Here is a 57671-nt window from a genome sequence, read left to right as displayed (position 1 = left end):
ATTACAAGTCTCTTCCAAAGGGTAATAATTGGACTTAAATCGGCTTACTAATTCTTCAGCTGGCAGTGGTTTATCGAACAAGTATCCTTGAAATTGATGACAGCCAAGTGCTTTGAGCGCGCTAAGTTCGTCAGTATCTTCTACCCCTTCAGCTATCACATCTAAGTTAAGGCGTTTAGCCGTCATAATAATCGCATCGACAATGGCTTGATCGCTTTCATCTAAATGAAGTTGCGTAACAAAAGAGCGATCGATTTTTAAAACATCAACAGAGAGGTGTTTTAAGTACTTTAATGAAGAGTAGCCAGTCCCAAAATCATCAATTGAAATCTTGAGTTGGTTTTCTTTTAGCTGCTCCATTTTGTTTATCGAACCTTCGACATTTTCCAGCAGTAAGTTTTCGGTAATCTCTAGTTCAATATTCTTGCCACTAATATCTGCTTGCTTTAACGCGCTGTTAACTTGTTCTACAAATGAGTCTTGAGAAAACTGTAACGGACTGATGTTAATCGCCACGCGGCAAAATGTGTCAGGAAGTGCACCCTGTTTTTTCCACTCGGCGTACTGGAAGCAAGCCCGTTCAATAATCCAATTACCAATTTGCAGTATTTGTCCTGTTTCTTCGGCGATTGGCATAAAGACTCCTGGGGGGAGAACGCCTTTCTCCGGATGGTTCCAGCGAATGAGTGCTTCAACACCGATAATTTGGTGTTTTTCGTTGACTTGAGGTTGGTAGTAAAGCTCCAACTGGTTTTCTTTTAGCGCTTCGTGCAATCCCCGTTCAATTTCTAAGACGGATTCGACCTGAGCATGCATTTCTGGATGATAAAATACATAGTTGTTCTTCCCTCCTACTTTCGCTCGATAGAGCGCAGTATCAGCTTGGCGCAGCACTTCGATATTGGTTGTCTTTGTTGAATGGAATGTTGTGATCCCCGCACTAACCGTGCAGTAGAGCTGGTGGCCATCGATCGAGTAAGGATTAGAAATCAGTGATAAAAGTTGCTGAGCTCGTATCTTGGCCTCTTCTTTGGATGTATTAGGGAGCAGGATAACGAATTCATCACCACCAATTCGAGCAGCCGTATGCCCCTCCTGTAGCCACGATTTTAAGCGTAATGAGACTGCTTTGATTAGGTTGTCACCGATATCGTGACCAAGAGAGTCATTGATGGTTTTAAAGCGGTCCAGATCCATATAGAACAGGGCTCCAGCTTGCTGAGTGTCTTCTGCCTCTCTCAGAGTATTCGAAAGTAATTGAAGCACTTGGCTACGGTTCGCTAACCCAGTTAAAGAATCATAGTAAGCGAGCTGGTTGAGCTTACGTTTAGCGCTCTCTTTGTCGTTAAACAGGTTGTGGAATGACTTGGCTAAATCTCCCAGTTCATCACCCCGGTGTAGGGTAGAAGGGGGTAAGGTATCTTGTCCATTGTGCAGAGATTTAACCCAATTAATTAGGGTGACTAATGGTTTAGATAACTTGTGGTAAAAGAAAACCAGCAGGATAAAAGTCAGGACTGCATTTCTCAATAAATCAAAAAGTAACACCTTACTGGCTTTATTAATGAACCCTTTGGCAATGTTGATGCCACTGACGGAAAAGCTCAACGTACCCACGGTAATGTGTGAGTTGGGTTGATGAAGCTCCGTTTTAAAAACCGGAGATGGCGGTGTTAGGTAGCTCGAAACAATATCAATTAATAGGCTGGATTTTGGCACTGGGCTTTCTTGTTTGTCTAAGATTTCACCAAAATCGTCAATTATCTCGACTTTGTAGATAGCACTATCCATCATTAAGCTCGTCGCGACTTGTTCTGCCAACAGTGGGTTTAGGTGGTAAGCGGCTTGACTGGCATTGGAGTAGTTCTGCAGCAGCTTAAACTGATAGTGCTCTTCAATTTTTGTTTGTTCTTGGTGCAGGTCCATCAAAATGTGATAGAAACTAAAGCAAATACCAAGAATAACCGACACTAAGAAAACGGTTTTAGCTTGACGAAAGGCGAGAGAATGGATTTTTTTGCTTTTCAGCATAGTGATATCTAGTTCCTTGCTTCTTCTATTAGTCACTTGGATCGATAGACATTGTTGCGTTTACGCTTGCATTTCCTTACTCGGTCATTTTTACCGTGAAAGTTGCCCCATCAGTGAATATAAGAGAGAATACCGCGCAAAATTGAATCGAACACCCAGAAGCATCAGGTTAACTGATTTTTTCCTTCTGGTAACCAGACAGAAGAAGAACTTTTGATGTCAAATACAGCTTTTTTGGGCGAAGTGTCTAAACGTAGGACTTTCGCTATCATCTCGCACCCGGATGCGGGTAAAACAACCATTACTGAAAAAGTACTACTTTTCGGACGCGCGATCCAAACGGCGGGTAGTGTAAAAGGCCGTGGCTCTGCGCAACATGCCAAATCTGACTGGATGGAAATGGAAAAAGAGCGTGGTATTTCGGTCACGACCTCGGTAATGCAGTTTCCTTACAACGAGTGTCTGGTTAACCTGCTGGATACTCCAGGGCACGAAGACTTCTCAGAAGATACTTATCGTACGCTGACCGCGGTTGACTCTTGTCTTATGGTTATCGATGCCGCTAAAGGTGTCGAGGACCGTACTCGTAAGCTGATGGAAGTGACGCGTCTTCGTGATACACCGATCGTTACGTTCATGAACAAACTTGACCGAGATATCCGTGATCCAATGGAGCTACTCGATGAAGTAGAAAGCGAACTGAACATCGCTTGTGCTCCGATCTCATGGCCAATTGGCTGTGGTAAAGAATTTAAAGGTGTGTATCACATTCACCGTGATGAAACGATTTTATACACCACAGGTCAAGGTCATACAATCCAAGAGCAGCGCATCGTCAAAGGTTTAGACAACCCAGAGCTGGACGAGGCCGTTGGTGCGGAACTGGCTGAGCAACTGCGTGAAGAGCTTGAGCTTGTGATTGGTGCGTGTCCTGAATTCGACCAAGAGCTATTTTTAGCGGGTGAGCTAACGCCAGTTTACTTTGGTACTGCACTGGGTAACTTTGGTGTTGACCACATGCTAGATGGTCTGACCGAGTGGGCTCCGGCCCCAATGCCACGCCAGGCGAATGAGCGTCAAGTTGAAGCTAGTGAAGAAAAATTCTCTGGTTTCGTGTTTAAGATCCAAGCGAATATGGATCCTAAGCACCGCGACCGTATTGCATTTATGCGTATTGTATCGGGTACGTATACTCAAGGCATGAAGATGAACCATGTTCGTTTAGGTAAGCAGATTAACATCTCGGATGCTGTTACCTTTATGGCTGGAGATCGTTCACGCGCTGAGAATGCCTACGCCGGTGATATTATCGGCCTACACAACCACGGTACTATTCAGATTGGTGATACCTTTACTCAAGGTGAAAACCTGAAGTTTGCGGGCATTCCTAACTTTGCACCTGAATTGTTCCGTCGTATTCGCTTAAAAGATCCTTTGAAGCAAAAACAACTGCTTAAAGGTTTGGTACAGCTTTCGGAAGAAGGCGCAGTACAGGTATTCCGCCCATTGCAAAATAATGACCTTATCGTAGGTGCAGTAGGTGTGCTTCAGTTTGATGTAGTCGTGGCGCGTCTTAAAGCGGAATACAACGTTGAAGCCATTTATGAAAGCGTGAACGTTGCAACCGCGCGCTGGGTAGAATGTAGCGACGAGAAGAAACTGGAAGAGTTCAAGCGTAAGAACCAAACCAACTTGGCGTTGGATGGTGGCGATAACCTAAGTTACATAGCGCCAACGATGGTGAATCTGAATTTAGCGAAAGAGCGATTCCCTGAGGTTGAGTTCCGCGCGACCCGCGAACACTAATACTCTTTATATTTGGAGCTCTAGCTGCGTTAGCTTCACTCATCCGCCCCAGTCACATAGCGCACTATGCTCCTGGGGTCGGATTCGATTGCTGCCTTGCTATAGCACCAACTATTTTGAGTATAGCGTCTAGCAGAAGAGCTCTTTAGGCGTGAATTCTGTCGCCTTGTTCTAGCCTCAAACGCTTTGAAGGGGTGATTAATAGTCGGCTTCGAATATTAATCACCTACATATCGATATAAAAATGCCGCTTCAATCGAAGCGGCATTTTTGTTTGCTTAAAAAGTAGTGACTACTTTTTCTTCTTTACGACTTTCTTTTTCGCTTTTGTAGCGACCTTTTTCTTGTCGTCTTTTTTCTTTTTCTTAAACACAGGCTTTTTGTGCTTTGGACGAAGCTCTTTTATAAAACGTTCTTTGATATCTTCGTTTACGTAACGAGCTACGCGATCCATCATCGGTTGGTCGTGGGCTTCTACCAAAGATACCGCGTTACCTTTCTTACCCGCACGAGCCGTACGGCCGATACGGTGTAGGTAAACGTCTGCGCTGCGTGGCATGTCATAGTTGATAACGTGGCTGACATCCGGTAAATCGATACCACGCGCAGCAACGTCAGTCGCCAATAGTACGTTAACTGTGCCGTCGCGGAAGCGAGCAATCGCGTTGTTACGGCGATCCTGAGGCATTTCACCTTGGATCCATGCACATGGAATCTGAGCACTTTCAAGTTCAGCACGAAGTTCAGCCAAGCGTTCGCGAGTCTTCAAGAAAATAATCGAACGTTCTGCTTGTTCTGTGATGATTTTCTTTAGCAACTCAAGTTTGTGGTTCATATCGTCGGCACGGTGATACCATTGCGCGATTTTTTTACGTTCGCGTCGTGATGGTTCTGCATCGATTTCTGCAGGATCTTTCAGTAGATCGGCGGTAAAGCCTTCAACCCCTTTGCCTTCGAGAGTAGCGGAGAAAAGGAGCGTTTGTTTACGCCAGCGACATTCAGAAGAAAGGCGGTCAACGGTTGGACCAAAGCCCATATCCAACATTCTATCTGCTTCATCTAGGATCAGCCATTCAATTGCGCGGCAGTCAAAGCGCTCGGCTTCGATGTACTCCATCAAACGGCCCGGTGTTGCAACAACAATATCTTGTGTGGTTGCCAGAATATCTGCGTGCTCTTGATACTGAACGCCGCCAGTAATGGTGAAGATGTTCAGCTTGGTATTCTTTGCAAGTGCGCGAGCTTGATCTGCGACTTGCATGGCTAGTTCACGCGTTGGGGTTAGGATAAGAACACGTGCAGGTCCAGGTTTTCTGCGAGGAAAATCCTGTAAGTATTGCAAGGCTGGCAGAACAAAAGCGGCCGTTTTACCCGTGCCCGTAGGAGCCGATGCAAGAATATCTCGACCATCTAAAGCTTGTGGGATCGCTTCAGCCTGAATCTGTGTTGGACGGGTGTAACCCATTTCTTCGATTGCGACGAGTAGGTTAGGATCTAACTCTAATTCAGCAAAATTTTTGATCACTCTGATGTCTCCACAAGCTTGTTGGTGTGAACATTATATAAAGGGGAAGCATTATAGTGTGTTCGGTGATAAGGATCACACCTTTATTACTACATCTTCAAATAAAAATCTTTGGTCAGTGTTACAAACGCGTCGCTGTATCCATCTTTCTCTCGTATGGTCAGTGACTCAAGGCTGGCCTCGCAAGGAGATTTAACCAGTTCAATCAACAAACGATGTATTGCTTTTCGCTCCGTTGGTTTTACTTCGCACAGTGTTTGAAGGTGCCATCCGTCAAGCTTGGCTGTCTCGATAAACTGGCGTCCTTCTTCTAGCGGAAGGATAAAGTTGGCATTCCCTTCTGGGTTTAGTAACTGAGAGCATCGAGCTAATAATTCACTGTGCTTTAGCGAATCGGTATGTCGAGCGGTTGCTCGTTGGCTACTTTTCGCCTGTTCACCACTATTGAAGTAGGGTGGGTTGCAGACGATGGTATCGAAGAGGGCGTCAAACGAATGGTTTAGTACGTCACTGTGATACAGGCAAATGCGCTCAGCCCAAGGTGATTGTTCTACATTGAACGCAGCTGCATCCATAGCATGTACGTCGATATCAATGGCTTCGATGGTCGCGTTTTGGTTACGTTGGGCGCACATTAATGTCAGAAGACCTGTTCCAGTGCCTATATCCAATATGCGTTGGGCCTTATCTATTCTTGACCATGCACCTAGCAGTACGCCGTCGGTGCTGACAGGCATACCAGAGGATCCTCCTCTAATCGCAAACTGCTTAAATAGAAAATCCTTGGTTGAGTTTTTTTTGTTGTTCATTATTTATTCTGAAAATTAATGTTTGTTGAGTGTTTTAATTTAATGTTAACTAAAAGTTTGGATTCTTGTTCTAATTTCATATTTATCATTAATGTTTATCGTTAGCGGTTTTTTCTGGTTTTCTTTTTAAAGTTGGTGTTTTTCACTGCTTTTTGGTTTGAATGGTAAATTTATATGGTGTTTTTGGCTTTAGGGTTGCGAATAGATGAGCGTTTGGTCATTATGCTATTCCATATATATCGATTGAGTAGCAAATATGACTGCTCAGCACGCACAACATCAATGAAAATATAAGTAAAGGGTCTCTAGTGAAACAGACTTTAAAATTAACAGACATCATAGCCGTAGGCTTTATGCTTTTTGCCTTCTTTTTAGGCGCGGGTAATATTATTTTTCCTCCTTTTGCAGGGCAACTAGCTGGTGACAACCTTTTACCTGCGATGACAGGTTTCCTTTTAACTGCCGTTGGTTTACCCCTGATTACTATTATTGCTATTGCACTGGCTGGTGGTAGCTGGGAGCACATGACGAAAGATCTGCCTAAGCGTGCCGCAATTATTATGGCGGTGTTGATCTTTATCATCATCGGCCCTGCATTTGCTGCCCCACGTACAGGTTTGGTTGCCTATGAAATGGCGGTGAAGCCTTTCATTGCTGATGCAGGCCAATTCCATCTAACGGCATTTTCAGTCATTTTCTTTGCTGTTGCTATGTTGTTTGCATGGTTCCAAGGCCGCCTGATCGATATGATCGGTAAAGTACTGACTCCTGTGCTATTCATTGGCCTGATCACGTTGGCAATTGCAGTGTTTGTCGATCCTCAAGGTGAAGTTTTAGCGGCTCAAGGTGAGTACCTCGCTTACCCGCTACAAAAAGGCTTCCTTGAAGGTTACAACACGATGGACACTTTTGCGTCTCTGATGTTTGGTGTACTAGTGGTTGACGCCTTGCGCAGCAAAGGCATTACAGATGATGCTGCGACCACGAAATACTTGATCAGTGCGGCATTTATTGCAGCGGCAGGTCTAGCGTTTGTTTATATTTCGCTGTTCTACCTAGGTGCGACTAGTGCTGCTGTTGCAGGTGGTGCGGACAACGGTGGTGCTATCTTGAGCGCATACGTGCAGTCTCTATTTGGACCATATGGCCAGCTAGTTCTATCTGCCATTGTACTGCTGGCGTGTTTAACAACAGCGATTGGTTTGATTTCTGCGTGTTCTGATTACTTCCGTTCGATCTCTGCAGTGCCTTACAAAGCTTGGGTTATCATTATCGGTACAGCATGTGCAGTCGTTGCGAATGTCGGTCTTTCTCAGCTAATTTCGCTATCGGTTCCAGTACTGTTTGCACTATACCCGGTTGCAATTGCGCTGGTGGCTCTAACCTTTGTGCGCAAGCTACTGCCAAATCCAAAAGTCGCTTATCGCGTGGTTATCTTAGTGTCGCTGCTATTCGCTCTTATCGATGCTGCAAAAGTCGCTGGTGTAGATGTTTCAGCACTAAACGTATTGCCACTATTTGATGTGGGTATGGGCTGGTTACTGCCGACTGCTGCTGCGATTGTTGCAATGTTCTTTGTAGCGAAATCTGCTGAGCCATCTTTCGTCGAAGAAGCTGCATAATCAAGCGTCATAACTGAAAGGAAAATCCCCTGCAATGCAAGGCGTAGCAGGGGATTTTTGTATCTGATGGATTATTACGCAATATCAAAAAATTCCTGTATCTTCATCACACTTTTCAGTACAATTCTTCGGTTAAATTCTACTCATAAATGTTGAGCAAACATGTTTGAAATCAATCCTATTAAAAACCGCTTACAGGACGTGTCTGAGCGCACGAATGTCCTGAGGGGGTATCTTTGACTATGACGCTAAACACGAGCGTCTAGAAGAAGTAAACGCAGAACTGGAACAACCGGATGTATGGAACGAACCTGAACGTGCCCAAGCGTTAGGTAAAGAACGTGCATCATTAGAAGCCGTTGTTGAAACGATCGACCAACTAGATCAAGGTGTAGAAGACGTTGAAGGTCTACTAGAGCTTGCTGTTGAAGAAGAAGACCAAGAAACATTTGATGAAATTGAGCCTGAACTGGCTGAGTTAGAAGCTAAGCTGGAAAAGCTGGAATTCCGTCGTATGTTCTCAGGCGATCATGATTCGTCCGATTGCTATATTGACCTTCAGTCTGGTTCGGGTGGTACTGAAGCACAAGATTGGACTTCAATGATGCTGCGTATGTATTTGCGCTGGGCTGAAGCGAAAGGCTTTAAGACCGAAGTGATCGAAGTTTCGGAAGGTGAAGTTGCTGGTCTTAAAGGCGCAACAGTGAAGATCTCTGGCGAATACGCTTACGGTTGGCTACGCACAGAAACAGGTGTTCACCGCTTGGTACGTAAGTCACCATTTGACTCAAGTGGTCGACGCCATACTTCGTTTGCATCTGCGTTTGTTTACCCAGAGATTGATGACAACATCGATATCGACATTAACCCATCGGATCTGCGTATTGACGTTTACCGCGCATCTGGTGCGGGCGGTCAGCACGTTAACACCACGGAATCTGCGGTCCGTATTACGCACGTACCGACGAATACAGTGGTTCAGTGTCAGAACGACCGTTCTCAGCACAAAAACAAAGATCAAGCGATGAAGCAACTACGTGCAAAATTGTTTGAACTTGAATTGCAAAAACAGAATGCTGAGAAACAAGCAAACGAAGATGCTAAGTCTGACATCGGTTGGGGTAGCCAGATCCGTTCTTATGTTCTGGATGACTCCCGAATCAAAGACCTACGCACAGGCGTTGAAAACCGCAACACTCAAGCGGTCCTAGACGGCGACCTAGACAAATTTATTGAAGCTAGCCTGAAATCAGGCCTTTAAGCTTTTCACCGACACTCAAAGCGAAACAGGATACATCGAAAAATGACTGATGCTGTTCAAAACGACAACGTACAAGAAGAAAACAAGCTGATTGCTGAACGCCGCGCGAAACTGGACGAGATCCGTAAGAGCTGCAAAGCAAACGGCCACCCAAACGACTTCCGTCGTGACGCACTAGCGGGCGACCTTCAAAAAGAGTTCGGTGAGAAGACGAAGGAAGAGCTAGAAGAGCTTAACCACGTAGTTGCAATCGCAGGCCGTATTATGGCGAAACGTGGTCCGTTCCTAGTGATCCAAGAAACTTCAGGCCGTATTCAGGCGTATGCTGCAAAAGACGTACAGAAAGAGCTTAAAGCAAAATATCAAGGTCTAGATATCGGTGACATCATCGGTGTGAAAGGTGCGCTGCACAAGTCTGGTAAAGGCGACCTATACGTCAACATGGAAGAGTACGAGTTGCTGACTAAAGCGCTACGTCCTCTACCAGAGAAGTTCCACGGTCTAACAGACCAAGAGATGCGTTACCGTCAGCGTTACGTTGACCTAATCGTGAACGAAGACTCGCGTCAGGCATTCATCGTACGTTCTAAGCTGGTTTCAGCGATTCGTAACTTCATGAGCGCAAAAGGCTACTTAGAAGTCGAAACGCCAATGATGCACGTGATCCCTGGTGGTGCGACAGCGCGTCCATTTATCACTCACCACAACGCGCTAGATATCGATATGTACCTACGTGTTGCACCAGAGCTATACCTCAAACGCTTGGTTGTGGGTGGTTTTGACCGTGTATTCGAAATCAACCGTAACTTCCGTAACGAAGGTTTGTCTCCTCGTCACAACCCAGAATTCACTATGATGGAATTCTACCAAGCTTACGCGGACTACAAAGATCTGATGGATCTGACGGAAGAAATGCTAAGCACAGTAGCGATGGAAGTTCTTGGTTCAACATCCATGCCTTACGGCGAAGAGACGGTAGAGTTCGGCGGTACTTACGCGCGCATGAGCATGTTTGAAGCGATCAAACACTACAACCCAGATCACGAACAAATTCAGGCTCTGACTGAAGAAGATCTGCAAAACCGTGAACTAATGGTTTCGATCGCGAAATCGGTACACGTTGAAGTAGAAACTTTCTGGACATGTGGTCAACTACTTGAAGAGATCTTTGGTGAAACGGCGGAACCTCAGCTAATTCAACCAACGTTCATCACGGGTTACCCAGCGGATATTTCTCCACTGGCACGTCGTAGCGATGACAACCCATTCTTCACTGACCGTTTCGAATTCTTTATCGGTGGTCGTGAAGTAGCGAATGGTTTCTCTGAGCTGAACGATGCGGAAGACCAAGACGCACGCTTTAAAGCGCAAGTTGACGCGAAAGACGCGGGCGATGATGAAGCAATGTACTACGATGCAGATTACATCACTGCACTAGAGCACGGCCTTCCACCAACAGCGGGTCAGGGTATTGGTATCGACCGTCTAGCGATGCTATTTACCAACACGCACACAATCCGTGACGTGATTCTGTTCCCAGCAATGCGTCCGCAAGCTTAAGCAATAGAATGAGTTAAGAGTTTAAAAGCCACCTCCGGGTGGCTTTTTTATTGCCGAAAAATCAGTATTAAAGAAATCATGCGGGATTAGTCAGCTTCGCTAAGGCAAACAATATCGTACTCTAATTACCTATTTGCTCTACATTTACGTGCTACATATCCTTATTTTCGTAAATCAAATCGTTTGTAACAGGAAGCGGGAGCCTTATATCGTGAAAACTTTCTTTGAACCGCATTCCATATCGTGTGGAAAAATCGATATCCACCGCGTAGTCTTATAAGTAAGACAGATTCTCTGCTTAAGTCTCTATATTGTAACTGCAAAATTACATGTGCTATTGATAGCACTGCATTGGTTTTATTAATAATAAGGATTAGACCGTATGCGTAGTCAGTTTAGGATGGATTCCGTTCCTGGTTCCCTTGTTGTGGTTGGGGGGACCTATGAGCCTTGGCTTTCAGTATTAGAACAAGTGGGTTGGAGATGTACACAGTGTGCCGATTTGCGTAAGGCAGACACATTATTCAGTGAAACTGGCCCATGCATTGGCATTGTCGATCTCAGTCATGATGAGTTCAGTTTAAATGGCATTGCGAATTTAGTGAGTAATCACAAGCAAATTCGCTGGATCGCGTTTATTCGTGAGTCTCAACTGAGTTCGGATACTATCTGCCAATTTATCGTTAACTTTTGTATCGATTTCTTTACTGCGCCGATCCCGGATGCGCAGCTACTCAGTACCATTGGACACCAGCTAGGTATGTTAAAGCTGGAAAAAAAGGTATGGCCTCACTACGGTAATAACAGTGATATGGGGCTGATTGGCGAGTCCGTTCCAATGAAAAGGCTGCGAGATCAGATTAAACGCATTGGGCCGACCGATGTCAGTATTCTTATTTATGGTGAGAATGGAACAGGCAAGGAGACAGTTGCTAAAGCTGTTCACAAAACCTCTTCGCGTGCCAATAAGGAGTTTATCTCCGTTAATTGCCGAGCGATGCCTGAAAGAAGTATCGAAAGCGATCTATTCGGTATCAATCGTGAAGATCCTTCAGAGCCTTGTTTATTAGAGCGGGCAGACGGAGGGACCATTCTCCTAAATGATATTCTCACTCTGCCGAAATCTCAGCAAGTGAACTTATTGAGGTTCCTTCAGGAAGGGACAGTAGAAACCGATAGTGGTCGCAAAGAAGTGGACGTTCGTGTTCTTGCAGCAAACTCTGCTGATATTGAAAAAGCCTTGATTGATGGTGACTTTAATGAAGAGCTTTATCATTACATCAATGTTTTGCGTATTAATGTCCCAAGCTTGAAAGAAAGAGCGGGAGATATAGCGATTCTGGCGCGATATTTCTTGCAAGAGTATTCCAAAGAATACAACGCACAGGCAAGGAGCTTCACGGAGCAAGCAGCGCGTACATTAACGCGTTACCATTGGCCAGGTAACGTTCGAGAGTTGATGAACCAAGTCAAACGTATCGTCTTAATGTCAGATACGGTGATGCTAGACGAAGAACATCTCGACCTACCTAAGCGCAGCGATGGCAAGCGCAGTCTTAAAAGTATTCGTGAACGCAGTGAAAGGGACGCATTGTTGTTGGTTCTAGAGTCGCATTCGGGACAAGTTTCTATGGCAGCGAAAGAGTTGGGAGTATCGCGTGCGACGATGTATCGCCTACTGAATAAACACAACCTAATTAGTGACGCAACGGTCTAATGTATGCGAGAGAGTGAATAAGCTGCCCTGAGGAACAGTGTGGCTTACTCACCAGATAACAGTATCTACGGCTAACTTGTTATTTACAGGGTGAATATCTTATTCCAAAGCATTGTTAGGCTTCATTTCTGGGGTAATACATTGTTTTAATTTTAAATGTTACAAAGTGGTTGAAATATCACCTCATATGCATAGAATTTAACAATGAGCTTAGGCTCATAACCTACATACACACCTATTTGGATTAATACATAGCTAGGAGGCACACAATGAAACAATTGAACGCAATGTCATTGAACTGTGCTTCTGATGATCTAACCGTATCTGTAGCCGCTTTTACCAAGCATTAAGCTCGATATGTCTGATCATAAGTCTAACCAAGCAATGTAGTTAATCCGTAACCTTTTTCTTTAAATTGGCTGCGGAAAAGCAGCGAATTTTTAGATCCGCCTTATTTTCATGGATTCGTTGATCTTTTCTCAGCCTCATTGTAACTGGAGAATTATCATGAACCATTCTTTATATCTAAAATTAGCCACCGTATTGATTAAAGCCGATCTTCGCCGTGAAGAGCGCGCGTGGAAACGTAAAGTAAGACGAAGCGCTTTTGATATCCCTTGGCACAACAAACATTTGCTCAAAGATATAGGCTTAGGTTTGGATGGTCGTTTGCTAGGGCGCAGTGAGCCTGAAAGCGTCACCGTTGAACGTCGTATTCGTCACCTTCGCCGAGTGCTGACTGCGCGAATACCGACGTAATTAAGAGGGGCTGGTTTAACTTCCAGCCCCTCTAACTTCGCGCCAGCTTTATGAACTATAAGGCTGGCAACTTTGCATTGATGGATGAGCACAAGCTTTATGTGCTGCATTTATCACTTGATAACAAATACGTTACCCCGCTCTCGCTCCATTAGGCATTATTGATTCAGGGCAAGCCAAACAGGGTTGTAGTTTATCTTCATAGCCGATGTCAAAAAGCATCCCTTGAGATACCTCACCAGCCATCTTTCTTTCAGGCAGGTTGACTACGAATAGCGCCTGTTTTCCCTCAATTTCTTTTGGGTTGTTTCGTTCTTGTTTGATGCCAGCCAAGATAGAGCGAGTATGATCCCCAAAATCTACGGTAAGTTTCATCAGTTTGTCTGACTTTATGACTTCACTGACTTCGATAATTGTGCCCACTCGGATATCCACTTTGGCAAAATCGTCGAACGTGATCTCTTCTTTAATTGGAGCTTGCTTCATATCTTAATCCTTAGCGTTTTTCTTTCCGTGTCATTTGCCAATTAAGGACACGGGTTGGAGTAAGTTGTGCCAATCTCTTGTAAACCTTGCAGTAACTCATCCGTTAATTCGACATCTAAGCTGTCGATATTGGATTTGAGTTGCTCTAAGTTTGTGGCTCCGATGATGTTGGCGGCGACAAACGGACGTTGGTTGACAAATGCAAGCGCCATTTGTGCCGGGTCGAGACCATGCTCTCTCGCTAAATTGACATAGGCTTCCGTGGCCTGGATGCCTTGTGGCGTAAAGTAGCGTACGAATCGTTCGAATAAAGAGCATCTTGCCCCACTTGGCTTTTGTCCGTTTAGGTATTTACCGCTTAAACAGCCAAATGCGAGGGGAGAGTATGCGAGTAGTTGGACGCCTTCATAGTGGCTGATTTCAGATAGGCCGACTTCAAAGCTTCTGTTCAATAAATTGTATGGATTTTGGATGGAGACAATTCTTGGTAACTCGTGTTTTTCTGCCAGACGCAGCAAGCTCATCACTCCCCACGGTGTTTCATTGGAAACCCCGATATAACGAACCTTGCCCGCTTTGATGAGTTCAGCGAGTGCTTCTAACGTTTCAATTAATGTGACTTCTTCTTGCGAGTCAGGGTTGGGGTAATTTAACTGACCAAAGCAGTTTGTCTGTCGCTGCGGCCAGTGCAGTTGATAGAGGTCGACATAATCAGTCTGAAGCCGTTTTAAGCTGTCATCAATGGCTAAGTGGATATTACGTCGATCAAGGCTCATATTGTCGCGAATATACGGCACGTTGCGAGGCCCAGCGACTTTGGTAGCAAGGATGACTTTTTCTCGTTTTCCTGATTGTTTCAACCAGTGTCCAATATACTCTTCTGTTCGTCCTTGTGTCTTTGCCTGCGGAGGGACCGGATACATCTCTGCTGTATCAATAAAATTGACGCCTCTTTCAACAGCATAATCCAACTGCTCAAAGGCTTCCTGCTGAGTATTCTGTTCACCAAAGGTCATGGTGCCAAGACAGATTTTACTCACCTCTAGTGTAGAGTGAGGTAACTTATTGTATTGCATGAACCTTCCTTGTCATTTTCGATTTTATCTCTCCAATATAGGGGATTAAAGCATCGGAAAAAATGGGGCGGGCCAACAATTTCGCAATTTTTGTGCTATTGGCTAAAATTATCTGATGGAGGTGAACTATGAAGATGACCCAGTTAGATAAATGGATGCATGCGTACCATAAGCACAGCCAATCTCCGAAAGTATTTGTGATTGGCTGTGCAGATCTATCTCAGTATTTGTTGGCCGTTGAGTACAAACATAAGCTCGAGCCCATCAAAGTGGATGATGAGCCTGTCCACTTTGACTCTCTTGATCAGGTCAAAGAAGAGCTGACAAGATTAGGGGTAGAGCGTGCGTATTTACGATTACACAATGCTTATGATGAGTGCGGGGCAGGCGACGGACCACTGTATCAGGATGTCGAACTTTCGCTTGTTCATTAAGCGAAGTTCTGCTCCAAAATCTTCGCGGTAAACTGGGTGCGTAGGTAAAAACCGCGCGGAAGGGTTTTGATTGGTTTACCACTAGCGCCATACGCTTCTGTGAGGGCTCGGCTGTTGGCTGCTTTTGGTCTCAGTTGCAGCACTTCTCCATGACGCGCCGTGATTTGCTCTACTTGACCGATAACGATCATTTCCATCAGTTCTTCCCAGTCTACTTTCAACTGCGACTCTTCTTCTTTTGTTGGCGACCAGATCAGTGGAGAGCCAACCCGTCTTTCTGCCAAAGGGATTTCTCGTTCACCTTCAACCGGAATCCACAGGACGCGAGAGAGCTTATTACGAACATGGCTCGTTTCCCACGTGAGTCCTTGTACACCAATAAGAGGAGCCACGCAGACAAACGTGGTTTCTAGAGGTTTACCCGTATAGCTAATGGGAATGGTTTTGAGTTCAATCCCCAGTCGCTCAAAGTCTTGTTGAGGTTTGCTTCCTGAATTAGCGCCTAAATGCCACTCTAGAAGCTGTCCGACCCAGCCTTTATCTCGTTTTAAATCTGGCGGTACAAGCATTCCGGCCTCTTCAGCAAGCTCTGCGAAAGTGATTCCTGCGATGTTCTGCGCTCGCTCCATAAGCTCTGCTTCGGATTTTGGTTCTGGTTTCATAGTGATCTTATGCTTGGGGTTACTAGGCCTTATTGTAGCGGAAATTAATCTTATTTTTATCGTGTGGACTTCGATCATTTTGTCTGAATGATCGTCACTTTATGGTTATCCACAAGCTATCTCAAGAAATCACGGTAAATAAAAGAACATGTATGAATAAACAGTGTTTTATCATTCGCTTTGTACTTGAATAATTTAAAATAAACGGAATCGATACATATTGTTTGTGGGTAAGTGTAGGGGTGGTTGATCTTTGACCGATCTAAGTCGGTTGTAAGTCTATTTACACATCCAGCTGATTTTAAACTCTCGTTTCTTTTCCAAGTTGTTGTTTTTGTTTTTATTTTTGTTTTTGTTTTTGAATGGTAGAGTAATGAAATGGCGCTATGTTTTTTTGAGGGAATCGCTTGCGCTCTAATTCTTCACATAGTTATACACAGAAAAGGTGAATAAATGTGGTCTATGTCTCACCCTAGTGTGCATAACCTTTGTTCTGGCGAAAACTTATCCATTATGGGGGAGGAAAGCGATATTTTCTGGCTTAGTCACACTAGTAAGTTTGCTCCTATTGGGGATATGTGGAAAAATCACTGTAATTAAAGATTTTATTAGAGGTTGGCCAGTGATAGATGGCGATGGTTACCGCTTAAATGTGGGTATTGTAATCTGTAACAACCATGGTCAGGTCTTCTGGGCTAAACGATACGGACAACATTCATGGCAATTCCCTCAAGGGGGCATTGATGAAGGTGAAACTCCCGAGCAGGCAATGTATCGAGAGTTGTATGAAGAGGTTGGTCTTACTAAGGATGATGTGAAAATCGTTGCAACAAGTCGTCATTGGTTAAGATATAAATTACCCAAACGCCTTGTTCGTTGGGAGTCCAAGCCCGTTTGTATCGGTCAAAAACAGAAATGGTTTCTACTGCGTTTGGACTGTGATGAGTCTAAAATCAATATGCTCCGTGGTAGCTCCCCTGAGTTCGATGGTTGGCGTTGGGTAAGTTATTGGTATCCAGTTCGGCAAGTGGTTTCTTTTAAACGGGACGTTTACCGTCGTGCAATGAAAGAATTTGCTTCGATGGCGATGCCATTTAAAGAACGTAAAGCAAAACATAAGCGTAAACACAGAAGAGGATAGACATGCTTTCTCAACTAAGGGAAATAGTTGAACAAGTCTCTAAAGTCGAAGATGTTCATCAAGCTTTAGACATCTTGGTTAAGCAAACATGCAGTGCGATGAGCACTGAGTGCTGTACCGTCTATCTGGCTAATGAAGAAATGCAGCGCCTTGAACTGATGGCGACACAAGGGCTGCGTTTTAAAGGCGATAAAATTCATATTCGCTTCAGTGAGGGGTTAGTTGGTTTGGTCAAAAGGAGTGCCGAACCCCTTAACTTAGCTGAAGCGTCTAAGCATCCTAACTTTAAATATTTTTCAGAACTCGGCGAGGAGATTTACCAAAGCTTTCTTGGTACGCCGATCATTTACCGCAAACAAGTCTTGGGCGTTCTCGTCGTTCAGCAAAAGCAGCCTCGTCAGTTTAACGAGATGGAAGAATCTTTCCTCGTTACTCTAGCGGCGCAGTTGGCGGTGATCATTGCGCATGCGCAAACCCAAGGGTTATGGCGTTTAGAAAAAAAACAGCAAGCGATACGTGGGGTACCGGCTTCTCCTGGTGTCGCGATCGGGGAGTTTTGGCTAGACGACACTCAGCCAGAGTTGTCGGAAGTTTGCCCCGCATCAACGTTAGATGTTGAGCGTGAACAAGAGCTTTTGTTGCTTGCGATTGAAGCGGCATTAAATGATTTTCGCCGCATGCGTAAAAAGCTAGATAGCGAAATTAACAAAGACGCTTTGGCCATTTTTGACTTGTTTACGCACTTACTCAATGACCCTATGTTGCGTAAAGATCTGAAGGCGCAAATCCAAAAAGGCGATCGTGCTGATTGGGCGCTGAGACAGATTGTAGAAAGTTACTCAAATCGCTTTGCGCGTATGTCGGATGTCTATCTTCGTGAACGGGCACAAGATATTCGTGAACTAGGGCATCGATTACTCTACTTCTTACACAATACCGAACAAGAGCAACCAGTATTAGAACACCCTGTTATTTTGGTGGTTCGGGAACTGACTGCTACCACATTAGCTTCCATTCCTAAAGACAAACTCTTAGCGGTGGTCTCGACGGAAGGGGCTGCGAATTCACACGCGGCAATACTGTCTCGCGCGTTAGGCATCCCTGCTGTGATGGGCGCGGGTATTAACCTTAAAGCAATCAGTGGTAAAAAGGGTATTGTTGATGGATACAGCGGTAAGATTCTGGTTACCCCAAGTCGTCAGTTATTAAAAGAATACCGCGCGCTGGTCAATGAAGAGCGTGAATTGTCTAGCATGGTGAATCAGCGCATTCTTGAGCCTGCATGCACCAAAGATAATCAGCGTATTGAAATCTTGCTTAATGCAGGGCTGAGCGCAGATACCAATATTGCTGAAAACCAAGGTGTTGATGGTGTAGGTTTGTATCGCACTGAAATCTCTTTTCTCCTACAGCATCGTTTTCCGTCTGAAGAAGAGCAGACTCAGCAATACCAAGCGGTGCTCAACACCTATCCAAACAAACGTGTCGTCATGCGGAGCTTGGATATCGGTGGTGATAAAGCGCTGCCTTACTTGCCTATTGAAGAAGATAACCCATTCCTTGGGTGGCGGGGAATTCGGTTTACTCTCGATCACCCAGATATCTTTTTGATGCAGATACGAGCGATGATGCGAGCCAGTGCAGAAAGTCAGAATTTGAGCATTTTGCTGCCTATGGTGTCTGGCGCGCAGGAGTTAGACGATGCGATTGATTTGATTGAGCGTGCTTATCAGGAAGTATCAGAAATTGATGAGCGTATCAGGATGCCTGAAATTGGCGTCATGATTGAAGTGCCTTCGATGATTTACCTGTTACCTCTGATCGCGGATAAAGTCGACTTTGTTTCAATTGGTACCAATGATTTAACTCAGTATTTATTGGCTGTTGACCGCAATAACGCGCGGGTATCTGATGTGTACGAATCTATGCACCCAGCAGTTATCATGGCCCTCGACCAGATACAAAAAATGTGCGATCGCTTGAATCTACCGGTCTGTATTTGTGGTGAGCTGGCAGGGGAACCTATTGGTGCTTTACTGATGGTTGGCTTGGGCTACCGAAGCTTAAGTATGAACACCTCCAATGTCGCGAAAGTGAAGTATTTATTGTGCCAGGTTGATAGCACAGAGCTCAAAGCACTGGCCGATAAAGCGTTAATGCAACCTTACGGCAATGAGATTTACAATATGATGCGAACCTTCTTCGAAGATAAAGGGTTTGCTGGATTTATTCGTGCGGGTAAACGATAGGAAATACCGTGAACATTGAGTTTTTGATTCTGCTTCTCATGCTGGGTGGCTTTGTTGGCATTATGGCTGGGCTACTTGGTATCGGTGGAGGCCTAATTGTCGTCCCCGCATTGATCCTGTTATTACCGATGGCCGGTATTGACCCCCAGATCAGTATGCAAATCGCGTTAGCCACTTCTTTAGCCTCTATTATTGTCACCTCGGGCTCGTCAGCGTTTAACCATTTTAAATTGGGGAATGTCGATATCTTCGTCGTCAAGTGGTTAATGCCAGGTGTGGTCATCGGCGGCTTTTTAGGCGCAAACGTCGCAGATTGGATCCCTTCTCATTATTTGCCTAAGGTCTTTGGCGTTATCGTCTTATTGCTTGCCATCCAAATGCTGCTCTCCATTAAAGGTAAATCCGAGCGAGTCATGCCGGGTAGCGGAGCAACCATGGCGATCGGAACAGGAATCGGTATGGTGTCAAGCTTGGCTGGTATCGGTGGTGGGTCACTTTCTGTGCCATTTCTAAACCGACACGGCATTGAAATGAGGCGAGCGGTGGGGTCGTCGTCCGTATGTGGTTGCTTTATCGCTATGTCTGGGATGCTTGGTTTTATCCTCAATGGATATAAAGTGGATGCCTTACCGGATTACAGTATTGGCTACGTTTACCTTCCTGCGCTGATTGCTATTACTTCTACCTCCATGTTAACCACTCGATTTGGCGCAAAATTAGCGACCACGATGCCCACTGCGAGGCTTAAGAAAATCTTTGCAATATTTTTGATGTTTGTTGCAGGAACTATGTTACTTTGACGCACTCTCATCTCTATCTTCGTAATTTTTGAACTTCAAAAGAGTAATAATCCTATGTCTCAGGGGTATCTTGATTTTCCTAATATCGATCCTGTGTTGATCTCTTTCGGGCCAGTATCCATTCGTTGGTATGGCTTAATGTATCTGGTTGGTTTTGTGTTTGCTTTGTGGTTAGCAAATCGCCGTGCAGATAAGCCCGATAGTGGATGGACTCGCGATCAAGTCTCTGATCTCCTGTTTGCAGGTTTTTTAGGTGTAGTGGTTGGTGGCCGAGTCGGCTACGTACTTTTCTATAATTTTGATTTATTTCTGCAAGATCCACTTTATCTCTTCAAAGTGTGGACGGGAGGCATGTCATTCCACGGTGGCCTGCTGGGTGTGATCACTGCCATGTTCTGGTACGCGAAGAAGAATGGCCGCACGTTTTTTGGCGTCGCAGACTTTATCGCGCCATTGGTACCATTTGGATTAGGTGTTGGTCGTTTAGGTAACTTTATGAACAGCGAGCTATGGGGCCGTGTGACTGATGTGCCGTGGGCATTTGTGTTCCCAAATGGTGGACCTTTCCCAAGACACCCATCCCAGCTGTATGAAATGCTGCTAGAAGGCGTTGTTCTCTTCTTTATTCTGAACTGGTTCATTAAAAAACCGCGTCCACTTGGTTCGGTGTCAGGGCTATTTTTAGCTGGATATGGTACATTCCGCTTCCTCGTAGAGTACGTGCGCGAACCTGATGCGCACCTGGGCTTGTTTGGTGGCTTTATTTCCATGGGGCAAATATTGTCATTGCCTATGGTCATTGTCGGTATTCTGATGATGATTTGGGCTTACAAACGTGGCCACTACAAAGACGAATTACCACAACAGACGAAGTAAGGAATTGGTGTGAAGCAGTATTTAGATCTTTGTCAACGCATCGTTGACCAAGGTGAATGGGTTGAAAACGAACGTACAGGCAAGCGCTGCTTGACGGTTATCAATGCTGATCTTACGTACGATGTTGGCAACAACCAGTTCCCTTTAGTAACAACGAGAAAAAGCTTTTGGAAAGCGGCCGTTGCAGAGCTACTGGGCTATATCCGTGGTTACGACAATGCGGAAGATTTCCGCAAGCTAGGTACGAAAACTTGGGATGCAAATGCCAACCTGAATGACGCTTGGTTGAATAACCCATACCGTAAAGGTGAGGATGACATGGGACGCGTTTATGGCGTTCAAGGCCGTGCTTGGGCTAAACCAGACGGTGGTCACATCGATCAATTGCGTAAGATAGTCGATGATTTGACGCGTGGAGTGGATGATCGTGGTGAAATTTTAAATTTCTACAACCCAGGTGAATTTCACATGGGGTGTCTGCGCCCTTGCATGTACAGCCACCATTTCTCGCTACTCGGCGATACTTTGTACCTAAACAGCACGCAGCGTTCTTGTGATGTGCCGCTAGGCCTTAACTTCAATATGGTTCAGGTTTATGTTTTCCTTGCTCTGATGGCTCAAATTACGGGCAAGAAGCCTGGGCTTGCGTACCATAAGATTGTTAACGCACACATTTATGAAGATCAGCTCGAGTTAATGCGTGATGTTCAGCTTAAGCGTGAGCCACTAGCATCACCAACGTTCCACATTAATCCAGAGATTAAATCTTTGGAAGACCTAGAAACCTGGGTCACATTGGATGACTTTTGGGTTGAAGGCTACGAGCACCATGACGCGATTAAGTATCCGTTCTCTGTGTAATTAAGCGGAAATAAATTGAAAGGGCTAACCCATTGTGGGTTGGCCCTTTTTTGTTGGCCTGGGTTATACCTGTAAGGCGGTTTTTGTGGGAATACCCTGAATACGTATGGTTGTGTTTGTTCACTATGGAAAGTCTGATCTAACAACCTAGGCTAAGTATTTTTGAGCTTCACTTGTGTCTCTGGGCAGATATTCAAGATTAGTAGTAAGACTCATCGGTGCAGACTTGGGGTGGTAGAAAGTTGAGAGATGAAACGGGAGATGTAAAAAAGCCCTCTACTTTCGTAGAGGGCTAAATAAGCAAGCGATGGTGTTCGTTTGTTATTATGCTGTCAGAGTCAAGATAGTACCTGGTAGTACGATAAACACTGCCATTAGGTATCCTGCCACAACTGCCTTATTTTTTACTGCCATGTCAGAAATAATGTCTGCACCTTTTACTGGCAGTTCACGTAGGAACGGGATGCCGAAGATAAATACGGTTGCCATTAGGTTGAATACTAAGTGTACCAGCGCAATTTGCAGAGCGAATACAGCAAACTCACCAGATACAGCGGTTGCAGCCAGCAACGCAGTAATACAAGTACCGATGTTCGCGCCTAGAGTGAATGGGTACACATCACGTACTTTAAGCACGCCTGAGCCAACCAGTGGAACCATTAGGCTCGTTGTTGTTGATGAAGACTGAACCAGTACCGTCACGATAGAGCCAGACACGATGCCGTGAACTGGGCCACGACCGATGGCATTCTTCAGAATTTCACGTGCACGGCCAACCATTAGGCTCTTCATTAACTTACCCATTACGGTAATAGCTACGAAGATCGTCGCAATACCCAATACGATAAGCATGATGCCGCCGACAGTATCACCAAAAGTTGCTAGCGGTTCTTTAATCGCGCCTACAACAGGCTTCGTCATTGGCTTGATGAAGTTGAAGCCTTTGATGCTCATGTCACCAGTTGCTAGAAGAGGAGACACCAACCAGTGTGAGATCTTTTCTAGGATGCCAAACATCATTTCTAGAGGTAGGAAGATAGCTACCGCAAGAAGGTTAAAGAAGTCATGGATGGTTGCACTTGCGAACGCTCGCTTGAACTCTTCTTTGCAGCGCACGTGTCCAAGTGACACAAGAGTGTTTGTTACTGTTGTACCGATGTTCGCGCCCATAACCATTGGAATGGCGGTTTCTACCGGTAGACCGCCGGCAACAAGGCCCACGATAATTGAAGTCACAGTACTAGAAGACTGAATAAGAGCGGTAGCGACTAGACCAATCATTAGGCCTGCGACAGGGTGAGAAGCGAACTCAAACAACACTTTTGCTTGATCGCCTGTTGCCCATTTAAAGCCGCTGCCAACCATAGATACAGCTAGTAGCAGTAGGTATAACATGAATGCCAAGTTAGCCCAGCGCAGCCAACGAGTCGTGCTCGAAATAGGAGCCGCTGTAGTAGTAGCTTGGTTCATAATTTTTCTCCGTGGACCGTTTTTGTCTATTGGTGGTCTGTTGTTGAAACTGAGGGCGATGTTAGAGAGGAAATATTTCAGTAATATTACAGTTGTATGTAACGAAGAATATTTTGTGAGCAGGTGTTCAATTAGGAGTGAGGGGAGAGTTTTTTGTGTGGTTAAGTTTTTGATATTTAATTAATTTGTCTTTTTTGGGGCTAGAGACGAATTTAAATTTATTTTTGTTCATTCCATCTTTTTCGGCCTAATTATGACAGGCCTGTCATAAATCTTTTTATAACCTTTCGGTAAATATATTACTATTGAGAGTTTTGTTCGTATAAATCGAACTATTGTTGTCTGATGGAGGTTTTGCTATAACGCACAATTGAGTTAGTGATTCGAGTTCGTGATATGTCCCACCTAAATTACAATCATCTTTATTATTTTTGGATGGTTTGCAAACAAGGTTCTGTAACCAAAGCGGCTGATGCATTGTTTCTTACTCCGCAGACGGTCACGGGCCAGATCAAAGCGCTGGAAGAGCGTATGGACGGCAAACTGACTAAGCGAAATGGGCGCACTATTGAGCCAACCGAGCTAGGGCAGTTAGTGTTTAAATATGCTGACCGCATGTTTGGCCTGAGCTACGAGATGCTTGATATCGTGAACTACAGCCAACGTTCCAACATCCTGTTTGATGTTGGCGTGGCAGACGCGTTATCTAAACGTTTGGTCAGCAAAATTCTCATGACAACGGTGCCGGATGACAACAGCATTCACTTGCGCTGTTTTGAATCTACCCATGAAATGTTGTTGGAACAGTTATCGCAGCACAAGCTGGATATGATTTTGTCTGATTGTCCGGTGGATTCAAGCCAAAGCCCGGGGTTATACAGTAAAAAGCTTGGCGAATGTAACATGAGCTTTTTCTGTGCTGGTGGTGTTGAAGGTGTTCAATTTCCTGCGGTACTGGAACAGCGGAAATTATTGATCCCAGGCAGCCGCACGGCCATGGGACGCAAAGTTTTACAGTGGTTTGATAGGCAAGGGTTACAGCCGAATATCTTGGGCGAGTTTGATGATGTTGCGCTGATGAAAGCTTTCGCACGTTACCATCGCGATGCTATTTTTCTTGCGCCTTCTCTGTATTTTTCTGAAGTGGAAAGTGACCTTCCTTTGCAGTTAATTGGTCATATGGAAGAATTGAAAGAAGAGTATTATGTGATCTTCGCAGAACGAATGATACAGCATCCAGCGGTAAAAAATGTCTGCGATGCGGACTTCACCTCGTTGTTTAAGTAAGCTTTTCTTTTATAACAAATAGATTAGTTGTCACGGATCGATTACTATCTTTGTTGCAAAAGTGCAACGCGGTTGGTAAGTGAAGCCAAGTAGATATCCTTATAGGTATAGAGGATAGAAGCGTTGCGAAGGTATTATAGTTGTATTGTGGTTTCAAGAGGTGCTAGCCGATGGATTTACAAGAGATGGAAAAAAACTCTGCGCAGGCGGTAGTACTATTAAAAGCAATGGCGAATGAGAGAAGGCTGCAGATCCTGTGTTTGTTACACAACGATGAGCTTTCCGTAGGTGAGTTGTCGAGCAAGCTTGAACTTAGCCAGTCTGCGTTATCTCAGCACCTCGCTTGGCTAAGACGTGATGGGTTAGTGAATACACGTAAAGAAGCGCAAACCGTGTACTACACACTGAGTAGCGAAGAAGTAAAATCCATGATCCAGTTACTTCACAGTCTGTATTGCGAGAAGTGATTATTTTTGAAGAGGCGAATGCCTCTTTTTTATTTTCTCGAGATATAAAAAAACCGGCGTTAGCCGGTTTTTTCTTTCACTGAGAAATCAGAGTTCTATTAAAGAGCTTTGATTGCTGCAGAGAAACGAGACTTATGACGTGCAGCTTTATTCTTGTGAATAAGGCCTTTAGTCGCCATGCGGTCTAGGATTGGTGTAACTACTGCAAATGCTTCAGTTGCAGCAGCTTTGTCGCCTGCTTCGATAGCAGCAACAGTTTTCTTCATGTAAGTGCGCATCATAGAACGACGGCTAGCGTTGTGCTGACGACGTTTCTCAGCTTGGATAGCGCGCTTCTTAGCAGATTTACTATTTGCCAAGGGTCTAACTCCCAAAAACTTAGTTCGGTGACAATTTAAGGGCGAGGAATATCCCCTATTTGCGCTTAAATGTCAAATGGTTTGTGTAAAAACCCATCAAAACCAAACAAATTTTGGATAAGAGAGGTCTTCACGGTTAAGATGGCGGGATTCTAACAGTATTTTTTTTTCATTGCTAATACTAATCTGCTCTCTACCAAGTTATTCCTAAGAAACAGAGACGCTTTATTTTTGGTATTAGAACATTCCAGGGGTATTTGTGAGTAAACGTCTTCTTAGGTCAGGCATGATTGTCAGTGCTATGACTTTGATTTCGCGCGTGCTTGGCTTAGTGCGTGATGTAGTGGTGGCAAATTTAATGGGGGCAGGCGCCAGCGCGGATGTCTTCTTCTTCGCCAACAAAATTCCTAATTTTTTGCGTCGCCTATTTGCTGAAGGAGCGTTCTCCCAGGCATTCGTGCCCGTTTTGACAGAGTACCACGCGAGCGGTGATATGGATAAGACTCGGCAGCTTATTGCAAGAGCGGCTGGTACCTTGGGGGGTATTGTCTCTGTTGTGACGTTATTCGGGGTCATTGGATCCGGTGTTGTAACAGCACTATTTGGCTTTGGCTGGTTTTTGGATTGGCTTAATGGAGGCCCATCGGCAGAAAAGTTTGAACTGGCGAGCTTTATGCTCAAAATCACCTTCCCATATTTATGGTTTATTACCTTTGTTGCCCTTTCTGGCGCTATCCTCAATACCCTAGGGAAATTTGCTGTCTCTTCATTTACCCCTGTTTTTTTGAATGTGATGATCATTTTTTCTGCATGGTTCATCGCACCTCAGCTCTCTCAACCAGAAATAGGTTTGGCTATTGGGGTCTTTCTAGGTGGTTTGGTTCAGTTTCTCTTTCAGATCCCATTCCTAATCAAAGCGGGTGTGATGGTGAAACCCAAATGGGGATGGCGAGATCCCGGAGTCGTTAAAATTCGCACATTAATGATCCCAGCATTGTTCGGTGTGTCTGTCAGCCAAATAAACTTACTGTTTGATACTTTTATTGCGAGTTTTCTTCAAACGGGTTCAATTAGCTGGCTTTATTACTCTGATCGTTTACTGGAATTCCCACTAGGCCTGTTTGGTATTGCGATTGCGACCGTTATTCTGCCAGCGCTTTCACGTAAACATGTTGATGCTCACAGCGAAGGTTTCGCGCACACAATGGATTGGGGTGTTCGCATGGTCACCTTGCTGGGTATTCCCGCAATGCTCGGCCTAATGGTGCTCGCGAAGCCTATGCTGATGGTGTTATTTATGCGTGGTGAATTTTCCCCACAAGATGTTGAGTTTGCGTCGATGTCTTTAATTGCTTACGCAACAGGGTTGTTGAGCTTTATGCTAATTAAGGTTTTGGCGCCTGGTTACTACTCGCGCCAAGATACGAAAACCCCTGTGAAGTACGGCATTATTGCCATGGTCTCTAATATGGTGTTTAACGCGATATTTGCCTGGTTCTACGGTTATGTTGGGTTAGCCATTGCGACAGCACTGTCTGCACTGGTTAACATGTCTCTATTATATAGAGGGCTACATCGCTCAGGTGTATATCAATTAAGTAGAAAGACCATCACCTTTATCGTGAAGCTGATTGTCGCTGGTGGTGCGATGGTTGCAGTTATATTGTGGCAATTGGAAGAAATGTCTGTTTGGCTGCAATGGAGCCTTTTGGAACGCATTATGTGGTTGGCGATTTTGATTGCACTTGGAGTTGGGGTTTATCTATTCACCTTAGTGACTCTAGGTGTTCGCGTAAAAGATCTAAAAGCAGCGACAGAATGACGGTGATTAGTATATAATTCGCCAGTTTCACGCAATGTAAATTATTAGAACACAGGTTTTAGCAGCGTCCAATGGAATTGATTCGAGGTATTCACAATATCAAACCACACCATCATGGGTGTGTATTGACGATCGGAAACTTCGACGGTGTGCACTTAGGGCACCAAGCGGTATTACGTCAAGTGTCTGAACAGGCAGAAAAATTAGGCTTACCTTCAACGGTAATGACGTTTGATCCCCAGCCATTGGAGTTGTTTGCGAAAGACAAAGCGCCAGCGAGGCTAACTCGACTGCGGGATAAATTTGTTCAGCTGAGCAAACTGAACCTAGAACGCTTGCTGTGTGTTAATTTTAATCAACATTTCGCTAGCCTGACGGCAGACGAATTTATTCGCGACTTGTTGGTGGAGCGATTGGGTGTTAAGTTTCTGGTCGTAGGTGATGATTTCTGCTTTGGTCGTGGCCGACAAGGCAACTTTGAAATGCTTAAACAAGCAGGACAAAAATACGGTTTTGAAGTTGTTAGCACCCAGAGCTTTTGCATGCAGCGACTTCGCGTAAGCAGTACTGCGATACGTGAAGCATTAGCGCAAGACAAACTTGATGTTGCTGCAGAAATGCTGGGTCGTGATTACAGTATTAGTGGTCGAGTTTCTCACGGTCGTAAATTAGGAAGGACCATAGGTTTTCCTACCGCTAATATCCCACTGAAGCGTTGCGTGTCGCCAGTCTCTGGGGTTTATGTCGTACAAGCACTAGGCTTGGGAGATAACCCAATTGGTGGCGTAGCAAACATTGGCAACAGACCAACCGTGAATGGTGTGCGCCAACAACTAGAAGTACATTTATTCGACTTCCATGCTGACTTATATGGTAAGCAGTTGGAAATTGTACTTTTACATAAGCTTCGAGATGAGCAAAAGTTCGAGTCTTTTGAAGCCTTAAAACAACAAATTGAATTGGATGCTGAGGCAGCAAGGGTGTGGTTGCGTCAGCTTAAACGTCAAGTGGTTTAGTCCACCAACTTGGCATAATGTCTAACATTCGCCCAACACAACGGAATTAAGAATCGATGAGTGAGTATAAAGATACCCTGAACCTTCCTGAAACAGGGTTTCCGATGCGCGGCAATCTGGCGAACCGCGAGCCAGAAATGCTTAAGCGTTGGTACAAAGAAGACCTTTACGGTGAAATCCGTAAAGCGAAGAAAGGCAAAAAATCTTTCGTTCTACACGACGGCCCTCCATATGCCAACGGTGACATTCATATTGGTCACGCGCTAAATAAGATTCTTAAAGACATTATTATTAAATCCAAAACACTTTCAGGTTTTGACGCACCTTATATTCCTGGCTGGGACTGCCACGGTCTACCAATTGAATTAATGGTAGAAAAAAAGGTAGGTAAGCCAGGTCAAAAAGTGACAGCTGCTGAGTTCCGCGAAAAATGTCGTGACTACGCTGCTGGTCAGGTTGAAGGCCAAAAAGAGAGCTTTAAGCGTCTTGGCATTATGGGTGAGTGGGATAAGCCTTACCGCACGATGGATTTTGGCACAGAAGCGAATATTATCCGTGCATTAGGTAAGATCGCCGATAACGGTCACCTACTGAAAGGTTTCAAACCAGTTCACTGGTGTACAGATTGTGGTTCGGCGCTTGCTGAAGCAGAAGTAGAATACAAAGATAAAGTATCACCTTCTATCGATGTACGTTTTAAAGCGGCAGATGAAGCGACACTGTTGTCTAAATTTGCGTTGAGCGAAGGTCATGAAGGCAAGGGCGATATCTCAATCGTTATCTGGACAACAACGCCTTGGACGCTACCAGCAAACCGTGCAGTCTGTCTACGCGACGATCTAGAGTACGTATTGATCCAAGTTGAGGGTGACAACCCAGAGCGTATTATCGTGGCTTCTGAGCTAGCGAAAGACGTGATGGACCGTGCAGGTATCGAGCACTTCCATAACTTGGGCTTCGCGAAAGGTGCGGACTTAGAGCTTGCTCAGTTCAACCACCCGTTCTACGACTTTAGTGTTCCTGCAATCCTTGGTGATCACGTCACAACGGATTCTGGTACAGGTGTGGTTCACACAGCACCTGGTCACGGTCAAGAAGACTTCGCAGTTGGTCAAAAATACGATTTAGAAGTGGCGAACCCAGTCGGTTCAAACGGTGTTTACTTACCTGACACTGAGCTATTTGCTGGTCAGCACGTATTCAAAGCGAACGATGCTGTGGTTGAAACGCTTAAAGAAAAAGGTGCGCTGCTGCATCACCATGCGTACGAGCACAGCTACCCGCACTGTTGGCGTCATAAGACTCCAATCATCTTCCGTGCAACACCACAGTGGTTCGTATCTATGGACCAAGCAGGCTTACGTGCTAAAGCACTAGAGTCAATCAAAGGTGTTCAGTGGATGCCTGAGTGGGGTCAAAGCCGTATCGAAGGTATGATCGAAGGTCGCCCAGAATGGTGTATCTCTCGTCAGCGTACTTGGGGTGTGCCAATCGCACTGTTTGTTCATAAAGAAACGGCAGAGCTTCACCCGAACACGTCTGAGCTGATTGAAAAAGTGGCTCAACTGGTTGAACAAAAAGGCATTCAAGCTTGGTGGGATGTTGATGCAACAGAACTACTGGGCGAAGACGACGCAGCAAACTACGAGAAAGTGTTAGATACACTAGATGTATGGTTTGACTCTGGTGTCACCCACTTCTCTGTTGTTGATGCTCGTGAAGAGTACAACGGCCATAGTGCAGACCTTTACTTAGAAGGTTCTGACCAACACCGTGGTTGGTTCCAGTCTTCGCTGATTTCATCGATCGCGATGAAAGACGAAGCGCCGTACAAACAAGTTCTGACACACGGCTTCGTAGTTGACGGTCAAGGCCGTAAAATGTCGAAATCTATCGGTAACGTTGTTGCGCCTAAAGATGTGACTAACAAACTGGGTGCGGACATTCTGCGTCTTTGGGTTGCATCTACGGACTACACTGGTGAAGTTGCGGTTTCAGATGAAATTCTAAAACGCAGTGCTGATGCGTACCGTCGTATCCGTAACACAGCACGTTTCTTCCTAGCGAACCTAAACGGCTTCAACCCTGAAACGGACCTAGTTCCAGCTGAAGAGATGGTAGCATTGGATCGCTGGGCAGTAGGTCGCGCGCTAGCGGCTCAAGAAGAGATTGTGAAAGCGTACGGCGAGTACAACACGCACGCGGTTACGCAGCGCTTAATGCAGTTCTGCTCAATTGAAATGGGCTCATTCTACCTAGACGTGATCAAAGACCGTCAGTACACAGCAAAACATGGTGGCAACGCGCAACGTAGCTGTCAGACTGCGCTTTACTATATCGTTGAAGCTCTCGTTCGCTGGATGGCACCAATCATGTCGTTCACAGCAGATGAAATCTGGAATGAAATGCCGGGTCAACGTGACAAGTTTGTCTTCACTGGTGAGTGGTTCGACGGTTTGTTTGGTCTAGCGGAAGGTGAAGAGCTAAACAACGACTTCTGGACTGACATTCAAGCTGTTCGTGGTGGTGTAAACAAACTGCTAGAAGCTGCGCGTAACGAGAAGACTATCGGTGGTGCACTGCAAGCGGAAGTGACGCTATTTGCGGAAGACGCTCTAGCGGCGAAAATCAACAAGCTAGAAGATGAGCTTCGTTTCGTTCTACTAACTTCAGCAGCGACGGTTAAGCCTCTGAGCGAAAAAACGGACAACGCGCAAGAAACAGATGTTGAAGGCCTGTTTGTTGAGGTGAAAGCAACAGATTCTGAGAAGTGTGAGCGTTGTTGGCACCACACTCCAGAAGTTGGCACAATCGAGGGGCACGAGAAAATTTGTGGCCGTTGTGTGTCGAACATTGATGGTGAAGGTGAAGTGCGAAAATACGCATAACACATTGAACTTTCTTTAGTATTTGCAGCCCCAGTATTTACTGGGGCTGTTTTTAGGTAAAGTAATGAGTGAAAAAGCACTAACATTGAAGCAATCAGGAGTGCGCTGGCTTTGGCTCGCGATCCTAGTGTTTGTCGCCGATATCGGTATCAAGTTTTTGGTCATGGAGAATATGGGGTATGGCTGGCCTAATCGCATAGAAATCTTGCCATTCTTCAACCTTCTCTATGTACACAACTATGGTGCTGCCTTCAGTTTCCTGAGTGATCAGGCGGGTTGGCAACGTTGGCTATTTACAGGCATTGCATTTATTGTCAGTGGTTTACTGACGTATTGGATGAGCAAACTACCAGCGACTGAAAAATGGAATAATGTTGCTTATGCGCTCATTATTGGTGGTGCGGTCGGTAACGTGTTTGATCGCGTCGTGCATGGTTTTGTGGTGGATTACTTAGACTTTTACTGGGGTAACTATCACTGGCCAGCATTTAATTTAGCTGATATGGCCATTTGTCTAGGTGCAGCGATGATCATCTTTGATGGTTTCCGCTCCAAACCAGACTCAACCTCGTAGTCAGAAAATCGATAACCTTAGGCGCTGTCCGTTGATTCGGAGAGCGCTTTTTTATATAAGATGGTTAACGCTGCCACCTTCTCAATTGGCGGCAAAAAATAAAATATCAAGGACGCAGTAACGTGACGACAATTTCCCAAGATTCAGCAGTAACTCTGCACTTTACAATAAAAATGAACGACGGCTCAGTCGCTGATAGCACTCACAGCATGGGCAAGCCAGCCAAACTCGTTATTGGTGATGGAAGCCTGAGTGAGAACTTTGAACAGTGTCTGTTAGGCTTGAGCACTGGCGATAAAGCTGAGATCGAACTAAAAGCCGCAGACGCATTTGGTATGCCAAATCCAGATAATATTCACCATATGGACCGCACAAAGTTCGTTGGTGATGCTGAAGTTGAAGTAGGCACTATTATGGCTTTTTCAGGCCCTGATGGCATGGAAATTCCTGGAATCATTACGGAAATCGCTGGAGACTCGGTAACCGTCGACTTCAACCATCCATTAGCAGGGCAAGATGTCACTTTTGAAGTTGAAATTTTGTCAGTAGAATAGTCAGCCAGAAGTTAAAAAAACCATGAGCAATGAAATGAAAATCCTGTTAGCTAACCCTCGAGGTTTCTGCGCTGGTGTTGACCGTGCCATCAGTATTGTTGAGCGCGCTCTAGAAATGTATCAACCGCCGATTTACGTCCGCCACGAAGTCGTCCACAACCGTTTTGTTGTTGAAGGGCTAAAACAGCGTGGGGCTATTTTCGTCGAAGAGCTGAGCGAAGTGCCAGACGACAACATCGTAATTTTCTCTGCTCATGGTGTATCGCAAGCGGTACGAAAAGAAGCGAAAGAACGTGACCTGACGGTTTTTGATGCGACATGCCCACTGGTAACAAAAGTGCATATGGAAGTCGCCCGTGCGAGCCGCAAACATATGGAAGTGGTGCTGATTGGTCACGCAGGCCACCCGGAAGTCGAAGGTACGATGGGGCAATACGCCAGTGAAACAGGTGGTATGTACTTGGTTGAAAAACCAGAAGACGTACAAAATCTGCTTGAGATTGTTAAAGACCCAACCAACCTTCATTACGTAAGCCAAACAACACTGTCGGTGGATGAAACTGCAGATGTGATTGAAGAGCTACGTCGTGTGTTCCCAGACATCCAAGGGCCACGCAAAGACGATATCTGCTATGCAACGCAAAACCGCCAAGACGCGGTGCGTGATATGGCAGAAGATGTCGAAGTGGTTGTCGTGGTCGGTTCTAAGAACTCATCGAACTCAACTAGATTAAAAGAGTTAGCTGAGAAATTAGGCACGCCAGGATACCTAACAGATTGCCCAGAAGATATTCAAACGGAATGGTTTGACGGCAAACGTAAGGTGGGTGTGACAGCCGGGGCATCTGCACCGGAAGAGTTGGTCAATCAGATCCTAGACCGTATTAAACAAATCGTTGGCACCGAGTCGATTGAAGAGATCCAAGGCCGCGAAGAAAACATGTTCTTCGAAGTGCCAAAAGAGTTGCAGATCAAACAGGTCGATTAACCGCGAGCTTTGGCTTCATCATCATAAAACCAGTACCCGCGTACTGGTTTTTTTATATCTAATTTCTGCATAAAAGAAAGGGCTCCCGAAGGAGCCCTAGTAGCAAACAAAGGTGAAGTTAGCGTTAGGCAGTTTCTGTGACTGCTTGTGGTTTTTCTTCGTCAGCCAATTCTGTCTCGCCTTTTCCTTTTGAGCTTTTAATTACGTATACCGTTACCGCAAGTGAGAACAGGATGCCTGAAATAGTCGAGATTTGCATTGGTAAACCAAAGCCCAGTGTGCTGTTGTTCAAGATGAAAGTGACACACACTGTGGTCATGAATACCGCTGGAATCGTCGTAATCCAGTGCAGTTTGTTGTGACGTAGCAGGTAAGCCGAAGCTGTCCACAGCATCATTACCGCTGTTGTTTGGTTCGCGAAACCGAAGTAACGCCAGATAATGCCGAAGTCTACTTGAGTCAGAACGCCGCCAATCACAAATAGTGGTAGAGCCATGAATAGACGGTTGCGCAGTGTTTTCTGTTCCATGTTGAAGTATTCAGCAAGGATTAGACGGCTTGAGCGGAACGCCGTATCACCTGAAGTGATAGGCAGAATAACCACACCTAGGAAAGCGATAACGCCACCAAACACACCCAGTAGACCAAATGAAGCGCTGTAAACTACGTTACCAGGGCCGCCATTATTCACAGCTTCTGATAGAGCTTCTAGAGAGCCGAAGAAAGACAGAGCAATAGCACACCAGATCAGTGCAATCACACCTTCACCAATCATCGCACCGTAGAATACGAAGCGGCCATTCTTTTCGTTTTCCATACAACGCGCCATCAGAGGTGACTGAGTTGCGTGGAAACCAGAAATAGCACCACACGCGATAGTGATGAATAGTGCAGGCCATAGAGGCATGTCATTCGGGTTTAGGTTCGACAGCATGTCTGAAACCTGGAAGTCACCCATTACAGTGTGCTCGCTAGAGAAAGCAACCGCAGTCATTAGGCCGACAGACATGAAGATGAGCAATGCGCCAAATAGTGGGTAAAAACGACCGATAATCTTATCAACAGGAACGATAGTTGCGATGATGTAGTAAGCGAAGATTGCGACAACCATTGTCGTCATGCTGACATTTAGGCTAGTTTGATCATTGATTAGGTTCGTGATCATGCCCGCTGGCGCTGAAACGAATACCACACCAACAAGAAGTAGCAAGACAATGGCAAAGATGTTCATAAAGTGTTTTGCGCCATTACCTAGGTATCGACCTGTAATAGTTGGTACAGAAGCGCCACCGTTACGGACTGAAAGCATGCCAGAGAAGTAATCGTGTACAGCGCCTGCAAAGATACAACCAATCACAATCCATAGCATCGCAGCTGGGCCGTACAAAGCACCCATAATAGGGCCAAAGATCGGGCCGACACCAGCAATGTTAAGTAACTGAACTAAGTAGACTTTCTTGGTTGACATTGGGACATAGTCAACGCCGTCTTGTTTCGTATGTGCAGGAGTTTGGCGCTTTTCATTGATGCCAAAGATTTTCTCTACGAAAGCACCGTAAATGAAGTAACCGCCTATTAGGGCAGCAACACAGGTTAAAAACCACAACATAACACTCGTTCCTCGGTAAATTTTATAAGCTCAGGGTCGATACTACGCACCATGATGACAATCAGCATTCACTAATAAAGTGAGTGGTCGTATTGAGTGTTGAGTGGTAATTAAGGTGATTGAGTGGTTTTTGCGATTGGTGAGTGGCAATTACAGACATTTAGTGGTTTAGTTAAATGACATAAACATAATTGTGAAGAAAAACAATGAAAAAACTATGGGTGAGTTTGTTGGCTTTGTCTTTGGCCGCGTGTGTCGCCTCGACTGAGCAGTTAGCAGAGCAAGGAGACTGGTATCAAATAGGTTACCAAGATGGTCTGTCTGGACATACGCAGCGGTCGTTTAACAACTTGGCGTCACTGGGGAGTGCCAATCAGGGTGAGTATGAGCAAGGCTACCTTGTGGGTGTAGAAGAGTACTGTAATGCCGATTTTGCCTATCAAATGGGGCTATCTGGGCAATATTATGAAGGTGTGTGTGAAGGCACAGCACAAGCACAGAAGTTTCGTATGGAATGGCAAAGAGGCTGGAACGAATACAATCAATAAGTTGCTAAGATAAAGCAGGGATGTTTGCTCCCTGCTGTCATTAGGTCAACGTTTGGAATTTAGCTATTTTGGTGGCTTTGTACTGCCTTTCTTAAAAAACCATCTTGAGCATGGAGCTGTTTACGAGCCTGCTCGACATCCATCCCCGTTAGAATCATCAAAATAGCCAGCTTTACGTCGTAGCCTGTTTTCACCAAGGTTTCCGCCGCTTCACAACTCTCACAATCGGTGGCCTGCATTACAATGCGCGCCGCACGAGCAACCAGTTTTTTATTGGTTGCTTTGACGTCCACCATCAGGTTTTGGTAGCTTTTTCCGAGCCGGATCATAGAGGCGGTCGTCAGCATGTTAAGGACTAACTTTTGCGCCGTACCTGACTTGAGACGAGTCGATCCTGTTAATGCTTCTGGGCCGACGACTGGGCTGATTGCGATTTGCGCAATATCAGCGATGGTAGAATCGGGGTTGCATGACAGCGCTACCGTTGCCGCGCCAATGGTATTGGCATATTCCAAGGCACCTATAACGTAGGGAGTGCGGCCGCTGGCAGCGATACCTACCACAACGTCGTCCTGATTAAAGCCAATGGATTTGAGATCCTCCATGCCAAGTTCCATAGAATCTTCTGCCCCTTCTTGGGCTTTCAAAATGGCTTCTGGTCCTCCCGCAATCAGGCCGATGACCATGCCGTCAGAGACACCAAAGGTTGGCGGGCATTCTGAAGCATCCAATACGCCTAAGCGTCCGCTGGTTCCGGCGCCAACGTAAACTAATCTGCCGCCTTTTTTAAACGCGGTGCTAATCGTATCGACAGCTTGGGCTATCTCGGGCAGTACTTTTTCAACGGCGAGTGGCACGAGTTTATCTTGCTGATTAATACGCTCAACAATCTCCAGCGAGGAGAGTAAGTCGATATCCATGGTTTCTGGGTTACGCCCTTCAGAAACTAAATGTGAAAGCGCTGAGATGAGAGCATCGTTAGTCATAGTGATCCTTATTTGTCGGCAAAGTACATAACGCCAAGAGAGGCTGGGCGGCTTGCTCCCGTGACTTCGGGTAAGTTGCTTGGCAGGTTATGAACGCGGCGATAGGCCAGCCAAGCAAACGCCATCGCTTCCATATTGTTGCTATCGACCCCTCTCGATTCGGTCGGCGTTACTTGCCATTCTGGCAGCAATTCACTCAACCTTTGTATGAGAAGTGGATTATGCACACCACCGCCACACACCAACAACTCTGGTTTTGAGCCTTCTGTGTACTGCGTGACTTCATTGGCAATTGTTAATGCAGTGTACTCGCAGAGTGTCCGCTGGACGTTTTCGGTACTGAGGTTGAATTGAGAGAGTTTATTGTCCAGCCAAGTCAGATTGAATAGTTCGCGGCCTGTGCTTTTTGGGGGGCGTAGATTGAAGTACTTCTCTTCAAGTAGTTGAGCGAGTAGTTCATCATCTACCGTGCCTTTTAGCGCAAACTCGGCATTCTTATCGAACTTCTTGCCCCAATGGCGTTGGCACCAGGCATCCATCAACATATTTCCTGGGCCCGTGTCATAGCCAATCACAGGTTGGGTAGGGCGAAGCACTGAAATATTGGCGATGCCGCCAATATTGAGTACCACAACGCTAGATTGTTCAGAGGTAAAGATCGCCTGATGGAAAGCAGGCACAAGCGGCGCACCTTGGCCGCCCAACGCCATATCTTTACGTCTGAAGTCGGCGACTGTATCTACTCCGGTTCGAGCGGCAATGATGTTGGCGTCTCCCAATTGCATGGTAAACGGGGCGTCTCCCGTTGGCTGGTGGAAGACGGTTTGGCCGTGATTTCCGATAGCCGAAATATGCTCTTTCAGATAGCCAGAGTGAGCAATCAGGTGATTGACGGCATCTGCATATAAATGACCCAGTTCATGGTCGATTTGGCCAATTTCGACTAAGTTGGTTGGCTGACCAAGACAAATATTCAGCACCCGTTCTCGCAAATTATCTGGGTAAGGGTAGTCTTGAGAGCAAAGTAGCCGAACATCGTCACCTTCAATTTCGACCAGCGCGGTATCTACGCCATCCAAACTGGTGCCAGACATCACACCGATATACAACTCTTTTGTTCTCATGCTCAATTTTTACACCTACTGACAACTACCCATTGTAAACAGAGGATAATCCTAATAACCTCAGCCGCATAGTGAAAATCATTAAAATTAGCTGGGTTAGGAGAGATTATGGGACCGTTGTGGCTTGATGTAGAGGGCTGTGAGTTAACCGCTGAAGATAAAGAAATTCTTGAGCACCCAACGGTAGGTGGGGTGATTCTTTTTTCGCGCAACTATCATGATAATCAACAGCTTCTGGCCTTGAACAAATCGATTCGTCAGGCTGCCAAACGTCCTATTTTGATTGGTGTTGACCAAGAGGGAGGCCGAGTGCAACGTTTTCGCGAAGGCTTTTCGCTCATTCCTGCCGCTCAAGAATACGCTAAGCATAACAACGGCGAGCAACTAGCCGAGCTTGGTGGCTGGCTAATGGCGGCAGAACTGATCGCCCATGATATTGATTTGAGTTTTGCTCCGGTCTTGGATAAAGGACATGAGTGCAAAGCAATCGGCAACCGCGCTTTTGGTGAGGATGTTGACAGCATTATCCGCCACAGCACCGCTTATATGCAGGGGATGAAATCTGTCGGCATGGCAACCACCGGTAAGCATTTTCCCGGCCACGGTGGTGTGATTGCAGACTCGCACTTAGAGACGCCATACGATGAACGGGATGATATTTTTGAGTTAGATATGCAAGTCTTTCAAGCGCAAATTGATAGCGGTATTCTTGATGCCATGATGCCGGCTCACGTCGTGTATCCGCATTATGATGATCAGCCTGCAAGTGGCTCTGAATATTGGTTAAAGCAGATCTTGCGTGAAAAACTTGGCTTTAGAGGCATTATTTTCTCTGATGATCTGACGATGGAAGGGGCGGCGATTATGGGCGGTCCTGCAGAGCGGGCGCATCAGTCTCTGGTCGCCGGTTGCGATATGCTGTTGGTGTGTAACCAGCGCGATGCGCAAGTCGCAGTATTAGACAACTTACCAATCCTGGAAACTCCCGCCGCAGAGGGATTACTTAAGAAGCAAAGCTTTACCCTGCCTGAGCTACAAAGTAGCGAGAAGTGGAAGCAAGCCTCAGAAGCGATGAAACGTTTACTCGACGTCTAAAGATAACCTTCCCAAGAGCCACTGTTGTGGCTCTTATTAATGGAAACCGAGCAACTCTTTGAGAGTTTTTAGGTAGCGGCGGCTGACTGGAATTGGGTGGTCGCTTACTGTGATGATCTCGGCTAGGCCATTCTCCAGCAACTTGATTTCTTTGATCATTTTTACGTTCACCAAAAACTGACGGTGGCAGCGTACCAATGGGGTTTTTTCTTCAAGCACTTTGAGTGTGAGTTGTGAGGTCGCTTTTTGTTCGTGGGTTTGGATATGAACACCACTAATATCTGTGTATGCGAACTCCACATCCTGAGTAGGTATGATCACAATACGATTGAGGCCAATACAAGGCACTTGATCCAGCGTTTGCGGCGCAATGAGCGAAGGGTGGGGTTGGCCTTTTTGCTCTGACTTGATGAGACGTTTGACGGTTTTTTCAAGCCGTTTGGTATCGACAGGTTTTAACAAGTAATCGAACGCGTTGTCTTCAAATGCTTGGATGGCGAACTCATCGTAGGCGGTGACAAACACCACTTTTGGCATCGTATCGGGATCGAGCATACCAAGCAGTTCAATACCAGTGATTTGTGGCATCTGGATATCAAGAAAGACAACGTCGGGTTTTAACTGATTGATCTTTTTTAACCCTTCAATCGCATTGCTCGCGTGGTCGATCACTTCAACCTGTCCCGTTTCTTCCAGTAGTTCCGTTAAATCTTCTCGGGCGAAAAGTTCGTCATCTATGACTAAAGCTGAAAGCATGTTCATACCTTAATACGTGTTTTGATCAGGAATGATAAAGCTCATTCTGGTTAAGTGGTTAGGCTCAACTTCGACTTTAAGTGCCGAAGTGTGGCCAAATTTGTTCGTCAGCCTTTTATCTACAATTTGCATTCCAAGGCCAGCGTGGTCGTCTTTGGGGGCCACATAGCTGCCCGCATTGTCTTCTACAATAAGTCGGTAACCGCCTTGCACCATTTTACTGTAAATGCGTATATGTCCGCCTTCCAACAAATTGGAAACCCCGTGTTTAATCGCATTCTCCACCAATGGCTGCAGCGTAAAAGTGGGCAGCTTACGGCTTAGTAGCGAATCATCAATATCGATATCGACTTCTAATCGGTCGGTAAAGCGTGCTTTCTCTATAGTGAGGTAGGCATTGACGTGCGCTAGCTCTTCTTTGAGGGTTACGGTATCAATGTCTTGCTTTAAGTTACTGCGGAAAAAGTGCGATAGATGTTGAATAAGCTCACGCGCCTTAGCCGGATCACGGCGAACCACGGCACTTATTGTATTCAAAGCATTAAAGAGAAAATGTGGGTTCACTTGCGCTTGCAGAAGTTTAATCTCTGCTTGTGACAGTAGTTCTCTTTTTTGCTGATAGTCACCAAATAGAATCTGGCTCGATAGCAATTGCGCGATCCCCTCTGCCATAGCCATATTGATGGTTGAGAAGAGCTTTCGCTTAGGCTCGTACAGCTTGATCGTACCGATCACCTTATCACCCGCTCGAAGAGGGATGATCAGCGCACTACCTAACTTACAGTCAGGCGATATTGAGCATTGGTAAGGCTTGTCTTTACCATCGAGATAGATGATGTCGTTTTGACTGATTGCATCCAAAGTGCTTTGAGATGAGATTGGCGTTTCGGGTCTGTGGTGGTCTGCACCAATTCCGACGAAGGCTAGAATCTTTTCGTGGTCGGTGATGGAAACGGCGCCTACATTGGTCTCTTCATACACAATACGTGCGACTTTTTCGGCGTTGGCGGTATTAAAGCCAGTAATAAGAATACCAACGGAACGTTCTGCGATGTTCAAGGCGCGTCGAGAAAACGTAGCAGAATACTCTTCAAAAATGGTTTTGCGATCCTGAAGGATGCTCATAAACAACGCAGCGCCCACCGAGTTGGTAATAATCATCGGTGCTGCGATAGCGGAAACCAGTACATACGCTTGATCAAATGGCTTGGCCACCATCAAGATGATCGCCATCTGGATGATTTCAGCCACAAGCGTAACGCTGAATACCACACTTGGGTTAAACAGTTGTTCTCTTTTGCCCTTACGCAAATAGTAAGTGTGGAGCAAGCCGCCTATCAGCCCTTCGGCTGTGGTTGAGATTGCACAGGCCAGGTCGGTAAAGCCACCCAGAGTGTATCGGTGAATCCCTCCCGTCAAACCAACGAAAAAGCCCACGACAGGTCCGCCGAATAGGCCGCCCATCACCGCGCCCATTGCGCGAGTATTGGCGATAGCGTCGTTTATCTGCAAACCGAAGTACGTTCCCATGATACAAAACAGAGAAAACAGTACATATACGCTAACTTTATGACTGACTCGGCTAGAAATATTCAGCAGAGGAAGAAAGATGGGGGTTTTGCTCAGCATATACGCTAAGACAAGATAGACACACATCTGTTGTAGTAAGGAGAGGACGAGATCCATAGCAATTTCAGTCAGTGGTTTTGGGTTATTTTAGATAACTTCTTTTATAGAAAGTATCCTTATCTTGTGATTTTATTCTTAAGTTCAAGATTACCATTGGTGTAAGAATAAATTTACACTTAATGTTTTTTATTGTTTACAGTTGAAATATATATTTAGATTGTTATTGTAGAGTTATTCACCGCTTGAGATGAATGGAATGCTCAGGTGTAAAATATAATATACAGGCTAGAAGTTATGCAAAGAAGTGAACTTAGTAACATCAATATCAGTGATGAGCAGGTTTTAATCACACCTGATCAGCTAAAAGCAAAGATCCCACTGAGCAGTAAAGCAAGGAATTTTATCCAAGAATCTCGTCAGACGATCGCGGATATTATCAATAAGAAAGACCACCGCCTGTTGGTGGTTTGTGGGCCTTGCTCTATCCATGATGTAGAAGCGGCGAAGGAATACGCGCTGCGCCTTAAAGCTCTGTCAGAGCAACTGAGTGATCAACTGTATATTGTTATGCGCGTTTACTTTGAAAAGCCTCGTACTACGGTTGGCTGGAAAGGGTTAATCAATGACCCTCATCTAGATGGCTCATTTGATATTGAGCACGGCCTTCACGTGGGTCGCAAACTGTTGGTCGATCTGGCTGAAATGGACATTCCGTTAGCGACAGAAGCGTTAGATCCGATTAGCCCGCAGTACTTAGCCGATACGTTTAGCTGGGCAGCGATTGGTGCCCGTACTACGGAATCACAAACTCACCGTGAAATGGCGAGTGGTCTGTCGATGCCAATTGGCTTTAAGAATGGCACCGATGGTAGCTTGGCTACCGCAATTAACGCGATGCAGGCGGCGTCTTCTAGCCACCGCTTTATGGGTATCAACCGTGAAGGTCAAGTCGCGCTTTTGACTACTCAAGGCAACCCTAATGGTCACGTGATTTTACGTGGTGGCAAGCAGACGAATTACGACTCTGTTTCGGTGACGGAGTGTGAACAAGAGATGGCTAAAGCCGATCTGGATGCTTCACTTATGGTCGATTGTAGCCATGCGAACTCGCGTAAAGATTTCCGCCGTCAACCTCTAGTAGCGGAAGATGTTATCCACCAAATTCGTGAAGGCAACAAGTCTATCATTGGGCTAATGATTGAAAGCCACATCAATGAGGGTAATCAGTCATCAGATATTCCTTTGCAAGAGATGCAATACGGCGTATCTATTACCGACGCTTGTATTAATTGGGATGCAACTGAGGCACTATTGCGTCACGCACACAAAGAATTAGTACCGTTCTTGGAAGACCGCCTGAAAGGGTAAGCAGTAGAGATAACAAGGAATATAAATGGCTGTTGAACTTAACGAGTTACGCGATCAAATTGACGCAGTAGATAAGCAAATCTTAGATTTACTCTCCCAACGCTTGGCGTTGGTTGAGAAAGTCGGTGAAGTTAAGAGTGAACATGGCTTACCTATTTATGCTCCGGATAGAGAAGCAGCCATGTTGGCTTCTCGCCGTAAAGAGGCAGAGAAGAAGGGCGTTCCCCCTCAATTGATTGAAGATATTCTTCGCCGCACGATGCGAGAGTCATACGCCAGCGAGAAAGACTCAGGCTTTAAATGCTTGAACCCTGAATTGCGTTCGGTTGTGATTGTGGGTGGTAACGGTCAGTTAGGTGGGTTGTTTGGACGCATGTTTAAACTATCGGGTTACCAAGTCAAAGTACTTGGCAGCCAAGACTGGGATCATTCGGATGAGATCTTGCATGATGCTGGGCTGGTGGTTGTGACTGTACCGATCCATCTGACTCAAGGTGTTATCGAAAAGCTAGGCAACTTGCCAGACGACTGTATCTTGTGTGATTTAACCTCGATTAAGTCTAAACCGCTTCAGTCAATGATGACTGTGCATAATGGACCTGTTGTCGGTTTGCACCCTATGTTTGGCCCGGATGTACCAAGCTTGGCGAAGCAGGTGATTGTATACTGTGATGGCCGTGGAGAAGAACAATACCAGTGGTTGCTGAAACAGTTTTCCATTTGGGGAGCAAGTTTGTGCAATATTGATGCATCGGAGCACGATCATGGTATGACGCTGATTCAAGCCTTGCGTCACTTTACTTCGTTTGCATACGGTCTGCATCTAAGCCGAGAAAATCCAAACATTGATAAGCTCTTACAGTTGAGCTCGCCTATCTACCGCCTTGAATTAGCCATGGTAGGGCGCTTATTTGGGCAAGATCCGAATCTCTACGGCGATATTATTCTTTCATCAGATGAAAACATTGAAATGATCAAACGTTTCCATGCCTGTTTTGGCGAGGCGTTAGAAATCTTGGACAGAAAAGACAAGCAGGCGTTTGTTGAGAGCTTTAATAATGTTGGTCAGTGGTTTGGTGAGTACTCGCAGCAATTTATGAACGAAAGTCAGAACTTGCTCAAACAAGCGAACGATTCCATCCATCGCGGATAAGATAAAAGCCAACTCTGATTCAAATAAAAAAGCTGCCATTGGCAGCTTTTTTATTATTTATTGAACGCTGACGTTTTCGACTGGTTTCGGTACGTCTTCATTTTTTACCGTACTGACCGAGTCATCCACGTAAGGGTTGTTCGTCAGGTTGACTTGTAGTCGTACTGTATTATCAATCAGCTGCACTAACGGTGCCCACTTAACCGTCTTTTCTTTTTCAAACAGATAGTTAAAGTTTTCAGGCGTCCACTGCATGGTGTAGTAAGGGTTGAGTGGTCGACCCAAAAAACGGACTTCGTAGTGAAGGTGAGGCCCGGTAGAGTTACCTGTTGTGCCACAATTCCCGATCAGGTCTCCTTTACTGATGAACTGGCCACTGCGAACTTTAAATCGAGATAAATGCGCATAGGTGCTGGTGAAGCCATATGAGTGTCTTAACGTTAAGTAGTTTCCGAACCCTTTTGAGCTAGGTCTTACGGACTCAACCACCGCATCCGCAGGCGCATAAATTGGGTCCCCTCTGTCACACGTGAGGTCGATGCCTTTATGGATATGAACTATCCCAGAGATAGGATTGGTACGGCGGCCATAGTGAGAAGAAATGCGATCATAATCGAGCGGGCTATCGTTTGGGATCATACGAAACAGGGTCGCACGCACTGCAGAGTCGATAGCTGCCGCGTCGATCCGGTTTTCCAAATTGCCTTCTTCAGGCGCAAATGGGTCGGCGATCCCTAGTACGGCTTCGACATCGTAGACGCGTCGGCCTAAGATGTTGATCATACTGTTCTTATCTTCCAGTTCTTGAGATAAAGAGTGAGTGGTTCCCACTTGCTCAGTGTAGAGCTGTTCTAGGTCGTTTTTTTCTTGTTCGACTTTGCTCAGTTTATCAATCAGAGTGTCGTACTTCTCTTGGGCGGCAAGTTCTTGTGTCCAGTTGGTATAGACGTACCCAGTTGCAGCGGCTAGAGCTAAGAAAGCCGTTGAGAGTAGCGCTTTACGTGATATATCAAAAATCTGAGTTCCCTCAGACTTCGGCACTGAAATGGTTATTTTTTTAGACATACTATTTTCGTTAGGGGGATTCACCCAGATCCGACAAACTCTCAATATCTCTATGAAGAAGTTCGTCATCTCCTACATTTAATTCAACTAAACGTTTTAGGTGTCCGATACTGTCAATATCAATATGATCAATGCTCAGACGAATCATATTATTATTAACTCCAACCACATTCGCGATGAGCTGGATCGTGACATCGCTTTCAGGAAGCGTAAACGTTACATTCACTTGCTCGGTATCTTGCAATACCGAAGAGTGTTCACTCGTCAGCAGTAATCCGTGTAGTGATAGATCACAAATAGACGCGCTGAGTGTGTTCAACCCTTGAGTAATGACGGCTGGCATACGATATACAATACGTGAGAAATGGCGTCGTTCTTTCATAACGGTCCTCTGAGTCTGATTCATTACACTATCAGAATAAAAGTAGTTGCTATGCGGAACTGTTCTCAATCTTTGTTATCGCAAAAATGCACATTTTCCCGTAATTCGAGCAATATAACAAAAGGCCGCTAATTTAAGCGGCCTTTGCATAGATTTCAAGCGTATTATTTTGTAATACGTTTGTATTTGATACGGTGTGGTTCCGCTGCTTCTGGACCGAGTGTCTTCTTCAGCCAGTCCATGTACTCAGTGTAGTTGCCTTCGTAGAAGTTCACCTGACCTTCATCGCGGTAATCGATGATGTGCGTTGCGATACGGTCTAGGAACCAACGGTCGTGCGAGATAACCATGGCACAACCTGGGAACTCTAGTAGCGCTTCTTCAAGTGCACGTAGCGTTTCAACGTCAAGGTCGTTGGTCGGTTCATCGAGTAACAGTACGTTACCGCCCGCTTTAAGTAGTTTAGCAAGGTGAACACGGTTACGCTCACCACCAGACAGTTCGCCAATCACTTTTTGTTGATCGCTGCCTTTGAAGTTAAAGCGAGAGCAGTACGCGCGTGCTGGGATCTCGAAGTTGTTGATCTTAATGATATCAGCGCCTTCTGAGATTTCTTGGAATACCGTGTTTTTGTCATTCATTGAGTCACGGAATTGCTCAACAGACGCTAGCTTCACGGTATCACCCATTTCGATAGTGCCTGAGTCTGGCTGCTCAGTACCACTTAGCATCTTAAACAGGGTAGATTTACCTGCACCGTTGGCACCAATAATACCGACGATAGCACCTTTCGGAATGCTGAATGACAGGTCGTCGATCAGTACGCGGCCATCAAACGATTTAGTCAGGTTATTGACTTCGATAACCTTGTCACCTAGGCGGTCACCTGGCGGGATAAACAGTTCGTTGGTTTCGTTACGTTTTTGGTGATCGGTGTTTTGCAACTCTTCAAAGCGCGCCATACGTGCTTTAGATTTCGCTTGACGACCTTTCGGGTTTTGACGAACCCATTCAAGTTCTTTCTCGATGGTCTTCTGACGAGCTTTCTCTTGAGACGCTTCTTGTTGTAGACGCGCGTCTTTTTGCTCTAGCCAAGAGGTGTAGTTACCTTCCCATGGAATACCTTCACCACGGTCAAGTTCAAGAATCCAGCCCGCAGCATTGTCTAGGAAGTAGCGGTCGTGGGTAATCGCCACAACAGTACCTGTATAGTCAACAAGGAAGCGTTCTAGCCACGCCACTGACTCTGCATCCAAGTGGTTGGTTGGTTCGTCTAGCAGAAGCATATCTGGCTTTTCTAGAAGCAGGCGACAGATCGCCACACGGCGGCGTTCACCACCTGATAAATTGCCGATCTTTTGATCCCATTCAGGTAAGCGAAGGGCATCAGCTGCGCGCTCTAGAGCGTTTTCTAGGTTGTGACCGTCTTTGGTTTGGATAAGTGCTTCAAGTTCACCTTGCTCTTTTGCTAGTGCGTCAAAATCAGCATCAGGTTCTGCGTAAGCTGCATATACCGCATCAAGGCGTTTCAGCGCGTCTGCTACGTCAGCAACCGCTTCTTCAACAACTTCACGAACTGTTTTTGATTCGTCAAGCACTGGCTCCTGTGGCAGATAACCCACATTTAAGCCTGGTTGTGGACGAGCTTCGCCGTCGATATCAGTATCTATGCCTGCCATGATGCGTAGAAGGGTTGATTTACCCGCACCGTTCAGACCTAGAACACCGATTTTTGCACCAGGGAAAAAGCTCAGAGAGATGTCTTTTAGAATTTGACGCTTAGGTGGAACAATTTTGCTCACCCGCGACATGGTATATACGTATTCAGCCATTGCCGATCGTTCCTAACATTTCAATTCACGTAAACGGCTATTCTATACCATGACGCTTATGTTTGTTACTCCCGAAAGGTGCTAAGTGGTAAATTGATAACCATTATCGATAGTTTTGTATCTTGTGTTTGGGGAAACCACGGCAATTGTCACAGTTGTGTGAATTTACATTGAATTGCTTTACGGCCGTTAAAAGCGATCCGTAGAATGAGCAGTCTTTAGTGATTTTTTTTATCATTCTCAATAGGAAGAGAATTTACCATGCTGACGTTTTTTAAGTCGCTACATCGCATTCCTTCATCGATGGTCGTGGTTGCCTCGGTGGTTTGTAGCGCAGGTTATGCCACAACTTCAATGGCGACAAATCTCTCGCACCAAAGAGAAGTGTACGATCAAGCACAAGACTTGCTTGACCAAAAACAAGTCGATGAATATCAAAGCATCCGCGGCCAGATTGCGGATTACCCGCTGACCCCTTACGTTGACTACCGTGCATTTTTAGTCGGTTTGTCAGAGCGAACGCCGTCGGAAGTCACGCAATTCATTAATACGCACAGTGATTTCCCTTTTTCTGGTCGCATTAGTGCACCTTATATCAGCAGTTTAGCGCGTACTAATCAGTGGCAGACGTTATTGGAGTTCCAGAAAACAGAGCCAAGAGGCGAAACGTACCAGTGCCATTACTATACGGCGATGTTCCATCAAGGGAACAAGACAGAAGCCTTTAAAGGTGCGCAAAAGCTATGGTATTCGGGCCGGAGTGTCTCAGACGCCTGCGACCCTTTATTCAGTGCATGGAATGAAGCTGGCTTAAGAACGGATGAACACGTAATTGAGCGTATGTTACTTGCGTTTGAAGCACGCAATGGCGCAATGATGGGCTATTTGACCAAGCTATTGCGCTCTAAAGAAGCGAAGCAGCAGGCTCAAGTGATGACCTCTTTGTTTAATAACCCAGAGTCCGTACTGGAGTTTGCCAAGAAGCAATCTGCAACGTCTTTCTATCAAAAGCAAACGAAGCTTGGGTTAAAGAAATTGGCGCGTAAAAATGTAGGGCAAGCGCAGCGTATATTTGAGAAAGTGGTGAAAGCGCAAAAGCTGGCTCAAACCGATGCGCAGGAACTTGCTGATTACATAACGTTCCGATTAATTAATACCAGTAACCAAGCTTTAATTGGTTGGAGAGACAGCAAAATAGCAACCTCTAATAACCGTTCATTGGTAGAGAGAAGAGCTCGCCTTGCAATCCAGCATGGGGATTGGAAAGGTTTACAAAACTGGATCAGTCTTTTACCTGACGACGCGCAGCAATCTTTACGCTGGCAATATTGGCTAGGGCGCAGTGAAATCGAAACTGGTCAACAGGTGGCTGGTCAACAGCGTCTGGAGTCAATTGTCGGTAAACGTAACTTTTATAGTGTCGCGGCGGCGACAGAGATTAAACGCTCAATAGATTACCCGGTATCAACTGTTGAGCTAGATAAAGCCTCTATCCAACCATTTAACACCTCTTTGGCACGTATTGAAGAGCTGATTGAACGAGATAAGATCGCAGCGGCGAAAAGTGAATGGCGTTGGCTGTTATCCAAAGTTGATGAAGAGCAGAAAGAGATGTTGGCTGCGTATGCGTCTTATAAGCGCTGGCATAACCTATCTGTCACCGCGAGCATAGAAGCAAAAATGTGGGATAACCTACAATTAAGGTTCCCGATTGCTCACCACTGGTGGTTTAATTTCTATGGTGAGAAACATAGCATTGATCCAATCACACTGATGTCTTTGGCTCGTCAAGAGAGCGCGTTGGATGTAGAAGCCAGATCGCCAGTTGGGGCACGTGGCATCATGCAGATTATGCCTTCAACCGCCAAATATACCGCGCGCAAATATGAGATAAACTACAGTGGTAGCGATGAGCTGTACGAAGTGGGTAAAAACATCGAAATTGGCAGCCATTATCTGAAAGGGTTGTTAGAGCAGTACGATAACAATCGAATTTTTGCGCTTGCGGCGTATAATGCTGGCCCGCATCGAGTTAAAACATGGCGTAAACGGACTCAGGGTCAATTGGATGCCTACTCATTTATTGAGGCGATTCCATTTAATGAAACCCGAGGTTACGTCCAGAATATCTTGATGTTTGAAACCTATTATAGAGACCTAATGGGTGTTGATGGCGCTTTCTTAAATCAAAACGAAATCAACACCAGGTACTAAAAGCCTAGGCGGAGATTAGATGGCGACAGAACCTGAGTACACTGAGTGGCAGCAAATTCTAGATTTGGTCAAAAGTAGCACAGAGACTGATCAGCACGAGATGTTGCTGACCATGCTTTTAAGTCCGGATGAAAGAGAGTCTTTGATATCAAGAGTGAACATCTTTCGTGAACTACTGAAAGGTGAGCTTTCTCAAAGGCAAATCAGTCAGATGCTCGGTGTCGGTGTTGCGACAATTACTCGTGGTTCGAATGAGCTTAAGTCGAAATCGGATGACGAGAAGAGTGAAATTTCTCAGTTGTTAGAAAAAAAATAAAGGTGCCATCGGCACCTTTATTTTTATCTATTTCTTTAGCACGACTAGCTGAATAACCTTAAAGGTTTGAAGGAAAGTGTTCAGGGTTGGTAAATGGGATCAGCGCCAGAATTAACGCTTGGTGGTAGACGCTGCTTCGCGTGAGCTGGTCTTGGGTCAGCAAGCTTATAGCGCCGCCCTTTTGCTTAATGTTATCGGTGCCAAATACATCGTCCATAACATCACCTAACTCATTCGCGTAACGTAGCTTTTCAATCACAACGGGGGGCAGCATTAAACTCGCTGAACGGGATTCCCCTCTGTGAGTTTGAGATTCAATAACCATCCAAGCAAAAGTCACACTTTCTTCAATGCCTGCTTCTAAGCCCACATAGTAATCGGCACTTTGGCACTCTACTTTGGCATTCTTAACGCGATTTAATGCCCCGAGATGGGTTTCGTTGTTACTCATCGGTTGATCGGCGACTTCGCTGTCTACACTGACGCCTATAAACTCAAATTCTTGTTGAGCAAAAGTGGCCTGAAACGCACTTTTTACGGCATTGATTTTGGCAGGGTTAAGTGAAGCGACGATCACCTTTTTCACTGTCATTGTTCCTTCCTTCCAGCTTTAAACTAACTTAACTTGGGTTGGTTGCACATTCTCTCTAGGATAGCAACCAAGGACTTTTAAGTGCTTGGTTAGTTTTGTCAGCTCGCTCAGAGCTTGTTGCATCTCGTTGGAGTCTAAATGTGCTTCAAGATCGACGTAGAACATTTCTTCCCATGGGTTACCCATAATAGGACGCGATTCCAGTTTCATCATGTTTATGCCGTAACGCTGAAGTACTAACAGCGTTTCTACAAGAGAGCCTGCCTCTTGAGACGTTGACATGATCAGGGTCGTTTTAGCTGGGATTTGCGATGAGACTTCCACGGGCTTGCGGGCTACCACGATAAAGCGAGTATGGTTTTCTGTTTGGTTAGCAATGTTACCTTGAATGGATTGTAAGCCGTACAATTTACCACTTGATGCGTTGCCAATCGCGGCCACATCATCACGATTGAGTTCTTGCACTTTTTGCATGGCGTCAGCTGTACTGGCGCATGATTCAAGCTTCACACCTTTAAGCTTGCTCAGAAACTCACTGCACTGCTGGTGTGGCTGAGGGTGTGAATACAGGGTTTTAAGGTCTTCTAGGCGAAGCTCTGAAGTGGCCACTAAGCAGTGTTCGATTGGCAGTGTGAGTTCACCGACAATGTATAACGTAGTGTGTTGGAGAAGGTCGTAAACTTCATTAATTGAGCCAGAGCTGGTGTTTTCAATCGGTAGAACGCCAAAGTCCGCATGCCCAGATTCAACCGTATGCGCGACGTCTTTGAAATGTTCGCAGTTGAGTTCAATTAACTCGGTATTCTTCCGGCTGAAGTACTCTCTGCTGGCAAGATGAGAATAGGAGCCTCTAGAGCCTAAGAAGGCGACTCGGGCAAGTGGTTTTCGGCTTAATTCAGGGTTTGCGAGGTTTTGCAGATATGCTTGTTGAAGAAGAACAGAATCTTCAATAATGGTATGGAACAGTTTAGTAATGTACTGGGCGTCCAATTCGTATTTATCTTTACCTGCATTAATCAGTTTTACTAGCAGTTGTTGCTCACGAGTGGCATCACGAACAGGTTTTGATGTCTGAACTTTGCTTTTGGCAACTTCAATACTCATTTTTCTACGCTCAGATAGCAGCTTTAATAATTGATCATCGAGCTCATTTAACCTTAAGCGAATTTCTTCAAGCGAGTATTTTTGTTCAGTCATCCTGTATTCCTTAAATAAAAAAAGCCTCCCTTTTGGGAGGCTTCCTGTTCGTTTTTGACTTATCTTTCGAAAACGAGAGAGCCTCCAAACCTAGTGGAGAAAAAAGAAGTCAAAAAAGAACAGGTTGGTTGTTGTCATAAATCGTTACTTTTTAGTGAAGTCCTACCCACAATAAGCAACCACTTAGAGAGCGTCAAGCAAAAAAATAGCGCCTTTCGGCGCTATTTTTCTATTCCTCTCTAATCCGCTTGGTTAGGTAGAGTTTATTCTTCAATTTCCGTCTCTTCTTCTAGCTCAGGCTTATCTGCTCTTCGAGCTTCTGGTTTGTGACGTAATTTGTTTAGCTGACGTTCCAGTTTCTGTTCTACCTCATTAACGGCAGCGTATAAATCTTCATGTGATGATGATGCAACAAGTTTGCCTTTAGGTACGGTAATCACAGCTTCAAATTTCTTCTGTTTGTTTGGCTCCTCACTGAAGCTTGCCTGACAACCGATGATGTCTACTTGCCACTTTTCCAGCTTTTTAAATTTGCTCTCGATGTGAGCACGGATTGCAGAGGTAATGTCGATGTTTTTGCCAGTGATGTTTACTTTCATAAATGTTTTCCTCTGTGTCATCCCTTATGGGTTAACTCCAGATTACTTATCCGAGCGTATAATAATGTGATATATATCACTCTTTGCTTGGGTGTTTTCGGCATTAAATTTAAACGTGATCTATCTCAAAGAGTCGGCCTGCTTTGATACAAAAATGCTTGTGAAAGGAAAAAATCTCATTAGATTGGGAGTAGTAAGGTACTAAAAATCATCTGTTTTTTAGCGGCTTTATTCGGCTTAATAAAGACTGGCGACTAGATATTGAGCAACATAAAATGTGAATTATCTTCCAGATATTTTTAGCACTTCATCCAGCCGTTCTCTTCTATCCTTTTCTGAACCCTACTCGTAGGAAGCTTCTTACCTTTACTTCCGATTCAACGGGTTGTACTAGAACTAGAGATCTGTTTTGTAAGCATAAAAAAACGCTCATATGTATGAGCGTTTTGTTTTTTTGGGAGTGCTTAAAGTGGGTTTAGCTCTATTAGCTTTTCAGTGCGTTTGACAGCATCTTGTAGCCCAAGAGCTTTGTAGGCGGCTAATTGAATTTTTAGCGATTTACGCGCAGCCTCAGTATCTGGGTAGGTTTTCTGCAGTTCTTGGGTTCGCTTAATGGCTGCAATCCATGCTTCGCGGCGGAGATAAAAATCAGCGGTTGCTAAGTCATATTCAGCTAAGCGATTTTTAAGTGCAAACATACGTTTTTGCGCATCTTCAGCATAATGACTGGTAGGGTAGCGCTCTAATAGACGTTTGAAATCCGCAAAGGCTTTTTTTACGGGCTCTGGATCTCGGTCTGCTCTATCAACGTTAAATAGATCATGCATAAAGTTGCGATCTTGCGCCATGTGAGTCAGGCCTCGCATGTAAAGCACCCAATCGAGCTTTTCGTGAGTCGGGTTTAAACGAGTGAAACGTTCGATCGTCGCCAAGCCCAAAGCCAAATCATCATTTTTGTAATAAGCATAGATAAGGTCGAGCTGAACTTGCTCCGAATAGGCACCGAAAGGATAGCGAGAGTCCAAAGCCTCAAGCTGACTTATTGCTGATAACCAGTTACCACTTTGAAGCGAAACCTGGGCTTCTGAGTACAGCTCAGATGGCGGTACATCTGGAACGATCTCTTCGCTGCTTGTACAGCCAACCAGTACTGATAACGCCAATAAGCCAGATAAAGTATGCTTTTTCATGTCAGGATTCGATTCCTTGAGATAATTATTTCTGTCGCTTCCGTTACTTTCAGGGCAGTAACAGATACAATGTCCGATAGTATATTTTTCCACAGTAGTGACAATTAGTCTCACAGTTTTTAAAAAAGTTCGATATGGCTCAGCAGATTGTATTAACCAACACAGTAAAAGATAGCCAGTTAGGTCAGCGCCTAGATCAGGCTATTGCCGAATTGTTCGCCGATTTCTCGCGTTCTCGACTCAAAGAATGGCTTTTGGACGGTAAAGTCCAGGTCGATGGTGAAGTGATCATTAAGCCCCGCACGAGAGTGATGGGAGGCGAGGTGATAACTCTGCAAGCGGAACTTGAAGATGAAGAGCGCTGGGAAGCGCAAGATATTCCATTAGATATCGTTTTTGAAGATGACGATATCATTGTTATCAACAAACCGCGTGATTTTGTTGTACACCCAGGTGCGGGCACGCCTGATGGCACGGTACTTAACGCCTTATTGCATCACTATCCAGCGATTGCTGAAGTGCCCCGTGCTGGTATCGTACACCGTCTTGATAAAGACACCACAGGTTTGATGGTGGTCGCGAAAACCGTACCATCACAAACTCGATTAGTGCGTGCATTGCAAAAGCGTAAAATCACTCGTGAGTATGAAGCGATTGCGATTGGTCGAATGACCGCTGGTGGTAAAGTGGAGCAGCCAATTGGTCGCCACTCAACCAAACGAACTCTGATGGCGGTTAGCCCGATGGGTAAGCCAGCGGTGACTCACTATCGCGTAGCAGAGCATTTCCGTGAGCATACTCGTATTCGTTTGCGTCTAGAAACAGGCCGCACTCACCAGATCCGTGTTCATATGTCATATTTGCAGCACCCACTGTTAGGTGATGCTGCGTATGGTGGTCGCGCACGTATTCCATCAGGCGCTACCGAAGAGCTAGCGGAGAAAATCCGTAGTTTCGATCGCCAGGCCCTTCACGCGGTGATGCTAAGGTTTGATCATCCAGTGACGGGTGAAGAACTGGAGTTCCACGCCCCGGTACCTGACGATATGGTAGAAATTGCAGAAGCGCTTCGCCAAGATACGCAAGAACACGGCTTAGAAGAAGAGTATTAATCATGGAAATGATCATCCCTAACTGGCCTGCACCAAGTAAAGTGAAAGCTTTTTCGTCTACCCGATTAGGCGGCTTTTCATCTGCTCCTTATAATGGGTTAAACCTTGGTAGTCATGTTGGGGATGATACAAATGTGGTTGAGAGAAACCGAGAGTTGCTATTTGAGCAGTCACAGATGCCTTCTCGACCTATTTGGCTTAACCAAACTCATTCTTCGGTTGTCTTGGAGTCCAGTACTCCAACAAATATGGTTTTGGATGCCGATGGTCTTTTTACTCAGTCTGCTGGTGTTGTATGCAGCGCGATGACGGCTGATTGCTTACCTGTGTTACTGACTAACACTGCAGGGACACAAGTCGCAGCAGTGCATGCCGGCTGGAGAGGCCTAGCTCATGGAATTGTTGAACAAGCCGTTAAGAAATTTGATGGTGAAGTTATGGCTTGGGTTGGTCCTGCTATTGGTTCAGGGGCATTTGAAGTCGGTCAAGATGTTTTAGATGCCTTTACCTCTGTTGACCCGCAAGCTATCCACGCTTTCTCTGCCAAAGAAAGCGAGGGGAAATGGTTAGCTGATATGAACCTGTTGGTCACGCAAAGACTCAATAAAGTCGGAGTTAACCAAGTTTACTACAGTAATTTATGTACCTTTGAAGACGGCGAGCGTTTTTACTCTTACCGCCGTGACGGTAAAACTGGTCGCCAAGCTAGTTTTATCTGGATCGAAAATGAGTAACCGCATTAATTTTAGGGAAACCTAACATACTCCCCTTGAAAATCTGAACAGACGTAACCATCTTTCATACTGTCAAAAGAATTCTCTTATTTGAGGTTAGGAAGGTAGATATGCGTCTTGATAGGTTTACAAGCAAATTCCAAATCGCAATCTCTGACGCTCAATCATTAGCGTTGGGCCGCGACCATCAATACATCGAGCCAGCTCACCTTATGGTGGCCCTTATGGATCAGGACGGAAGTCCGATTCGTCCTCTGCTTACGATGCTCAATGTTGATGTCACTCAACTGCGTTCTAAGTTAAGCGAAATCCTTGATCGTTTGCCAAAAGTCAGTGGTATCGGGGGGGATGTTCAATTATCTAGTTCAATGGGCACCTTGTTTAACCTGTGCGATAAAGTGGCACAGAAGCGCCAAGATGCTTACATCTCCTCAGAAATATTTTTACTTGCAGCGATACAAGATCGCGGCCCGCTAGGTAAGTTGCTAAAAGAGCAAGGACTAACTGAAGCCAAAGTCGGTGAAGCAATTGATAAAATCCGTGGCGGGCAAAAAGTGAATGACCCGAATGCGGAAGAACTCCGCCAGGCATTAGAAAAGTTCACTATCGATCTAACCGAACGCGCTGAACAAGGAAAGCTTGATCCAGTTATAGGCCGAGACGATGAAATTCGTCGCACTATTCAAGTGTTGCAACGCCGTACTAAAAATAACCCAGTTATTATTGGTGAGCCGGGTGTTGGTAAAACCGCGATCGTTGAAGGCTTAGCACAGCGCATTATCAACAATGAAGTGCCGGAAGGACTCCGTGGTCGACGAGTGCTTGCATTAGACATGGGTGCATTAGTCGCAGGTGCGAAGTATCGGGGTGAATTCGAAGAGCGTTTGAAGTCTGTTCTGAATGAGCTAGCAAAAGAAGAGGGTAATATCATCCTCTTTATCGACGAAATGCATACCATGGTTGGTGCCGGTAAAGGCGAAGGTTCAATGGATGCAGGGAACATGCTGAAGCCTGCATTGGCACGTGGTGAATTACACTGTGTTGGTGCCACAACACTGGATGAATACCGTCAATATATAGAAAAAGATCCGGCGTTAGAACGTCGCTTCCAAAAAGTGCTGGTGGATGAGCCAACTGTAGAAGATACCGTTGCGATCTTGCGTGGGTTAAAAGAGCGTTATGAACTGCACCATCACGTTGAAATTACCGACCCGGCAATCGTTGCTGCGGCAAGCTTATCGCACCGTTATGTTTCAGACCGACAGCTGCCAGATAAAGCGATCGACTTAATCGATGAAGCGGCTTCAAGCATTCGCATGCAAATGGACTCTAAGCCAGAATCATTGGATAAGCTTGAGCGAAAAATTATCCAGTTGAAGATAGAGCAGCAAGCGCTAAACAACGAACACGATGAGGCGAGTGAAAAGCGTCTAAGTATCCTCAATGAAGAGCTGTCGGAGAAAGAGCGTGAGTTCGCTGAGCTTGAAGAAGTATGGAATGCAGAAAAAGCCTCGCTTTCAGGAACTCAGCATATCAAATCTGAACTAGAACAAGCACGCATGGATATGGAGTTCGCGCGTCGAGCGGGTGATCTTAATAGAATGTCCGAACTGCAATATGGCCGTATCCCCGAGCTAGAAAAGCAACTCGACCTAGCGACTCAAGCGGAAATGCAAGAAATGACCTTGCTCCGTAATAAAGTGACGGATAATGAAATTGCCGAAGTGCTCTCTAAGCAAACGGGAATTCCTGTTTCTAAAATGCTGGAAGCGGAAAAAGAGAAACTGCTCCGTATGGAAGACGTGCTTCATAAACGAGTCATTGGCCAAATTGAAGCGGTGGAAGTGGTGTCGAATGCGATTCGTCGTAGTCGAGCTGGCTTGTCTGATCCAAACCGACCAATTGGTTCGTTCCTATTCTTAGGTCCGACCGGGGTAGGTAAAACTGAGCTCTGTAAAACATTGGCGAGCTTTATGTTCGACAGTGAAGACGCGATGGTTCGTATCGATATGTCTGAGTTCATGGAGAAACACTCCGTGGCAAGATTGGTCGGTGCTCCTCCGGGTTATGTCGGCTATGAAGAAGGCGGTTATCTAACCGAAGCGGTAAGACGTAAGCCTTACTCGGTCATCCTCCTTGATGAAGTAGAGAAAGCACATCCAGATGTGTTCAACATTCTGCTTCAAGTATTGGATGATGGCCGACTCACTGATGGGCAGGGCAGAACGGTCGATTTCCGCAACACCGTGGTGATCATGACCTCGAATTTGGGCTCAACGCGTATTCAAGAGAATTTCGGCTCGTTAGATTACGAAGGTATGAAAGAGCAGGTGATGGATGTTGTCAGCAAACATTTCCGTCCTGAATTCCTCAACCGTGTTGATGAGAGTGTTGTGTTCCACCCACTAGGACAAGACCACATCAAGTTGATTGCTTCTATTCAATTGCAGCGTTTAGCGGCGAGAATGGAAGAAAAAGGTTTTGTACTGGATGTATCGGACAAAGCTCTAGAGCACGTTGCGCAAGTAGGCTTTGACCCTGTTTATGGTGCGCGCCCATTGAAACGTGCAATCCAGCAAAGTGTTGAAAACCCGTTGGCAAAAGAAATACTGGCAGGGAATGTTGTCCCAGACAAGCCAATCAAACTGGTTGTAAGTAACGATCAAATAATTGCTCACCAGTAGTTAACACACAAATTAAAGGGCTGACGTTGGCCCTTTTTGTTTGTTTTGAATACGTTTTGATTAAACTGTGACCGAACGGGCGCGGGGTGCGAGTTTTTTTCGCGTTTGCTCTTGTGCGAACCGAATTACACCCTATAATGCGCTCCCACTGGCACAGAAGACGGCTTTAAGCTTCAGGTGTGTTACAGAGGTGAAAACTTTCTGAGAAAATAAATTTAAAAAGTGTTTGACTCTTTAAATTATCTCGCTAAAATTCACCTCCGCTTTGAGATAAAAGGTATCGCAAAGCATTGTTCTTTAACAATATAAATCTATCAATCTGTGTGGGCACTCGTTGATGATAATCCAATTAGAAATTTCCTCTAAATAAAGAGGGGTTTCAAATT

The 57671-nt window shown here is 45.4% G+C and carries 49 protein-coding genes and 1 other annotated feature (1 of these 50 running past the window's edge); of the genes, 29 read left to right on the top strand and 20 right to left on the bottom strand.

Annotated features, from left to right (window positions below; genetic code table 11):
* Nucleotides 1-2031, bottom strand: partial view of a putative bifunctional diguanylate cyclase/phosphodiesterase gene (locus VNE01S_RS08265; protein WP_053394135.1) — the 5' portion only. 21 nt of this gene lie to the left of the window's left edge; 2031 of the gene's 2052 nt are visible here — the first part of the coding sequence; the start codon lies at nucleotides 2029-2031; its stop codon lies off the left edge, out of view.
* Nucleotides 2032-2247: 216 nt separating this feature from the next.
* Between VNE01S_RS08265 and prfC the strand changes: the two genes are divergently transcribed.
* A complete protein-coding gene (gene prfC / locus VNE01S_RS08260) occupies nucleotides 2248-3837 on the top strand; it encodes a peptide chain release factor 3 (protein WP_053394134.1) in 1590 nt (529 codons plus the stop codon).
* Between the two features lie 292 nt (nucleotides 3838-4129).
* Here prfC and srmB read toward each other — a convergent pair whose 3' ends face one another.
* Nucleotides 4130-5362, bottom strand: a complete 1233-nt coding sequence (gene srmB, locus VNE01S_RS08255; protein WP_053394133.1) for an ATP-dependent RNA helicase SrmB — start codon at nucleotides 5360-5362, stop codon at nucleotides 4130-4132.
* Nucleotides 5363-5451: 89 nt separating this feature from the next.
* Nucleotides 5452-6171: a tRNA1(Val) (adenine(37)-N6)-methyltransferase gene (locus VNE01S_RS08250; protein ID WP_053394132.1), complete on the bottom strand. Its 720-nt coding sequence runs from the start codon at nucleotides 6169-6171 to the stop codon at nucleotides 5452-5454.
* 308 nt (nucleotides 6172-6479) lie between these two features.
* Between VNE01S_RS08250 and brnQ the strand changes: the two genes are divergently transcribed.
* The 5 genes from brnQ to VNE01S_RS08225 all read left to right on the top strand — a co-directional run bounded on the left by brnQ (nucleotide 6480) and on the right by VNE01S_RS08225 (nucleotide 13090).
* Nucleotides 6480-7793, top strand: coding sequence for a branched-chain amino acid transport system II carrier protein (brnQ, locus tag VNE01S_RS08245; protein WP_053394131.1), 1314 nt, complete (start codon nucleotides 6480-6482; stop codon nucleotides 7791-7793).
* Between the two features lie 162 nt (nucleotides 7794-7955).
* Nucleotides 7956-9054, top strand: a protein-coding gene (gene prfB / locus VNE01S_RS08240) for a peptide chain release factor 2 (protein ID WP_156309770.1) whose coding sequence is annotated in 2 segments (ribosomal slippage) — nucleotides 7956-8030 and nucleotides 8032-9054 — 1098 coding nt in all. Because the reading frame shifts where the segments join, the coding sequence is not laid out codon by codon here.
* Between the two features lie 42 nt (nucleotides 9055-9096).
* Nucleotides 9097-10614: a lysine--tRNA ligase gene (gene lysS / locus VNE01S_RS08235; protein ID WP_053394129.1), complete on the top strand. Its 1518-nt coding sequence runs from the start codon at nucleotides 9097-9099 to the stop codon at nucleotides 10612-10614.
* 382 nt (nucleotides 10615-10996) lie between these two features.
* Nucleotides 10997-12331 (top strand): cyclic-di-GMP-binding transcriptional regulator VpsR, encoded by a 1335-nt coding sequence (gene vpsR / locus VNE01S_RS08230; RefSeq protein ID WP_053394128.1) that lies wholly within the window; start codon nucleotides 10997-10999, stop codon nucleotides 12329-12331.
* 507 nt (nucleotides 12332-12838) lie between these two features.
* On the top strand, nucleotides 12839-13090 hold the full coding sequence (locus VNE01S_RS08225; RefSeq protein WP_053394127.1) for a hypothetical protein: 252 nt from the start codon (nucleotides 12839-12841) through the stop codon (nucleotides 13088-13090).
* Nucleotides 13091-13222: 132 nt separating this feature from the next.
* On the opposite strand, the gene VNE01S_RS08220 is transcribed toward VNE01S_RS08225, so the two are convergent.
* Together VNE01S_RS08220 and VNE01S_RS08215 are read right to left on the bottom strand one after the other, a co-directional pair.
* Nucleotides 13223-13576, bottom strand: coding sequence for a tRNA-binding protein (locus VNE01S_RS08220; protein ID WP_053394126.1), 354 nt, complete (start codon nucleotides 13574-13576; stop codon nucleotides 13223-13225).
* A 41-nt stretch (nucleotides 13577-13617) separates the two neighbouring features.
* Nucleotides 13618-14652, bottom strand: coding sequence for an NADP(H)-dependent aldo-keto reductase (locus tag VNE01S_RS08215; RefSeq protein ID WP_053394125.1), 1035 nt, complete (start codon nucleotides 14650-14652; stop codon nucleotides 13618-13620).
* 128 nt (nucleotides 14653-14780) lie between these two features.
* Here VNE01S_RS08215 and VNE01S_RS08210 point away from each other — a divergent pair, with 128 nt between their 5' ends.
* Nucleotides 14781-15086: a DUF6482 family protein gene (locus VNE01S_RS08210; protein WP_053394124.1), complete on the top strand. Its 306-nt coding sequence runs from the start codon at nucleotides 14781-14783 to the stop codon at nucleotides 15084-15086.
* Here VNE01S_RS08210 and mutH read toward each other — a convergent pair.
* Nucleotides 15083-15748: a DNA mismatch repair endonuclease MutH gene (gene mutH / locus VNE01S_RS08205; RefSeq protein ID WP_053394123.1), complete on the bottom strand. Its 666-nt coding sequence runs from the start codon at nucleotides 15746-15748 to the stop codon at nucleotides 15083-15085. The genes VNE01S_RS08210 and mutH overlap by 4 nt on opposite strands.
* A gap of 622 nt (nucleotides 15749-16370) precedes the next feature.
* Between mutH and rppH the strand changes: the two genes are divergently transcribed.
* The 5 genes from rppH to VNE01S_RS08180 are packed head-to-tail and all read left to right on the top strand — an operon-like array spanning nucleotide 16371 to nucleotide 21675.
* Nucleotides 16371-16889 (top strand): RNA pyrophosphohydrolase, encoded by a 519-nt coding sequence (rppH, locus tag VNE01S_RS08200; protein ID WP_053394306.1) that lies wholly within the window; start codon nucleotides 16371-16373, stop codon nucleotides 16887-16889.
* 2 nt (nucleotides 16890-16891) lie between these two features.
* Nucleotides 16892-19138, top strand: a complete 2247-nt coding sequence (gene ptsP / locus VNE01S_RS08195; protein WP_053394122.1) for a phosphoenolpyruvate--protein phosphotransferase — start codon at nucleotides 16892-16894, stop codon at nucleotides 19136-19138.
* Between the two features lie 38 nt (nucleotides 19139-19176).
* The gene (locus VNE01S_RS08190) at nucleotides 19177-19938 is read left to right on the top strand and encodes a sulfite exporter TauE/SafE family protein (RefSeq protein ID WP_156309775.1); all 762 of its coding nucleotides are present in this window, start codon (nucleotides 19177-19179) and stop codon (nucleotides 19936-19938) included.
* Nucleotides 19939-19992: 54 nt separating this feature from the next.
* A complete protein-coding gene (gene lgt, locus VNE01S_RS08185) occupies nucleotides 19993-20814 on the top strand; it encodes a prolipoprotein diacylglyceryl transferase (RefSeq protein WP_053394120.1) in 822 nt (273 codons plus the stop codon).
* A gap of 9 nt (nucleotides 20815-20823) precedes the next feature.
* Nucleotides 20824-21675, top strand: coding sequence for a thymidylate synthase (locus tag VNE01S_RS08180; protein ID WP_053394119.1), 852 nt, complete (start codon nucleotides 20824-20826; stop codon nucleotides 21673-21675).
* A 324-nt stretch (nucleotides 21676-21999) separates the two neighbouring features.
* Here VNE01S_RS08180 and VNE01S_RS08175 read toward each other — a convergent pair whose 3' ends face one another.
* Nucleotides 22000-23145, bottom strand: a complete 1146-nt coding sequence (locus VNE01S_RS08175) for a Na/Pi symporter (RefSeq protein ID WP_053394118.1) — start codon at nucleotides 23143-23145, stop codon at nucleotides 22000-22002.
* A gap of 396 nt (nucleotides 23146-23541) precedes the next feature.
* On the opposite strand from VNE01S_RS08175, the gene nhaR reads away from it, so the two are divergent.
* Together nhaR and VNE01S_RS08165 are read left to right on the top strand one after the other, a co-directional pair.
* On the top strand, nucleotides 23542-24432 hold the full coding sequence (gene nhaR / locus VNE01S_RS08170; protein WP_053394305.1) for a transcriptional activator NhaR: 891 nt from the start codon (nucleotides 23542-23544) through the stop codon (nucleotides 24430-24432).
* 170 nt (nucleotides 24433-24602) lie between these two features.
* Nucleotides 24603-24899, top strand: coding sequence for an ArsR/SmtB family transcription factor (locus VNE01S_RS08165; RefSeq protein WP_053394117.1), 297 nt, complete (start codon nucleotides 24603-24605; stop codon nucleotides 24897-24899).
* A 98-nt stretch (nucleotides 24900-24997) separates the two neighbouring features.
* Here the strand turns inward: VNE01S_RS08165 and rpsT are convergent, their stop codons facing one another.
* Nucleotides 24998-25258, bottom strand: a complete 261-nt coding sequence (gene rpsT / locus VNE01S_RS08160) for a 30S ribosomal protein S20 (RefSeq protein ID WP_053394116.1) — start codon at nucleotides 25256-25258, stop codon at nucleotides 24998-25000.
* Between the two features lie 259 nt (nucleotides 25259-25517).
* On the opposite strand from rpsT, the gene murJ reads away from it, so the two are divergent.
* The 6 genes from murJ to ispH all read left to right on the top strand — a co-directional run bounded on the left by murJ (nucleotide 25518) and on the right by ispH (nucleotide 33100).
* A complete protein-coding gene (murJ, locus tag VNE01S_RS08155; RefSeq protein ID WP_053394115.1) occupies nucleotides 25518-27080 on the top strand; it encodes a murein biosynthesis integral membrane protein MurJ in 1563 nt (520 codons plus the stop codon).
* A 71-nt stretch (nucleotides 27081-27151) separates the two neighbouring features.
* Nucleotides 27152-28096 (top strand): bifunctional riboflavin kinase/FAD synthetase, encoded by a 945-nt coding sequence (ribF, locus tag VNE01S_RS08150; RefSeq protein ID WP_053394114.1) that lies wholly within the window; start codon nucleotides 27152-27154, stop codon nucleotides 28094-28096.
* 56 nt (nucleotides 28097-28152) lie between these two features.
* Nucleotides 28153-30984: an isoleucine--tRNA ligase gene (gene ileS, locus VNE01S_RS08145; protein ID WP_053394113.1), complete on the top strand. Its 2832-nt coding sequence runs from the start codon at nucleotides 28153-28155 to the stop codon at nucleotides 30982-30984.
* A 64-nt stretch (nucleotides 30985-31048) separates the two neighbouring features.
* Entirely contained in the window at nucleotides 31049-31558 is a 510-nt protein-coding gene (gene lspA, locus VNE01S_RS08140) for a signal peptidase II (RefSeq protein ID WP_053394112.1), read from the top strand.
* Between the two features lie 122 nt (nucleotides 31559-31680).
* Nucleotides 31681-32112: an FKBP-type peptidyl-prolyl cis-trans isomerase gene (fkpB, locus tag VNE01S_RS08135; protein WP_053394111.1), complete on the top strand. Its 432-nt coding sequence runs from the start codon at nucleotides 31681-31683 to the stop codon at nucleotides 32110-32112.
* 22 nt (nucleotides 32113-32134) lie between these two features.
* A complete protein-coding gene (gene ispH / locus VNE01S_RS08130; protein WP_053394110.1) occupies nucleotides 32135-33100 on the top strand; it encodes a 4-hydroxy-3-methylbut-2-enyl diphosphate reductase in 966 nt (321 codons plus the stop codon).
* A 124-nt stretch (nucleotides 33101-33224) separates the two neighbouring features.
* Here ispH and VNE01S_RS08125 read toward each other — a convergent pair whose 3' ends face one another.
* Nucleotides 33225-34709, bottom strand: coding sequence for a carbon starvation CstA family protein (locus VNE01S_RS08125; protein WP_053394109.1), 1485 nt, complete (start codon nucleotides 34707-34709; stop codon nucleotides 33225-33227).
* Nucleotides 34710-34915: 206 nt separating this feature from the next.
* Here VNE01S_RS08125 and VNE01S_RS08120 point away from each other — a divergent pair, with 206 nt between their 5' ends.
* Nucleotides 34916-35257, top strand: coding sequence for a DUF2799 domain-containing protein (locus VNE01S_RS08120; protein ID WP_053394108.1), 342 nt, complete (start codon nucleotides 34916-34918; stop codon nucleotides 35255-35257).
* A 59-nt stretch (nucleotides 35258-35316) separates the two neighbouring features.
* Here the strand turns inward: VNE01S_RS08120 and murQ are convergent, their stop codons facing one another.
* Both murQ and VNE01S_RS08110 read right to left on the bottom strand, forming a co-directional pair.
* Complete coding sequence (gene murQ, locus VNE01S_RS08115) at nucleotides 35317-36243, bottom strand: N-acetylmuramic acid 6-phosphate etherase (RefSeq protein ID WP_053394107.1); 927 nt, start codon at nucleotides 36241-36243, stop codon at nucleotides 35317-35319.
* A gap of 8 nt (nucleotides 36244-36251) precedes the next feature.
* Nucleotides 36252-37367, bottom strand: a complete 1116-nt coding sequence (locus VNE01S_RS08110) for an anhydro-N-acetylmuramic acid kinase (protein ID WP_053394106.1) — start codon at nucleotides 37365-37367, stop codon at nucleotides 36252-36254.
* A 108-nt stretch (nucleotides 37368-37475) separates the two neighbouring features.
* Here VNE01S_RS08110 and nagZ point away from each other — a divergent pair, with 108 nt between their 5' ends.
* Nucleotides 37476-38462 carry a beta-N-acetylhexosaminidase gene (gene nagZ / locus VNE01S_RS08105; RefSeq protein ID WP_053394105.1) on the top strand — a complete coding sequence of 329 codons (987 nt, stop codon included), beginning with the start codon at nucleotides 37476-37478 and terminating at the stop codon, nucleotides 38460-38462.
* A 36-nt stretch (nucleotides 38463-38498) separates the two neighbouring features.
* Here the strand turns inward: nagZ and btsR are convergent, their stop codons facing one another.
* The gene (gene btsR / locus VNE01S_RS08100; protein WP_053394104.1) at nucleotides 38499-39218 is read right to left on the bottom strand and encodes a two-component system response regulator BtsR; all 720 of its coding nucleotides are present in this window, start codon (nucleotides 39216-39218) and stop codon (nucleotides 38499-38501) included.
* Nucleotides 39219-39227: 9 nt separating this feature from the next.
* Nucleotides 39228-40904, bottom strand: a complete 1677-nt coding sequence (locus VNE01S_RS08095; RefSeq protein ID WP_053394103.1) for a sensor histidine kinase — start codon at nucleotides 40902-40904, stop codon at nucleotides 39228-39230.
* Between the two features lie 237 nt (nucleotides 40905-41141).
* Between VNE01S_RS08095 and VNE01S_RS08090 the strand changes: the two genes are divergently transcribed.
* Both VNE01S_RS08090 and tyrA read left to right on the top strand, forming a co-directional pair.
* Complete coding sequence (locus VNE01S_RS08090) at nucleotides 41142-42215, top strand: 3-deoxy-7-phosphoheptulonate synthase (protein ID WP_053394102.1); 1074 nt, start codon at nucleotides 41142-41144, stop codon at nucleotides 42213-42215.
* A gap of 25 nt (nucleotides 42216-42240) precedes the next feature.
* Nucleotides 42241-43368, top strand: a complete 1128-nt coding sequence (gene tyrA / locus VNE01S_RS08085; protein ID WP_053394101.1) for a bifunctional chorismate mutase/prephenate dehydrogenase — start codon at nucleotides 42241-42243, stop codon at nucleotides 43366-43368.
* A 57-nt stretch (nucleotides 43369-43425) separates the two neighbouring features.
* Here the strand turns inward: tyrA and VNE01S_RS08080 are convergent, their stop codons facing one another.
* The 3 genes from VNE01S_RS08080 to ettA form a co-directional block, all read right to left on the bottom strand.
* Complete coding sequence (locus tag VNE01S_RS08080; RefSeq protein WP_053394100.1) at nucleotides 43426-44433, bottom strand: M23 family metallopeptidase; 1008 nt, start codon at nucleotides 44431-44433, stop codon at nucleotides 43426-43428.
* 10 nt (nucleotides 44434-44443) lie between these two features.
* Nucleotides 44444-44815, bottom strand: a complete 372-nt coding sequence (locus tag VNE01S_RS08075; protein WP_053394099.1) for a PilZ domain-containing protein — start codon at nucleotides 44813-44815, stop codon at nucleotides 44444-44446.
* 164 nt (nucleotides 44816-44979) lie between these two features.
* On the bottom strand, nucleotides 44980-46647 hold the full coding sequence (gene ettA / locus VNE01S_RS08070; RefSeq protein WP_053394098.1) for an energy-dependent translational throttle protein EttA: 1668 nt from the start codon (nucleotides 46645-46647) through the stop codon (nucleotides 44980-44982).
* Nucleotides 46648-46908: 261 nt separating this feature from the next.
* Here ettA and sltY point away from each other — a divergent pair, with 261 nt between their 5' ends.
* Together sltY and trpR are read left to right on the top strand one after the other, a co-directional pair.
* Nucleotides 46909-48861, top strand: coding sequence for a murein transglycosylase (gene sltY, locus VNE01S_RS08065; protein ID WP_053394097.1), 1953 nt, complete (start codon nucleotides 46909-46911; stop codon nucleotides 48859-48861).
* Nucleotides 48862-48880: 19 nt separating this feature from the next.
* Entirely contained in the window at nucleotides 48881-49177 is a 297-nt protein-coding gene (gene trpR, locus VNE01S_RS08060; protein ID WP_053394096.1) for a trp operon repressor, read from the top strand.
* 58 nt (nucleotides 49178-49235) lie between these two features.
* Here the strand turns inward: trpR and yjjX are convergent, their stop codons facing one another.
* The 4 genes from yjjX to VNE01S_RS08040 form a co-directional block, all read right to left on the bottom strand.
* Entirely contained in the window at nucleotides 49236-49769 is a 534-nt protein-coding gene (yjjX, locus tag VNE01S_RS08055) for an inosine/xanthosine triphosphatase (protein WP_053394095.1), read from the bottom strand.
* An 18-nt stretch (nucleotides 49770-49787) separates the two neighbouring features.
* Nucleotides 49788-50966: a prephenate dehydratase gene (gene pheA / locus VNE01S_RS08050; RefSeq protein WP_053394094.1), complete on the bottom strand. Its 1179-nt coding sequence runs from the start codon at nucleotides 50964-50966 to the stop codon at nucleotides 49788-49790.
* 14 nt (nucleotides 50967-50980) lie between these two features.
* Nucleotides 50981-51102, bottom strand: a sequence feature (Phe leader region).
* Nucleotides 51103-51229: 127 nt separating this feature from the next.
* Nucleotides 51230-51565 carry a ribosome hibernation-promoting factor, HPF/YfiA family gene (gene hpf / locus VNE01S_RS08045; RefSeq protein ID WP_053394093.1) on the bottom strand — a complete coding sequence of 112 codons (336 nt, stop codon included), beginning with the start codon at nucleotides 51563-51565 and terminating at the stop codon, nucleotides 51230-51232.
* Nucleotides 51566-52029: 464 nt separating this feature from the next.
* A complete protein-coding gene (locus tag VNE01S_RS08040; protein ID WP_053394092.1) occupies nucleotides 52030-52755 on the bottom strand; it encodes an outer membrane protein assembly factor BamD in 726 nt (241 codons plus the stop codon).
* A 134-nt stretch (nucleotides 52756-52889) separates the two neighbouring features.
* Here VNE01S_RS08040 and rluD point away from each other — a divergent pair, with 134 nt between their 5' ends.
* From rluD to clpB, 3 genes are all read left to right on the top strand, one after another.
* Nucleotides 52890-53867 (top strand): 23S rRNA pseudouridine(1911/1915/1917) synthase RluD, encoded by a 978-nt coding sequence (rluD, locus tag VNE01S_RS08035; protein ID WP_053394091.1) that lies wholly within the window; start codon nucleotides 52890-52892, stop codon nucleotides 53865-53867.
* Between the two features lie 2 nt (nucleotides 53868-53869).
* The gene (gene pgeF, locus VNE01S_RS08030) at nucleotides 53870-54601 is read left to right on the top strand and encodes a peptidoglycan editing factor PgeF (RefSeq protein ID WP_053394090.1); all 732 of its coding nucleotides are present in this window, start codon (nucleotides 53870-53872) and stop codon (nucleotides 54599-54601) included.
* A gap of 110 nt (nucleotides 54602-54711) precedes the next feature.
* On the top strand, nucleotides 54712-57285 hold the full coding sequence (gene clpB / locus VNE01S_RS08025) for an ATP-dependent chaperone ClpB (protein ID WP_053394089.1): 2574 nt from the start codon (nucleotides 54712-54714) through the stop codon (nucleotides 57283-57285).
* Nucleotides 57286-57671 lie beyond the last annotated feature (386 nt).

The sequence above is a fragment of the Vibrio nereis NBRC 15637 genome, assembly GCF_001591105.1.
Classification (GTDB): Bacteria; Pseudomonadota; Gammaproteobacteria; order Enterobacterales; family Vibrionaceae; genus Vibrio; species Vibrio nereis.
This window is presented reverse-complemented; position numbering and strand designations above follow the sequence as displayed.

Coding starts and splice junctions, on each gene's coding strand:
- lspA (WP_053394112.1), top strand. CDS start 31,049: ATGAGTGAAAAAGCACTAACATTGAAGCAATCAGGAGTGCGCTGGCTT.
- VNE01S_RS08120 (WP_053394108.1), top strand. CDS start 34,916: ATGAAAAAACTATGGGTGAGTTTGTTGGCTTTGTCTTTGGCCGCGTGT.
- VNE01S_RS08095 (WP_053394103.1), bottom strand. CDS start 40,904: ATGGATCTCGTCCTCTCCTTACTACAACAGATGTGTGTCTATCTTGTC.
- ispH (WP_053394110.1), top strand. CDS start 32,135: ATGAGCAATGAAATGAAAATCCTGTTAGCTAACCCTCGAGGTTTCTGC.
- rluD (WP_053394091.1), top strand. CDS start 52,890: ATGGCTCAGCAGATTGTATTAACCAACACAGTAAAAGATAGCCAGTTA.
- VNE01S_RS08040 (WP_053394092.1), bottom strand. CDS start 52,755: ATGAAAAAGCATACTTTATCTGGCTTATTGGCGTTATCAGTACTGGTT.
- prfC (WP_053394134.1), top strand. CDS start 2,248: ATGTCAAATACAGCTTTTTTGGGCGAAGTGTCTAAACGTAGGACTTTC.
- clpB (WP_053394089.1), top strand. CDS start 54,712: ATGCGTCTTGATAGGTTTACAAGCAAATTCCAAATCGCAATCTCTGAC.
- ptsP (WP_053394122.1), top strand. CDS start 16,892: ATGCTTTCTCAACTAAGGGAAATAGTTGAACAAGTCTCTAAAGTCGAA.
- mutH (WP_053394123.1), bottom strand. CDS start 15,748: ATGAAACCAGAACCAAAATCCGAAGCAGAGCTTATGGAGCGAGCGCAG.
- lgt (WP_053394120.1), top strand. CDS start 19,993: ATGTCTCAGGGGTATCTTGATTTTCCTAATATCGATCCTGTGTTGATC.
- VNE01S_RS08125 (WP_053394109.1), bottom strand. CDS start 34,709: ATGTTGTGGTTTTTAACCTGTGTTGCTGCCCTAATAGGCGGTTACTTC.
- trpR (WP_053394096.1), top strand. CDS start 48,881: ATGGCGACAGAACCTGAGTACACTGAGTGGCAGCAAATTCTAGATTTG.
- VNE01S_RS08190 (WP_156309775.1), top strand. CDS start 19,177: ATGCTGGGTGGCTTTGTTGGCATTATGGCTGGGCTACTTGGTATCGGT.
- ribF (WP_053394114.1), top strand. CDS start 27,152: ATGGAATTGATTCGAGGTATTCACAATATCAAACCACACCATCATGGG.
- yjjX (WP_053394095.1), bottom strand. CDS start 49,769: ATGACAGTGAAAAAGGTGATCGTCGCTTCACTTAACCCTGCCAAAATC.
- VNE01S_RS08080 (WP_053394100.1), bottom strand. CDS start 44,433: ATGTCTAAAAAAATAACCATTTCAGTGCCGAAGTCTGAGGGAACTCAG.
- hpf (WP_053394093.1), bottom strand. CDS start 51,565: ATGAAAGTAAACATCACTGGCAAAAACATCGACATTACCTCTGCAATC.
- tyrA (WP_053394101.1), top strand. CDS start 42,241: ATGGCTGTTGAACTTAACGAGTTACGCGATCAAATTGACGCAGTAGAT.
- lysS (WP_053394129.1), top strand. CDS start 9,097: ATGACTGATGCTGTTCAAAACGACAACGTACAAGAAGAAAACAAGCTG.
- VNE01S_RS08165 (WP_053394117.1), top strand. CDS start 24,603: ATGGATTTACAAGAGATGGAAAAAAACTCTGCGCAGGCGGTAGTACTA.
- btsR (WP_053394104.1), bottom strand. CDS start 39,218: ATGCTTTCAGCTTTAGTCATAGATGACGAACTTTTCGCCCGAGAAGAT.
- sltY (WP_053394097.1), top strand. CDS start 46,909: ATGCTGACGTTTTTTAAGTCGCTACATCGCATTCCTTCATCGATGGTC.
- murQ (WP_053394107.1), bottom strand. CDS start 36,243: ATGACTAACGATGCTCTCATCTCAGCGCTTTCACATTTAGTTTCTGAA.
- VNE01S_RS08250 (WP_053394132.1), bottom strand. CDS start 6,171: ATGAACAACAAAAAAAACTCAACCAAGGATTTTCTATTTAAGCAGTTT.
- ileS (WP_053394113.1), top strand. CDS start 28,153: ATGAGTGAGTATAAAGATACCCTGAACCTTCCTGAAACAGGGTTTCCG.
- VNE01S_RS08220 (WP_053394126.1), bottom strand. CDS start 13,576: ATGAAGCAAGCTCCAATTAAAGAAGAGATCACGTTCGACGATTTTGCC.
- pgeF (WP_053394090.1), top strand. CDS start 53,870: ATGGAAATGATCATCCCTAACTGGCCTGCACCAAGTAAAGTGAAAGCT.
- nhaR (WP_053394305.1), top strand. CDS start 23,542: ATGTCCCACCTAAATTACAATCATCTTTATTATTTTTGGATGGTTTGC.
- pheA (WP_053394094.1), bottom strand. CDS start 50,966: ATGACTGAACAAAAATACTCGCTTGAAGAAATTCGCTTAAGGTTAAAT.
- vpsR (WP_053394128.1), top strand. CDS start 10,997: ATGCGTAGTCAGTTTAGGATGGATTCCGTTCCTGGTTCCCTTGTTGTG.
- VNE01S_RS08075 (WP_053394099.1), bottom strand. CDS start 44,815: ATGAAAGAACGACGCCATTTCTCACGTATTGTATATCGTATGCCAGCC.
- VNE01S_RS08175 (WP_053394118.1), bottom strand. CDS start 23,145: ATGAACCAAGCTACTACTACAGCGGCTCCTATTTCGAGCACGACTCGT.
- VNE01S_RS08090 (WP_053394102.1), top strand. CDS start 41,142: ATGCAAAGAAGTGAACTTAGTAACATCAATATCAGTGATGAGCAGGTT.
- VNE01S_RS08215 (WP_053394125.1), bottom strand. CDS start 14,652: ATGCAATACAATAAGTTACCTCACTCTACACTAGAGGTGAGTAAAATC.
- VNE01S_RS08110 (WP_053394106.1), bottom strand. CDS start 37,367: ATGAGAACAAAAGAGTTGTATATCGGTGTGATGTCTGGCACCAGTTTG.
- VNE01S_RS08210 (WP_053394124.1), top strand. CDS start 14,781: ATGAAGATGACCCAGTTAGATAAATGGATGCATGCGTACCATAAGCAC.
- VNE01S_RS08225 (WP_053394127.1), top strand. CDS start 12,839: ATGAACCATTCTTTATATCTAAAATTAGCCACCGTATTGATTAAAGCC.
- ettA (WP_053394098.1), bottom strand. CDS start 46,647: ATGGCTGAATACGTATATACCATGTCGCGGGTGAGCAAAATTGTTCCA.
- nagZ (WP_053394105.1), top strand. CDS start 37,476: ATGGGACCGTTGTGGCTTGATGTAGAGGGCTGTGAGTTAACCGCTGAA.